The organism is Pseudomonas sp. B392_1p (genome assembly GCF_052245235.1).
Classification (GTDB): Bacteria; Pseudomonadota; Gammaproteobacteria; order Pseudomonadales; family Pseudomonadaceae; genus Serpens; species Serpens gallinarum.
Genome location: NZ_JBQPXM010000009.1, coordinates 113145 through 167864 on the forward strand (window position 1 = coordinate 113145; position 54720 = coordinate 167864).

Consider the following 54720-nt stretch of genomic DNA (forward strand, 5'->3'; position numbering starts at 1 on the left):
CGCGGATATCATCAAAACTACCCTCCTTGACCACCGCCTTGTCGAAGTCGAACTTAACATCCAGTTCGACCCGGACCGTTTCTGCGACCGGCTCAGGAGCAGGCTCCGGAATCGGTTCAGGCTCGGTATAGGCCACGACCTCTTCGCCCTGACCGTGCACCCAGCAGTAGCCCCCCGCAGTAACCGCAGCGACGAGCGCACCCCAGCCCGCATAGCTGCTGCTTTCAAAAGCACCCAGCGCCGCACCAGTGACACCACCGAGGGCTGCACAGGTAGGCCAGTCACTTTTTTGTACGCCCGCGCAACCGCTCAGCACGCCGGTTATTACCAACAACGGTACCGCTTTCCTTACGATGCTCATGGATGCCTCCTGATGAATCGGCTCGAACCGATACCCAGCAGTTAAGACAGCGCAACGGAAGTACGCTAGGCGAGATGTTTCACCGCCCCGAGCCATGGATACCCCCGGCACTTCAATACTCCGCCGGGCCGCATCTTGTTAGTCGAGAACAGGCTCCTCGAGGTTCCCTGCAAAGTGGCCGGCGCGCATATTCGGGGCCTTCGCGCAGCAGCGACTGGTTGCGCATTCCTTGCAATGGTTAATTGGGATACAGTCGCTGGCCAAACAATCAACCGCATCCGTACTGAATCACTGGTGGCAACCATGAGTCCCGCCTGCCCCTGCGCCAGTGGCCTGCCACTGGCAGATTGCTGTAGCCCTTATCACACTGATATTCCGGCGCCCAGTGCCGAACTGTTGATGCGCTCGCGCTACAGCGCTTATGTGCTGGGTTTGATTGACTACCTGGTGGACACCACGCTACCAGCCCAGCAAGCCGGACTGGATCGCGCCGGCATGGCGGCCTGGAGCGCGCAAAGCGTCTGGCTAGGGTTGGAAGTGGAAAACGCTGAAGTACTTGGCGGGCAGCCCGAACATGCCTTTGTCAGCTTTACCGCGCGCTGGCACGACGGCGAGGGCGAACACCATTCCCATGAACGCTCCGCCTTCGTTCAACACCAGGGCCGCTGGTATTTTATCGACCCCACGGTGCCACTTAAGGCGGGACGCAACGACCCCTGTCCCTGTGGCAGTGGGGAGAAATTCAAGAAGTGTTGCGGCCCGTTTGTTTAAGCGGTGACCCGCACTCGCAGCACTAATCCAGTACGCGCAAATGGCTACTGTCCGGCACGCTGGCCACTACCGGCTCGATCCGCTGTCCCAGATCGCTGCCCACGGGCAGCAATGCCAAGGCACTCACATGAATGGCCGGTGCCGTTGGCGACGGTGTGACGTCTTGCAAATCGGCTCCCACCGGCGCCAGCCCGAAATCCGGCGCTTGCACAGCACTGAAAGCCGCCATGTACTCGTCGCGTGGAACGACTTCGAGACGTCCCGGAGCTGGGACTGAGACCGACCTTGGCTGCGCCGTATACGCAGACTGCTCAATCTCCTGGGGTAGTTCAGCGTCTTGAGGACAGACCTCAGCCACCGCACCCGCCCGCGCCAGTGCCGCGCGGTATTTTTCCGCCGCCACCTCATCAAGGTTGTTCTTGATCACCACACGACGTCCGGAGAACAACGCCTCGATACGGGATTCATCAGCCTGGAACAGCTGTGCCAGATTCGCCCTGACTCGAGCGGGGTCGACTCCCGGTTGCAACCGACCAGCAAAAGCGACTTCATAGCGTTTCATCAGCCCACCTGGCCTATTCGTCTCGTTCGCAGTGCAGTATGGCGCAGCCTTTTCGCCCGCTACAATCGATTGCAGCCCAGCTTTTGCTTGTTACACTGCGGTCCTTCCTTCGGAGCCAAGACATGTCCTTGCAGGCACGAACAATAAGAATAGTCAGCGTCAGCCTGTACGCCGCCCTGCTGTCCCTGCTCGGCGGCTGTTCAACCTGGATGGGCAGCAACTATCAGGATCCTGATGTGCAGTTGCTCAATGTCGAGGTCATCGAGGCCAAGTTGCTGGAACAGCAATTTCGCCTGAACTTTCGCTTTACCAACCCCAACGACCGCAGCCTGCCGATTCGTGGCATCAATTACAGCTTGCAACTCAATGAACTCAAACTGGCGGATGCCGAGTATGAGCGCTTCTTCATCGTGCCGGCGCACGGCAGCAAGATCGTTCAGGTAGCCTTGCATACCAACCTCTGGCGACACATGCGCGACCTGATCAAACTGCTGGAAAAACCTGACCAGCCGATTCGCTATCAGCTTCAGGGCGTGATCAAAACAGGCTTGATGCAAGGCAGACGCGTGCACCTTTTGCGCAACGGCGAGATAATCCCCGGCGATATCATTCCGGAGTAGTTCCATGTCCCAAGAACCCCACGTCCACGGCCCCGATTGCAACCACGATCACGATCATGGTCATGAACACCATGTCCACGGCCCACACTGCAATCATGGCCCCAGCGAACCGCTGCGCAATCCGCTCAAGGATGTCGGTCGCAACGACCCCTGCCCCTGTGGCAGCGAGAAGAAATTCAAGAAGTGTCACGGTGCCTGATCAGTGAGCCCAGCGTTGGTTTGGAGCCTGCTTGCGCTTGCCTTGCTGATCATCGCAGGCCTCGCCGCGTATGCCCTCTGGCTATGGCGGCGCGTCTGGCATCAACAGCGCCGGCAGACGGCTGCCGAGCAGCGCCATCATGAGCAGCTGGGTGGGGACTTGCGCATTCTGGCCGGCAGCCTGCTTGATGAGCAGTTGCCGCTGATTGAAGGCGCCATCCGCATCAAGGTGCTGATGGACAACTATGATCCCCAACTCAGCCAGGATCCGCGTTGTGCAGTGTTTCATCAACTGTACGCAGCCACGGCCCATGTGCCGACCCATGGGGATTGGAAGGCTCTGGATCGCCGTGAGCGGCAACGCTATCGCAGCCAGTTCAGCGAGCTGGAACTGCAGCACAAGGCGGCCGTCCGTGCCGCTTCTCGCTGGCTGCTCAATGATGCACTGATCAAGAACATCAGTCCGTAATCGCTTCAACCAGGCTCAAGCCCCGCTTTTGGGTTGGGGTTTGCGTCTGGTGTATTGCTAAGCTGGCGATCCGACTTCGTTGCACAAGGAACGCCGTGCATGCTGCCCCGCCCCTCTTGCCTGCTATCTCCCCTTGCGCTCTGCGCCGCCCTGCTGACAGCACTGACCCTGAGTGGTTGTCAGAGCCTGCTGGATGCCCGCTACCGCAACAGCGTGCCGCCAACCCAGGGTACCCTGACCTTTCATGAACTGGCCGACAGCGCTTCAGTGCGGCGCAATGCATTGGGCATGCCGCTGATTGAAGCGCACACCTTGCCCGATGCGCTGTTCACGCTGGGCTACGTGCATGCCAGCGACCGCCTGAGCCAGATGGTCGGCATGCGCCTGATGGCATCGGGGCGCCTGGCAGAAATGGTCGGCCCCGGTGTACTGGACATCGACCGTTTCATGCGCACGGTGAACCTGCGCCAGAGCGCCGAGGTACTGTATCGCCATGCGTCGCCGGAACTGAAAGCGCTGTTCGCCACCTATGCCAAGGGCGTCAATGCGTATCTGTCTCAGCATCGCGACACGTTACCGATGGGCCTGGCCGAGTCCGGCCATCAGCCCGTCGAGTGGCAGGCCAAAGATTCGGTGCTGATCTTTTGCCTGTTGAATTTTGGCCTGGCGGTCAACCTGAGGGAAGAAATCGCCGCCCTGGTGCTGGCACAAAAAGTCGGCACTGAGAAGCTCGCCTGGCTGCTACCTGTTTACCCCGACGAACCGCTGCCCTTTGACGAGGCAGACAAGCTCAAAGGACTTGACCTGACCGGCCAGATTCCTGGCCTGGCGGCCCTAGAGCAGACCGCCCGCCAAGTTGCCGGCCTGAACATGCTCGGTGTGGCCGCCTCCAACAACTGGGCGGTCGCGCCTTCGCACAGTCGCAGCGGCAAGAGCCTGCTGGCCAATGACACCCATTTGCCCCTGGCCATGCCGTCCATGTGGAATTTCGTGCATCTGCGCACCCCGCACTTCCAGGCCGCCGGCGTCTCGGTCGCCGGTGTGCCTGCGGTGGTGGCCGGTTACAACGGCGCACTGGGCTGGGGCATGACCATGGTCATGGGTGACAACCAGGACCTGTTTCTTGAACGCCTGAAGGATGACAACGGACGCCTGCAGTATTTGGCCGATAGCCAGTGGCAGCCAACCCGTGAGCGCTACGAGACGTTCTTCATCAAGGGCCAGAAGCCGGTGCGCGAGTTGATACACGAGACCCGCAACGGCCCGCTGCTCAACGGCGCGCTGCGCAAGTCCAAGCACACGCTGCAGCCCCAGGCGCTGACCAGCCGCTACGGCCTGGCCTACCGCAGCGTGCAATTGGAAGCCGACCAGAGCCTGGATGCCTTTTTCAACCTGTCCATGGCAAAAACGGTGGACCAGGCTTTTGACGCCACCCGCGACGTTCGCGCCATGTCGCTGAATATCGTCTTTGCCGACGCGCAGAACATCGCCTGGCAAGTCACCGGGCGCTACCCCAGCCGCCGTGCCGGCCGCGGTCTGCTGCCTTCGCCCGGCTGGGATAACGCCTATGCCTGGGACGGCTTTGCCGACCCGGACCTGCACCCCTACGATCAAAACCCTCAGCAAGGCTGGCTCGGCACCGCCAATCACCGCAGCGTGCCCAGCGGTTACGGCGTGCAATTGTCCAATTCCTGGTACTACCCGGAGCGGGCGGAACGCATCGGTCAGTGGCTCGATGGCGCCCGCCGTCATGACATCCAAGGCACGATTGCCATGCAGTACGACCAGTCCAGCCCCTTCGTCGCCAAACTGCAGGCCATGCTCACCGAGCCCGGAATGGCCAAAGCACTTGAACACACCATCCAGGCCTTGCCTGCAGCACAGCGCAGCCAAGCCCGTGAAGCTTTGGCTCGCCTGCTTGCCTTTGACGGCCTATTGGCCAGCGACTCTGCCGATGCCGCGCTCTATGGCGCGTTCCTGCATGAAAGCTCCCGACAGACATTCCTGGACGAGCTTGGACCTGACGACAGCCCTGCCTGGCAGGCCTTGGTCAGCGTGGCTGATAGCTCCTATTCGGCCCAGGCCGACCACTTGCTGGGCCGCGACGACAGTCCGTTCTGGGACGACGTCAACACAGCCGAGCATGAAGACAAGGCGGCCATTCTCGCCCGCAGTCTGGCGGGCGCCGTGGCGCTGTTGGAAAAGCGCCTCGGCCGCGACCGCAACGGTTGGCAATGGGGCGCGTTGCACCGCTACACCTGGACCACCGACGCCAGCAAACTGGCCCCTTACATGAGCGCGAGTCAACGGATCGGCACACGAGCACTGGACAGTTATCTAAACCGGGGGCCTTACCCTGCCGGAGGCGATCACAGCACCCTGAACGTTTCGGCGTACCAGTGGGGTCAGAGTTTTGATACCTGGCTGATACCTGCCATGCGCATCATTGTGGATTTTGGTCACGACGAACCGTTGATCGGCCTGAACAGCAGCGGTCAATCCGACAATCCGGCCAGTCCCCATTACGCCGACGGCATCGATGCCTGGCGCCAGGGCGATTATCAGAGCTTTCCGTTCAAGGCCGAAAATCTTCAACAGACCTACGGCACTGAACGCTTGATATTGCTCCCTGCCCGCTAAAAATAACGACCCGCACCCCGAGTAAGGGATGCGGGTCGTCAGCTGGCTATGCCTGGGTGATACCGGTGATGGTGATGCCATACAGCTCCGAGAGCAGTACAGCCGGCCCGCGCAAATCTCCATCCACCTCGCTGGGTTCCTGAGCCTCAAACTGCTGGCGGGCCCACTTCAAGGTATGCCGAACGGCCTGTTCCAGGTTGGGTTGTTTGGCCGATTCGATTTCCAGAGTGGCGGTGTTGTTGTCTTTGTTGTAGGTAATGATCCATCGGGCCATGGTCTGCCTCCTTTTTATAAATACTCTGCAGTACTCAACTTCAGCGTAGGCTCTCACCATTAATTCGCCCGTTTGAATAGTTTTTGCTCAGGCGATGGGCTTGGGCGGCGGCTCATCCGGTATGGTCGGCTCACCGGGCTCGCCTGGATACGGTGGCGGCCCGGGAGGCGGCGGTTGCTCCGGGTCACCAAATACGTCCGCCCCGTTAATGAGAACCCTCCTCCCAACGACTGTCTGTTGCGTGTGTGAAGTCCGCATTACACCGCCCTCCTTTGTGGGTGATCTCAGACATAGAGCCCGACATCAGCAGGGAATTCCCTTTTGCCGGTGAGTGACTGTAGCAACGTTGGGCGCTCGATCGCCCACTGCTTTATCATCTGCCCCGCCCTGTCGCGGATGATTGGTATGCCCAGACACTTGTTAGCCTGTGTTCTCTTCACAACCCTGTTCACTGCCGCCGCTCATGCCGCACCGGCTCCCTGGTTCAGCTGGGAAAGCCTGCTCAATGGCCAGCGGATCTGCGCACAAACCAGTCCCGGTCCGGGCTGGCGCAAGGCCGCCGGCCCGTTTCGCAATGCCGCTTGCCGCCCCACCCAACACGTGTCAGCGCAGTGAGTCACTCCGCCATGCATTGCATCACACCGATCGGCCACGTCCGCTCCTGCTTCAAGGAGAAATTCGCCATTCCGCGCCAGCCACAATTGGCGCCCGCTGCCCGTGGCGTCCTGGAACTGGTCGCGCCGTTCGATCAACCCGAGGCTGTGGAGGGCCTTGAGCAGGTCAGTCACGTCTGGCTGCTGTTCCTCTTTCATCAAGCGCTGGAAGACACCCCGCGCCTCAAAGTGCGCCCGCCGCGTCTGGGTGGCAACCGCAGCCTCGGTGTGTTCGCCACGCGGGCGACCCATCGTCCCAATGGCATTGGCCAATCCGTGGTGCGCCTGGACAAGGTCGAACCCGGACGCCTGTGGCTGTCGGGTATCGATTTGCTCGATGGCACACCGATTGTGGACATCAAACCCTACGTGCCCTATGCCGATTGCCTCCCGTCTGCACACAACAGCATCGCAGCCGATGCGCCGCAGCCAATTGCCGTGGACTGGACGCCCACCGCACTGCTCCAGGCAAGCGAACATGCCCAGCGCCTGACGGAGCCCTTGGTGGAACTGATCGAACAATGCCTGGCGCAAGACCCGCGCCCCGCCTACCAGAAACCCACGCCCGAGCGCCGTTACGGCGTGGGCTTCTGGGATGTGCAGGTGCGCTGGCACTATCCGCAGCCAGGCTTGATTCGCGTGTTAGAAGTGGTCAGCAACCCGGATTGATCACACAGATCTCGGCCTTGAACTGGCATCCCACCGGCACTACGCTCAGCGAGCTGTCTTCCTCCTGAGGGCGCCCGCCATGGGCCGAACACCTCTGCCCGGACCACTGAATTACCTGGCCCGCCATCCTTCGGCCCTGCTGCTGCTCATTCAGCTCCTCGGCGTATTGCTCTATCCGTGGATGGAAAACACCTCATTCGGTCGGGCGCTGTTCGGTGCCTTCGGCCTGGTTGTTCTCGGGGCCACATTGCGCCTGGTTCGCCGCAGCGCGGCACAAGCCTGGATCGGTTTTCTGCTGGCGGCGGTGGTGCTTAGCCTGTGGGCCCTGAACCTGTTTGCCACCCGCTGGCAGCTGACGCTGGCCATCGCCATTCTGGAGGGTGCTTTCTACCTCTACGCGGCGGGCAGCCTGATCAGCTACATGATGGAAGATCAGCGCGCCACCACCGATGAGCTGTTCGCCTCCGGTGCTACCTTTACTCTGCTCGCCTGGTCATTCGCCTTTTTCTACAACGCCTGCCAGATTCTGATTCCCGGCAGTTTCGCCGCGCTGGTCGAACCTGAAGCGGCCCGCACCTGGATGGAGTTGCTGTACCTCAGTTTCGTCACCCTATCCGGCGTCGGTATCGGCGATATCCTGCCGCTCAATCCCATGGCGCGCGCGTTGGTCATGCTGGAGGCGTTTGCCGGGGTAATGTACATCGCCCTGGTGGTCTCCCGGCTGATTGGCCTCACCATACTCCGCCGTTAACGCCCATAAAAAAACCCGGCAAGCCGGGTTTCGGAAGTATTCGTTACGGTCACTTCTCGACGAAGGCACGCTCGATCAAGTAATCGCCTGGGTCGCCCATACGGGCCGAAGCCGTCAGGCCAAAGCTGTCGAGGGTTGCGCTGGTGTCGGTCAGCATGCTCGGGCTGCCACATATCATGGCACGGTCGTCCTGCGGATTGATCGGCGGCAGGCCGATATCACTGAACAGCTTGCCGCTGCGCATCAGCTCGGTGAGACGGCCCTGATTACGGAACGGTTCGCGAGTCACCGTGGGGTAATAGATCAGCTTGTCGCGCACCGCGTCGCCAAAAAACTCATTTTGCGGCAACTGTTGGGTGATAAATTCCTCGTAGGCGACTTCGCTGACGTAACGCACGCCATGGACCAGGATCACCTTCTCGAAACGCTCATAAGTTTCCGGATCCTGGATCACGCTGATGAAAGGCGCCAGCCCCGTACCGGTGCTCAGCAGATAAAGATGCTTGCCCGGCTTCAGATCACTCAGGACCAGGGTGCCGGTCGGCTTCTTGCTGACCATGATATTGTCGCCTTCCTTGAGATGCTGCAGGCGCGAGGTGAGCGGGCCGTTCTCTACCTTGATGCTGAAGAATTCCAGGTGTTCTTCATAGTTGGGGCTGGCAATCGAGTAGGCACGCATCAGCGGACGCCCATTCGCTTCCAGGCCGATCATCACGAACTGGCCATTTTCAAAACGCAGCCCCGGATCACGGGTGGTCTTGAAGCTGAAAAGGGTATCGTTCCAGTGGTGAACACTGAGCACACGCTCGACGTTCAGATTGCTCATGGTGGTCCTCGTAGGATGCCTTAAGGCAAGAAATTACAGCGATTTTACCGGCTCTTTGGTTATCTGTTAAATTAATTATTAAAATATAACTTATCGGTTAATTGAATATGCGATTCACCCTGCGCCAACTCGAGGTGTTCGTCGCCATTGCCAAGCAGGAAAGCGTGTCGCGCGCGGCGGAAACCCTCTCTCTTTCGCAATCAGCCGCCAGCAGCTCGCTGAACGAACTGGAGCGTCAATCCGACTGCCAACTGTTCGAGCGCCATGGCAAGCGCCTGCGACTCAACAGCCTCGGCGAACAACTGCTACCCCAGGCCATGGCCTTGCTTGCCCAGGGTCGTGAAATCGAAAATATTCTCAGCGGCCATAGTGATTTTGGCTCACTGGAAGTGGGCGCGACCTTGACCGTGGGCAATTATCTGGCAACTCTGCTGCTTGGTGTTTTCATGCAACGCCATCCGGAATGCAGAGTGGCGCTGCATGTGCACAACACGGCGCAAATCGTTCACCAGATCGCCCACTATGAGCTTGATCTCGGTCTGATCGAAGGCGAATGCCATCACCCGGACATAGAAGTCCAGCCTTGGGTGGAGGATGAACTGGTGGTGTTTTGCGCACCTCAACATCAGCTCGCCACGCGGGGCAAGGTCGGTCTGGACGAGCTGCGCAATGAAGGCTGGATTCTGCGCGAGAAAGGCTCGGGAACCCGCATGAGATTCGACCAGGCAGTGCGCGGTCATCACGCGCCGCTCAATGTTCGCCTGGAGCTGGAGCATACCGAGGCGATCAAACGAGCCGTGGAGTCGGGCCTGGGGATTGGCTGCATTTCGCGCCTGGCCCTGCGCGATGCTTTCCGGCGCGGCAGCCTGGTTGGCTTGGAGACCCCGGAGCTGGATTTGCGCCGGCAGTTCTGTTTCATCTGGAACAAGCGCAAATACCACAGCGCCGCGATGCGCGAGTTCATCGATCAGTGTCGAGAGCTGACCGCCAATGTGCGACGCAGTGATGAGATTGTGCTGCCTACCATTGCGTGAAACACAGGCAATCAGACATTTCCTAGCCCGGCACCGTTTCCAATTGTTGAAGCAGCAGTGCTGCCTGGGTGCGCGTTCGTACGCCCAGCTTGCGGAAAATGGCGGTCACGTGCGCCTTGACCGTCGCTTCGGAGACGCTCAGCTCATAGGCAATCTGCTTGTTCAACAGGCCTTCGCAGACCATGGTCAACACTCGGAATTGCTGCGGTGTCAGGCTCGCCAGACCCGCACTGGCTTCGCGCTCCTCGGCAGAGACGGCCGGCCCGGCATCTGCCATCTCCGGCCACCAGACATCGCCATCGAGCACGGCCCTGACCGCCTGTTGAATGGTTTGCAATGAGCTAGATTTGGGAATGAAACCACTGGCGCCAAACTCCCGAGAGCGGCTGACCACGGCGGCTTCCTCTTGCGCAGAGACCATCACGACGGGTATTTGCGGGTATTGGCCGCGCAACAGCACCAAGCCGGAAAAGCCATAGGCACCGGGCATGTTCAGGTCGAGCAACACCAGATCCCAATCGGACTTAATAGCCAGACGCTCCTCCAGCTCCGCGATGCTTGCCGCTTCCACCAGGTTGGCTTCACTGCCCAACCCCTGGCTTAACGCCTGAAGCAACGCACTACGAAACAAAGGATGATCGTCAGCAATGAGGATTTCGTAGGCAGCCATGAAATGTCCCTGTTTTTTATATGGATCTTGGCAGACAACCAAGGATGACGAGCTAGATCGGAGTGGTCAAGCGAGATGCTTTACGGCAGAGTTTGCACCTTTTTCCCTGCGAGATGTTCTGCAATGCAAAGCAAAGCCCTACGCGCCGATCTGCTGATGTTGATTACCGCAATAATTTGGGGATCGGCCTTTGTTGCCCAGCGGGTCGGCATGGATGCCATCGGCCCGTTCCTGTTTACCGGGTTGCGTTTTTGCATGGGTGCCCTGGTGCTGTTGCCGCTGATCTGGCGACAGAAAAAAGCCCGCGAGGCACCCACGCCGGGCTTTGCCCATCGCGGCCTGTTGCTGGGCGGCATGCTGATGGGCATGGCCCTGACCTTGGGCATCAACCTGCAACAAGTTGGCCTGCTGTTTACGACGGTAACCAACTCCGGCTTTATTACTGGCTTGTACGTGATTGTCGTTCCTCTGCTGGGCTTGTTCATAGGCCAACGTGCCGGGCTAGGAACCTGGCTCGGCGCCTCTCTTGCGGTGGCCGGCATGTTCCTGCTCAGTGTCGGAGACAACTTCCACGTTGCCTCAGGCGATTGGCTGCAACTGGCCGGTGCGTTTGTCTGGGGCGTGCACGTCTTGGTGGTAGGGTTCTTTGCCAGTCGCTATGACCCACTACGCCTGGCCTTTCTCCAATTCGTCACGTGCGGGATCATCAGTTTGCTGCTCGCCGTGGCATTCGAACCCATTGCCTGGAGCGCGATTGTCCAAGCCGCCCCGGCCCTGCTGTACGGTGGTTTTTTTGCCGTGGGCGTCGGTTACACCCTGCAAGTGGTGGCACAGCAACACGCCATTGCCTCCCATGCGGCGATCATCCTGTCACTGGAAGCAGTCTTCGCGGCCTTTGCCGGCTGGCTGTTCCTGGGTGAAAGCCTGGCGATGAAAGGCTATATCGGCGCCGCCCTGATGTTCGCCGGGATGTTGCTTGCACAACTGTGGCCTCAAAAAGTAACGCCCCTCGACAAGCCGCAGACGACACAGGCCTAGGATCGAAGTCGTTGATCGGGTGGCCCCCGTTGGGATGGCCACCTGCCCCCACGCGGAAAACCTGCCAGTGCACCGCGGCTATATAAAAGCCTGCATCTCGCGATGCGACGCGTTGTTCACGTCCAGCACACGCTTGTGCTTGGCGGCCAGATAATGTTCGGTGAACAGGTCGAAATAGCCACCCAGTGCAGTGGCCGCGGGGGCGTCACCGGCCAACTCCAGGCACAGCGCCGCCACTTCGGCGGTACACAGATGCTCGGCGCGGGTCGAACGGCGCAATTGATAGCGTGACAGCTGCTCCGGCTGCAAACTGAGCACCGGCAAGCCGTCCAGATACGGACTTTTGCGAAACATCTTGCGCGCCTCGGTCCAGGTGGCGTCCAGCAGGATGAACAATGGCCGCTTGCCAGGCTGCACCGCTACCTGCTGCACCACGCGTTCAGGCGCGGCGTATTCGCCCGGAAAAACCACATAAGGCTGCCACTGCGAATCGTCCAGCAATGCCAGCAAACGTTCATCAACGTCGGTACGCGACCAACCGAAGGCGTGAGTATCGGGCACCACATCGGCAATCAGCCAACCGGTATTGCTGGGCTTGAGCGCCTCGATGTCATGCATCAGCAGGCACATGCCGGACTCGGCTGTCACGGTCGGTCGCCAGGCGCACAGGCAATAGCGAGGAATGACCCGGCACGCGGGGCAACGTTCGGCACGCGAACCACGGGCAATGAAAGGCTTGAGGCTACGCGCCAGGCGCTCGGCGCGCAGTCGGGCTACAGCATGCATGGGTAAGTCAGTGATAACTCAAGGGCGGCCAGTTTAACAGATGCGGGCTACACGCCTCGAACACCCTCGTCGACGACAGGTCAAAGCAGTTTTAGAGGGAACGTTGGATGTCACGCTTACTTGCCATGTTGTTGTGCTTCGCCATGCCTTGGGCGCAGGCAGAATCCTTGAGAAGCGAACAATTGAGTCGCGACCTGCAGCGCATCGCCCGAGAAAGCAGTGTCGGCACACCGCGGGCCATCAATGCCGATCTGCTTGACCGCGGATTCAGCGTAGAAGGCCACGAACTCATCAATCACCTGGGCGTGCAGCCTCGCCACGCAGAAGAAATGCGCCGCAATCCCGAAGCGGTACGCGAGCAGCTATCCCAAAGCGTGTGCAACAACGCAGGCTTCAAGCGGCTACTAGACCAGGGCGCTACCCTGCGTTACCAATTCACGGAATACCCCAACGGCGAGCCGATCAGCAGTCAGCGTTTTCAGGCAACAGACTGCCCCTAGGCGCCGTCACGTCAACAAAAAGCATCGCTGCCCTGGCAAGGCCGCGATGCTTGCTTGCGCCAGAACACTCAGCGCAGTACCTGCGGATCCCCTTTACCGGCCACGGCAGCGGCTTCATCAAGCGTCAGCAACGCGGTGCGCGGCACGTCCATGATGCGCGCACAGGCTGCTAGCACGTTGGCCCAAGTGGAACGGTTTGCAAACAGCATGCCCTTGTCATCGAAGGTGCCGCCCCGGTTACGATAGCCGAGCACTCCGCTAAGACGCGCATCTGGCAGAATCGGCCAGAGCACGCCGCGCGCGACTTCGGGGCGCATGTGGGTGAGTAACACACGCCTTTCATAATGGTCGGGAAACAGCCGCCCCACCGTGGCTTCGTCAGCTACGGTTTCCATCTCCCACTGGTCACGGGGGGCGCGGAAGCGGCCCGGCTCCTGAAGATACACCAGCCGATAACCACAACCGGCGTCCTTGAGGCGCTGGCAGGCGCGGCGCATTTCTTCGAGCTGATAACTGCCGTTGGCAATCAGCAGCAGCGGATCGACCCCGCCAACCTCCTCGACCACAATGGCACCATCACGTGCCAGCTGTTCGGCCTGGGCCTGATCGAAGTACACCGGGCGCTCGCGCTTGGGAATGACCATGCAGGCCAATTGGCCACGGGATTGATAGATTATGGGTAGCAGCGCCAGCGCGCTGTTGTGATCGGCAGGAAACACTACCCGTACCATATCGCTCATTTCACCCAGCAAAGCCTCGCAGAACGTCGTGTCCTGGTGCGACTGCTGATTCTTGCCGTTCTCCCAGGTGTGCGACGTGGCCACCACGGGAAAGCCCAGCCAGCCGGCGGGGCGTCCAACCTCTTTTTGCTGGCGTGCATAGATGATCGTCTGGCGCACCGCGCCCAGCATCTTCACGCAAAAGGCTTCATAACTGGCCACCAGATTCAATCCACCCTGGTTGGCCAGGCAGGCCGAGACCACGGCTTCCTCGTTGAGGGCGGTGATGATCTTGCCATCCACCGCTTCACGTTCGTTTTCCGGCTCACTGACTCGGTGTTTTAGTGCTTTCAGTACCCCGCCCAGGCGATTGCTGGCCAACTCATCGGGATTACCGACCCGGGGGCGCAACTCGGGATTGGCAGCGCTGAGTTCGACGAAGAAACGGTCCAGCGCGGCCATGGGTGAGCACGAGTCCGCCCGGTAGTGCAACGCCGGCAAACGCGGCGCCGGCGGATGGCGCAAGGCCAGGGCATGATCGCGCTCCAGCGGGCGCTCGCCACGTGAACTGAACAGCGTGCGCACGGCGGACAATTCTTCCGGGGCCACCCACAGCGGCGTGACATGCGTGTTGAACAATGCGCGGGCCTCGTCATCAAGGGAGGGGTTTCCGGGTAACGGCAGGTTGTGCGCGGCATTGCTGTCGTCGCCATAAAAGCCGAAGCCCTTGGTGGTCTCGGCAATGGCGTAGGGGATCGGCAGCGGATAGTGCAGGATGCCGTGATTCTTCTCATCCACCCGGCGGGCCAGTCGCTGCTCCATTTCCCACAGCGTGGTCACGAACGCGGCGGGATCGCGACCATCGAAGAGGATCGGGTCGAAGCCACAGTGACGCAGATGCTCGGCGAATCCCTTCAGGCCTTCGAGGGTGCCCAGTTCGGTGCGCTGCTCGATGCGCCGTCCGTTGGCGATCATCACCGGTAACGCCGTGCCGCAATCCTCGGCACGCCACCAGCGGGGAATCCAGTCGCTGCCCCGCTGCTCTTCAGCTGCACCGTCGGAAAGGAAGGCCACCAAGGTTTCACCCGGTAACGGCATGTGGGCATATTGCAGCTCGGCAAACCCAAGATAGCCGCCCTCGGCAATGCCCCCTGCGGTGTGCGGATTGACATGGCTACCCAACGGCACGCCGGCTGTACCATCAGGCGCCTGGGCGTAACTGTAGAAATCGCTCACCAGATGACTCAGCCCCTGCTCGTCGAAGCGATAACGCGCCGCCTGCTCAGGATGCTGGTTGGCGGTCAGCACGTTAAGCGCCTCGATCGCCGCCACGCAATGCCCCTGCCCCATCAACCAGCCGCGGGTCGTACCGGTCAACGCGTTCAGCGCCAGGTAACCGGCATAGCCCGGCACCATATTCAACGCCCCCCCGGTATGACCTTCCGGCTGGGCCTTGAAATCTTCGGCCTGCAACGGTGCCCCATCCAGACGTACACGACGCGCGTACGTCATGTGCACAACCAACCACAGACCCGCGGCGGTCAGCCGGTCGAGCCCCTGCAGCAGGCGATAGACACTGGCCAGGTCCTGGTGGAGTCCCGCTTGCACCAACTGATGCGCCATGCGAAATACTGCCGCGCGTGTTTCATCAGCATGTTGAAGGGGGCCGTATCCTTCGCTCCATCGGGCAAAGTCCGGCTCACGGCGAGCATGCTCAGCCAGTTCGGAGGGACTCGGCAGGATTTGATGCATGGTGTGGGCTCCGTCGCGACAAGTGTTTCGACAAGTCTAGGCAGACAGCCAGCCAAGGGATCTGATATGTATCAAGACAGCGTGACGCCGATCGGCTCAGACTGTTTTTAACGACAGGACGTGGGATTGCAAACTATGGCTTTACTCAGCTTCCTTGGCGCCATCCAGCAGGTCACGGGTTCTTGCTACCTGATCGAAACCCATGACGGCATAAAGGTTCTTCTGGATTGCGGCCTGCACCAAGGCCGTCGTGAAGAAGAAAACCGCAACCGTCTGCCTTTCGCCTTCGATCCAGCACGCATCGACGCCGTCGTGGTGTCCCACGCGCATATTGACCACAGCGGCCTGCTGCCGCGCCTGGTCAGCTCCGGTTACCGCGGCCCGATCTACGCTACCGAAGCCAGCTGTGAACTGATGGATCTGATGCTGCAGGATGCCGCGCACCTTCAGGAAAAGGACGCCGAGTGGGAAAACCGCTGGCGGGCACGGCGCGGCAAGCCGCTGATCAAACCCTTGTATACGCGTGCCGATGCCGAACAGGCGGTGAGCCAGTTCCAGCCCGTTGCTTACAGCCAGGCAGTCAAGGTCGCGCAAGGCGTGCTCGCTACCCTGCATGACGCCGGGCACATCCTCGGTTCGGCCATCGTTCAGCTGGATGTGCATGACCATGGCCGCACTCGTCGCCTGGTATTTTCCGGAGACCTCGGTAACGACTGCTCGCCTCTGATGCGCAACCCCAGCGTGCTTGAAGAAGCCGACGTGTTGCTGCTCGAATCCACTTATGGGGACCGTGATCACCGCTGCGCCGCAGACACCCTGGAGGAGTTCGCGCAGATCCTGGCAGCCGCTCAACGTGACGGCGGCAACGTGCTGATCCCTTCTTTCGCCGTGGGTCGGGCCCAGGACCTGATCTACTACCTCGGGCGCTTTTACCACGAGGGGAGCCTGCCCCAGCAGGCGGTCTTCCTCGACAGCCCAATGGCAATCCGCGCCACGGATATCTACAACCGCTACCTGGATCACCTTGACCCACTCGAGCGCCAGCAGTTAAGCGGACGAGACCTCCACAAGCTGAACGATCTGCTGCCAATCCTGCGCACCACGCCGAGCGCCGAAGAGTCCATGGCGATCAACCGCACCACCCACAGCGCAATCATTATCGCCGGCAGCGGCATGTGTACGGGCGGGCGTATTCTCCATCACTTCAAGCACAACCTCTGGCGCCCGGAATGCCACGTGGTCATTCCCGGCTTCCAGAGTAAGGGCACGCTGGGTCGCGCTATCATCGACGGTGCCTCGAGCGTACGACTGTTCCATCAACAGATTGCCGTAAAGGCCCAAATCCATACACTGGGTGGATTTTCCGCCCATGCAGGCCAATCACAATTGCTCGACTGGGCGTCCAATTTCAAATCCCGACCCGAGCTTTACCTGGTACACGGCGAGCGGGAAAAGATGCTGGCTCTGCAGACAGGTCTGCGTGCTCGACTGAACTGGGAAGCCATTATTCCCGAAGCAGGCGAGCGCATCGCGTTATAACCAAACATGGAAAAACCATCGTAAAACGATTACCCGGAGACGCTGCATGCCTTTTGAATCGGACGATTATCTGTCCCGTCATTTCCAGACCAGCGGTATCGACCTGACATCCAAGGTCGATGAGATCGCTCGCCTCGTAGTGCCTGAGTCCAGCCCCAACCAGCCGTTGTACCGCGAAATGCTCACCACCGTGATCCGCATGGCCCAAGCCGACCGCAACCGCTGGGACGCCAAAATCATGCTACAGACCTTGCGTGAGATGGAACGCGCCTTCAGCACACTCGAAAAATTCAAGCGCCGGCGCAAGGTGACCGTCTTTGGCTCGGCACGTACGCCCATCGATCATCCGCTGTATAAATTGTCCGTCGAGCTCGGCGCGACCCTGGCCCGTTACGACCTGATGGTCATCACCGGCGCGGGCGGCGGTATCATGGCCGCAGCCCACGAAGGTGCCGGACAGGAAAACAGCCTGGGCTTCAACATCACCCTGCCCTTCGAACAGCACGCCAACCCTACGGTGGAAGGCACTGAGCACCTGCTGCCGTTCCACTTCTTCTTCATTCGCAAGCTGTTCTTCGTCAAGGAAGCGGATGCGCTGGTGCTGTGCCCGGGCGGTTTCGGCACGCTGGATGAAGCACTGGAAGTCCTGACCCTGATCCAGACGGGCAAAAGCCCGCTGGTGCCGGTGGTTCTACTCGACGAGCCCGGTGGCAGCTATTGGCACGACGCGTTGCACTTCATGAGCAAACAGCTGGTGGAAAACCGCTACATCCTGCCCAGCGACATGCACCTGATGCGTCTGGCCCACAGCGCCGAGGAAGCGGCCGCCGAAATTGCCCAGTTCTACCGCAACTTCCACTCCAGTCGCTGGCTGAAGGAGTATTTCATCGTTCGCCTCAACCATGCCCTCAGCGAACCGGCCCTTGCAACCTTGCACAGCGACTATGCCGACCTGTGCCTGAGTGGCGGTTTTGAGCAGCAACTTGGTTGCGGTACGGAGCAGGATGACCCCGAGCTCAGCCATCTGCCGCGCCTGACCTTCATCTTCAACGGCCGCGATCACGGTCGTCTGCGCGAAATGTTCGATTTCATCAACTTGCCGGAAAACTGGGCTAAGTAACGCAACTGAGGCCACAACCCCTCGCCAAGAGGGGTTGTGGCGAACGCGGTGGAACGCTTCGCATGAATGCGCCCTGGTGACAGCCTTTACGCCATCCGCCCCTGCAGAAAGCTCAACGCATCGGCAGCGCTGCGCTCAGGTATTTCCTCCATGGGAATATGCCCGACACCCGCGTACGTGCGCACCTGCAAACCCGGTACGTCGCGCCGCCATAACGGCACATGTTCCGGAGAAATCCAGCGGTCACGATCGCCCCACATCAACAGGGTCGGCACACGAAGCTGTGCGACACGCTGTGGCGTCTGGTGCAACTCGCGCTTGTTGACCCGCATCATCATGCGAAAAATCTCCATCATCGCGCGGCGGTTGCCGGGGCGGCGAGTCAGGTCGTAATAGCGGTCGATTACTCCGGGTTTAATCCGTCCGCGCTCGCCATACACCTCCTTGACGCCTTGGGCGATCAACGCACGCGGCATCCACAACGGCATTGCCCAGGTCGATCCCGGTAACGCGGCAGCCGCGATCATCCAGGGAATCGTGCGCATCTTGTAGCCCGCCGGGTCGATCAGAATCAGCTTCTCGACCCGTTGCGGGGAAGCGAGGGCGAAATTCCAGGCGATATAACCGCCCAATGAATTGCCCACCAAAATGGCCTGATCGATCGCCAGATGCGCCAGCAACAGTTCCAAAACCTTCAGCATGCGCTCCGCGCTGTAATCGCCCGGCGCTGGACCGGTAAGGCCGAAGCCCGGCACGTCGAAGCGCACGATGCGGTAATGCGCCGCAAAGGCCGGCACCCAGGCGTCCCAGGTATGCAGCGAGGCGACTACGCCGTGGATCATCACAATCACCGGTTTGTCACGACTGCCTTCATCGCGGTAATGCACAGTGAAGCCGTCAAGCTCGACATACCGCGAACCACGGGCGGCGCTGCCGTAACGAGCCTTGAGGCTTTCCAGCGGCAGTTCGCCAAACCCCAGCCGGGCCAGACCGGAGGCCAGTGGCGGGTGTATCGAATAACTGGAAACGGTCATGACGCTCTCTCCTCTAGCGGGGGATGCTCGCATGACAGCACAGCCGCCCGGCGCTGAGTGCCCAACCTAGGTAGAGCCTGCGTCACATCGCGAAGATCTCAGCCCGGCGCGGGATGACGCTGCGCTTGGGGCTGACTAAGCTGACGCGACGCCCACTTGTCGGACCCGCCGATGCGCCTAATTCCTCGCCTGCTTTCCCTGCTCCTGCTCACGCTGTTCGCATTGCGCTCCGCGGGGGCCGCCGAGCTGTTTTACCTGGGGCAGAAAATCCCCGACATTCAGCGTCCCTGGAGTAGCAGCGATTACCACCAACTGCTAATCGCGCTGCAAACGGTCGACGCCAACCAGAGCAACGCGCTACCCAGACGCAGCGGCGAGTTCACCGGGCCGATTTACCAGCGCATGGTCAGCCAGGAAAACTTTCGTCCGCAGCTGAACATTTATGCCCCATTGGAGCTACGCCAGAACGAAGCGCGCGAAACGCTGTTGCAGCTCAAGGAACTGATGCGCTTGTATTTCGACTTTACCGCCACGCGTCAGCCCTATGCTGCCGAAGCACTGGGTCTGATGAGCCATGCGCTGAATCAGCAGGCGATCCTGTTTACCCTTACGGTGGAGTTTTGGATGACCTTGTCAGCCGACGAACAACGCAACCCTGTACGCTTGCAGGGTCTGCGCGAGGCCAAGAATGCTGCCGGCATGCTCTCCACCAGCGCCCTGGATTACCTGGAACTAGGCAAGCAGTTCGCTCAGGACGACCTGGCGCTCTATGCGGCAGAACTCGGCAAGCTGCTACCGGAACTGTTCGTGCACCTGCCAGCGACAACCCGCGATGAAGTAGTAGCGCGTATCGCACAGCTGACCCACGAGCACCCACACGCTGAGGTCCGCACCAGCCTGGCTGAGCTGCACCCCGTTCTGCTGGCTCTTCAAATGGACATGAACAGACGCAACGCGTCACGCGGTTGACCACGAGGCAGCGCTCAGTGCATCACACACCTGAGCGCTCAGTGCACACATCGGTAAGCCTATTCCAGCAACCCCAGCTCCTTGGCGCGCGCGACTGCCTGGGTACGCCGCTGGACGTTAAGCTTGCTGTTGATGTGCCGGGCATGGGTCTTGACCGTGTGCAGGGAAATGAACAACTTTTCGCTGATCTGCTGGTTGGAGCAGCCCTTGGCTATCAGGCGCAATACCGACAATTCTCTGGCGGTAAGCGTCTCGGTCGGTTCAGACCCGTCATGCAACTCTTGCTCGGCTGGCAACAGGCCACGCAAGGCTGAGGCCACCGGGCAGTCCGGCTGGACGCGAAGTTGCGCACGCAACCACTCTGCCTGTCGCTCGATCAACGGTTGAAATTGCCAGAACCCACCGCCTTGCGCCAAATCCAGGCTCGTACGTAGCTGCTGCTGAGCCTCGCGCTCGCTTCCCCCCATACGCAACAACAGGCACAGGTGAGCACCTGCCATCGTCGCGATCATCAAGCAATCGCTGGCGCGCGCCTGTTGTTCGAGTTGGCGCAACAGCTTTTCAGCCTCTTTCGATTGCCCACGCCCGATGGCCAGCGCTGCGCGTTGCAAGGTGATATGCATGGGCAGTTGGGGCAAGAGTTCCGGAGCTGCCGCAGCCTGCTCGCCGGCATAGGTTTGCTCCAGACGAGCCAGCCAGATTCCCGCCAGCGGCAGCTGCCCCTGACTCATCCACAGCTCGCATTTGACCAGGGTTACCAGGGCCAAGTAGTAGATCGGCGGGACATCCCATGCATGCATGATGCGCTCAGCTTCAGCCAACTGAGTGAACGCCTCATCGTGCTTCCCCGCGTGTCCGGACAAACGTGCCAGAACGCAATACCCGATTACCACGCTGACATCCCGACATCGATGCGCTTCGGCAATACCTGCCTGCAGGGATTCGCGTGCTTCCCCAGGTTGCAGGCGCAGCGCTAAAAGGTAGCCCTCATACAGGTGCAGGCGCGCGCGCACGGCATAAGGCTGGCTCTGCGGATACTCACGCAACACCTCCAATCCCTGGCGAACTTCACCCAGTGCGCGCGCGATCTCCCCCCGTGCTTGTAGAACCCGCGCGCGATCGTAATGAGCCAGCGCTTCGAACAGCGGGTTGCCGATCCGCTGCGCCAGCTCGAGCGCCTCGCGGTTGCGCATCCGGGCCGGCCATAACGCATTGCGCGCCACCGCAATATTGGCTAGCACAGAGATGCACATGAAGCGCTGTCCATAACGATCAGCCGGCAATGCTTCCAGCGCCTCGCGGCAATAGTGCTCGGCCTTATCCAGCTCACCACGCCCACGCGCAATCACACCACTCAACGCCAGCCATTGGGCCAGCAGCAAGGCCTGTTCTTCCGCTGACGCAGCAGGGAGGAAATTCCCCAGTTGATAACCCAGCGATTCTGCGGCGTCCAGTTGACAGGCCATGGCCAGCGCCCACCCATACAGCATGATCAAGCGCGGCGAGGTGCTGAGCAGGGTGTCCGGCAATTCGACTTTCCAACGAAGCAACATGGCCACGTTCTGCTCGCCCAGCAGCTTCTCTTCAGAGAGGTTTTGCACCAACGATGCCGCCACATCGCTGCGCCCTGCTCGCAGCGCATGTTCCACTGCCTCGATCAGCTCACCATGGGCACCGAACCAGCGGCAGGCCCGCAAATGCAAGGTCGAAGGGGTGACCCCCGTGTCGATGTCGGGATGGCGCAGCAAATCGGAAAATAAGTGGTGATAGCGAAACCACTTACCCCGCTCATCCAGCGGTACCAGGAACACCTGGTGGGCCTGCAGGTAAGCGAGTATCTCGCTGCTGTCATGAGCCTCGCGCACCGCATCACACAAATCGATGCAAAAGCGATCCAGGTGCGCGGTCTGGTAAAGAAAGTGCTGCACCTCTGGGGTCTGTCGCTCGATCACTTCCTCAAGCAAATAATCGTGGATCAGCCCATCGGCGTTGCGAGGCTGGCCAACCGGTTCGGTTTCGCCTTCTTCCTGACGTGCCAGCAGCCATAGGCGCAAGCCGGCGACCCAGCCTTCACAGCGCGTCTGTACATCATTGAAAGTATCCTGAGATAACGGTATGCCATGCCCGCTTAGTAATGCCTGGGACTCTTCCGCGCTCAGACGCAGATCCTGCACTTGCAGCTCCAACAACTGCTGCGAAAGCCGCAAGCGGGCCAGATGCCAATCCGGACGCTGCCGACTGGTAACCAGCAACACCAGACCGGCCGGCAAATGATTGAGAATGAACTGTAGGCAACCATCCAGAACGGAGCCTTGGGCCAGATGATAATCATCGAGCACCAGCAATAACGGCTGCTCTGCTGACAAGCAGACGGCTAGCTCATCCAGCACGACGGTGAGCCATTCCTCGAACGCGAAGGGCTGATGCGGCTGACGCATCTTCAACAGCGCCAGCTCCTCTTCACCCAGTCCTGGGAAAAACTGACGCAACCCCTCAAGCAGGTACTCGAAGAAGCGCCCTGGATCACTGACGCGCGGGCTGAGTCCGAGCCAAAGACTGCGCCAGCCCGGCGGCAGACTCTCGCAAAACTCACCGGCCACGGAGCTTTTACCAAACCCGGCAGGTGCACTGATCAGCAAGAGCCGACCACGCAACCCTTGCGCCAGCCGTTCGCACAAATGCGGACGAGGTACATGCCCAGCCGGCAATGGCGGACGAAAAAAACGGCCTGCCTGGGCGCCAGGCAAAGACTCTAGCAACGAAGTCTGCGAGCGGGATAACACCGTCATGGGCAGGTCGGCCTCAAGGGACAAACGTCGACCAGCCTAGCGCCTTCACCCCTGCTTTGAAAGGTGGCGCCCGATTCAAGATGCACTCAACGACATCCTGATCACATTACGCACATGAGCAACTGCCAATGGCGCGGTCCGACACCCAGGCGGGTGAAACGAAAAAACCCATGCAAGCATGGGTTCTTTCGTAGCCGATGACCCGAGTGACCCCGGGTCGGATAGTGCTCGATTAACGCACGCCGGACTGGCGCAGCGCCGCCGGAGTGAACTCGCTTTCCGTGGCCTGATAGCCGAACTCGTACGCCTTGCGCTCCTCGTTCTTCATGCCCAGGGCCAGGTAGCGGCCGGATTGCAGGTCATACAGCGCTTCCAGGGTGTACCAGGGTACCTGGCTGTCGTAGTAGTACTGCGAATGGGCTTCGCCAACACGCCACAGATTGCCGCGACCGTCGTAATGATCGATCGCAACGGCCTGCCAGGTGTCTTCATCGATGTAGAAGTCACGCTTGGCATAGATGTGGCGCTCGCCCGGCTTCAGGGTCGCTTCCACGTGCCAGACGCGGTGCAGCTCATAGCGGCTCAGATCCTGATTGATATGGCCAGCTTTGATGATGTCCGCATACTTCAGGTTCGGCGAGTCCAGGCGGTAGCTGTTGTAGGGAATGTACAGCTCCTTCTTGCCCATCAGCTTCCAGTTGTAACGGTCCGGCGCGCCGTTATACATGTCCAACTGGTCGGAGGTGCGCATGCCGTCAGCAGCAGTACCCGGACCGTCATAGGACACCTGTGGTGCGCGACGTACGCGGCGCTGACCGGCGTTGTACAGCCAGGCCAGACGCGGCTCCTTCACCTGGTCGAGGGTTTCGTGCACCAACAGCACGTTACCTGCCAGACGCGACGGTGCGGTTACCCGCTGCTTGAAGTAGAACAGCACGTTGCTCGGCTTGCTTGCGTCGTAGTCCTTGAGGGCATCGCGGAAGGCGAACTCCTCCTGGAAATACACCAGATTGAAGGAACCATTAACCTGCGGCGTAGCCTGGGTGACCTGACGACGCACACTGCCGCCACGGTAGCGGGTGATGTGGTTCCAGATCACTTCCAGACCGTTCTGCGGGATCGGGAAGGCGTTGGCGGTGCGGAAGTCATCCAGGCCGTTACCCCCCGACAGCAACCGGGTATGGGTGGCGTTGTACTTGGTGGCTTCCAGCACGCTGGCCGGCAGCGTGGCGGTGCGGTGCGTGGTGAACACCGGAATGCGGTAGCTCTCCGGATAGCGCTTGAACATCGCCAGCTGACCGGGAGTCAGCTTGTCCTTGTACTGCTCGGCGTTCTGCGCAGTGATGGTGAACAGCGGCTTCTCGTTGGCGAAAGGGTCGGCCAGGAAGCCCTTTGCGTCCACAGCTCCGGCATTCTTGGGCAGGCCGCCGGTCCAGGCCGGAATGGTGCCCGCCGCGTTACCCGCTTTTTCAGCGCCGATCGGGGTCAGGGTGGTACCCAGTTTGGCCGCCTCGGATTCAGAGACCGCGGCCATTACACTGCCGGCCAACAGGGAAAGTGCCAGTGCGCCGGTCTGCATCAATGTTTTTGTTTTCATATGCGTTTCCTTAATCGGGCAGCTTAGAAGTTCACGCCAAAGCTCAGGGCCACGAAGTCCCGGTCACTCTGGGTAGAATAATCGCCACCAAAGAAATCGGTGTAAGACAGGTTGGCGGTGTAGGTGTTCTGGTAATCAGCATTCAGACCGACGCTGACCGCCTTGCGACCTTCCTCGAAGTTGCCACCCGGGCCCGGGGAGTAACCCTTGACGTCATGGGACCAGGCCAGGGTCGGCTGCAGGTTTACCCCCAGCAGGGCGTTGGGGTATTCCCACATGACGCGAGCACGGTAGCCCCAGGAGTCAGCAGTGGTGAAGCCGTCGTTTTCGCAGAACTTGCTGACGTTGGCCTGAGAACCGTCGCCCACGGTACCTACGTTCAACGCGGTACACATCGCACCCGCACCCGGCCCAAAAATCGGATCACGGCCGTAGCGGGCTTCACTTGAACTTTCCAGCCCACCAACGTGCGTCCAGCCGATTTCACCCACCAAGGTCATACGCGAGGCGCCCATGACTTGATCGACGAAATGGGTGAAGGTGGTTTGCAACTGGGTAACTTCCTTGCGGTTGTAACCGTTCAGCTCCTGACCCGGCGCTGCAGCCAACAAAGAAGCGCCGTCATACACTGCAACACCATTGAGCTGCAGGTTGCGCAAACCGGCATAGAGCACATCGGTGGTTGATAACTGCACCGGCGCATTCGGACGATAGCTGATCTCGCCTTGCCAGGCTGTGCCAGTAGGCAAGGTGGTTGAGAAGCTCAGGCCGTACAGGCGAATATCTTCCGGATACTCGATGAAATATTGGCCGTTCGCAGCTGTCAGCGCGGCACCTGCGGCTGTCCCCAGCGCCGGGCTAAGATCATAAATACCGGAGGCAAAGGTATTGATTGTTGCTTGAGTCGCAGCATCCGGACCAGCACCGCTGAAAATCGGCATGCGGCTGTGATAATTCATGAAATAGGCGCCGAATTCGGTATCCAGTGGCTCAAACATGTAACGGAACGCCAAGCCCCATTGGCCATCGTCCTGAGCATTGCGGTCCGCACCACGCTCAACCAACAGTCCCTCACCGTACGCTGACGATCTAACACCCAACCCTACTCCTGCTGCGAGGGTATTAAGCGTTCCAATAAGCGCTTCGTCGTTGATCAACACCGCCAGATTGTCGTCACACCCGGGTGCCACGACGTCCGGCTGCGAGAAGAACGTACCGCAATTCTCAAGTACAGTCGGGTTCCACTCGATCTGGTAGAAGGCTTCCATCGACAGGTTATCGGTCAGGCTCTGGCCGACATAGAACATGTTGACTGGAATCAGGCCTTCCTTGATTTCCGCGCCGGGGCGACGGAATGCGGAAACGTCCGCCGGGTTGGCCGCGTTGATGCCGTTCATGATGAAAGTACTTTCACCCCAACTGATCACCTGCTTGCCCAAGCGCACGGTGCCCGGCAGGTCGGCAATGCTGTAGTTGTGATAGACGAAGGCATCCAGCAGCTCGGCGCCTGAGGATTTGGCCAGACGCTCACGGCCCCGTTCCTCGATCGGCTTGAATGGGCGGTCTTCATCCTTAAGCTCGAAGTCATACCAGTACTTGCCGCGCAGGAAGATCCCGGTGTCGGCGTACTTCAACTCCAGGTCATGGATGCCCTTGAAGATCTTGGAGAAGGTCTCGCCGCGCTTGAAGTTCAGGTGGGAGTCGTCGGAGGTTTGCGACAGACCGCGCCCGCCGTTGTTGGCACCGATCAGGTCCTGGTCCGGTTTGGCGGTGGCCCAGCTGGCGCCGACCGACAGCGACGAGTCGAACTGACCTTCGATTTCCCCGATATTGAAGTTCAGCGCAAAGGCCGGCGCGGAAAGTGTGGATGCCAGGCTGATGGCCAATGGCAGTCGTGCCCGACGCCAGAACGGTTTTGTTGTTGTCATCGACGCTACTCCATGTACTTTTTATGTTTGTTATGGCTACTACTGACTATATCCAGCGGGCTGCCCCGCATGATCCCCCGAAAGAGTGATTTGCACCCTCCAAAGTCCTCTGGCTCAGCACTTTCGCGTACTGCTCGAGCTTTCGGCGAGGCGAAGCGGAGCAATTAGCACGCCAGCACTCGCCTGACCGATTAGTCACATTTCAAAGGTCCGTGCAGCGCTCTTTAGAGCGTGGATAAAAATGCGCTACCCGCGGCTTGCCAGCCCGCCACCTCCTGACGGATGCGCTTTTTGTCCAGCTTCCCCACACTGGTCTTGGGAATTTCGGTAACAACGGCAATCTGGCTGGGAATAGCCCATTTATTGATGTGGCCTTGCTCAACGAAGGGCTTTAAATGCTCACGAAGATCCCGTGCTTCCAGGGTTTGCTCAGGGCGCAGCACAAGAAGCGCAAAGGGTCGCTCCCCCCACTGCGGATCGGGCAAACCCACCACCGCAACTTCGCGCACTGCCGGATGACTGCTGATCAAATCCTCCAGGGCCAGCGATGAAAGCCACTCGCCACCCGTCTTGATCACATCTTTAAGGCGATCGCGAATGTCGATGAAACCCATGTCATCCAGAGTGGCGACGTCACCGGTGTGCATCCAACCGCCCTGCCACAGCTCTTCGCTTTTTTCCGGCTCACGGAAATACCCTTGGGTCAGCCAGGGCGCACGCAGGACCAGCTCACCCTGGGTTTCGCCGTCCTGCGGCAACAGGCTGCCATCCTCCGCCATGAGCGCCGCTTCAACCATCGGTACCGGTACGCCGGCCTTGATGAGGTACGTGGTACGTTCGCTCTCGCTGCTGGCGAGCAGCTCTTCATTGAGATAAGCGGCGCAGATCAGCGGGCAGGTTTCTGACATGCCATACGCGGCGCTAAGCTGGATGCCGGTTTCCCTCGCCGCCAGGTACAGGCTGCGATTCAGGGCGCTGCCGCCAATGATGATTTTCCAGCCGCCGAAATCCACTCCTTGCGCCGATTTGGCATTGAGGACCATCTGCAGGATGGTCGGCACGCAGTGAGAAAACGTGACGTTCTCGCGCTGCCACAACTGAACCAGCAGGTCGGGGTCATAGCGTCCCGGATAGACCTGCTTCACCCCCAGCATCGTAGCCACGTAAGGCATGCCCCAGGCGTGCACATGGAACATTGGCGTGATCGGCATATAGACATCGCTGTTACCCATCAATCGCACACTATCCAGGCTGCCCACCACGCCGGCCATTGCCAGCGTGTGCAGCACCAGTTGGCGATGGGTGAAGTAGACACCCTTGGGATTGCCGGTGGTGCCCGTGGTGTAGAAGGTCGTGGCCACCGAGTTTTCATCGAACTCGGGGAAGTCGTAATGCGCACTTGCCTGAGCCAGCATACTTTCGTATTCACCGACCATGCCCGGCAGCTCGGCGGTCGCCTGCGGGTCATCGCTGAGCAACAGGGTGTTCTCCACTGTGGTCAGTTGCCCGGAAATCGCCTGGTAGAGCGGTGCGAATTCGCTGTTGACCAGCACGAAGCGGTCTTCGGCGTGGTTCATGGTGTAGAGAATCTGCTCCGGCGACAAGCGGATGTTGATGGTATGCAGCACCGCGCCGATCATCGGGATCGCAAACATGCATTCCAGGTAACGGTGGCTGTCCCAATCCATCACCGCCACGGTGTCGCCGGCCTTGACCCCCGCCGCAGTGAGCACGTTGGCCAGACGGGCGACCCGTTCCGTGAAGGTCGCATAACTGTGGCGCACCAGGTCGCGGTAGACGATTTCACGGGTGCGCTCGTAACGACTGCCAGACAGTAGCAGGCGCTTGATCAGCAGTGGGCTGGCATGGGCGTTGTGCGCAGGGGGAATGATTCGTGTCTGGAGCATGGCGTTTTCCGTGCGTGTTGTTATTGGTATGGATGCACTCTAGATGGCTCGACAGGAACCCCCATCAACCCAAAGGATGATTTATCACGTGACTCTTTTGACCGCTTTAGTCACGATATAGAATCGTCGACCTCGGCCAGTTCCGGTACCGATCAACAAGAGGTGTTTTCGATGTCCGATATCGTCATCGTCAGTGGCGCCCGTACCCCCATGGGTGGTTTCCAAGGCAGCCTGTCCAGCATTCCCGCTGTTGACCTGGGCGCCGCCGCAATTCGCGAGGCTGTGGCGCGTGCCGGTATTGCGCCCGACGCGGTGCAGGAAGTGATCATGGGCTGCGTGCTGCCCGCCGGCCTCAAGCAAGGCCCGGCCCGGCAGGCCGCGCTGAACGCCGGCCTGCCCGCCGCCACCGGCTGTACCACCATCAACAAGCTGTGCGGCTCGGGCATGAAAGCGGTGATGCTGGCACACGACCTGATCAAGGCCGGCACCAATAGCGTGATGGTCGCCGGCGGCATGGAAAGCATGTCCAATGCGCCCTATGTTATGGAAAAAGCCCGTGGCGGCCTGCGCATGGGCCACGGCGAAATCAAGGACCATATGTTTCTCGACGGCCTGGAAGATGCCCGCACCGGCCGGTTGATGGGTTCCTTCGCGCAGGAAACTGCCGACCAGTACGGCATCACCCGTGAACAGATGGATGAGTACGCCATCGAATCGCTGAAACGGGCCCAGGCGGCCATTGCCAATGGCAAGCTGAACGACGAAATAGTGCCGATCACTGTCAGCAGCCGAAAGGGGGAAACCCTGGTCAAGGATGACGAGCAGCCGCTGAATGCCAAGCTCGACAAGATCCCCGGTTTGAAACCGGCCTTTCGCAAGGACGGCACCATTACCGCTGCCAACGCCAGTTCGATCTCCGATGGCGCCAGCGCGCTGGTGCTGATGAGCGCCGATGAAGCCGCCCGCCGTGGCCTGACCCCGCTGGCGCGCATCGTCGGCCATGCGACCCAGAGCCAGGACCCGAGCGAATTCACCCTCGCCCCGGTCGGCGCCATCAGCAATCTGTTCAAGAAGACTGGCTGGAACAAGGACGTGGTCGACCTGTTTGAAATCAACGAGGCCTTTGCCATGGTGACCATGCTGGCCATTCGCGAGCATGGACTCGATCCCGCCAAGGTCAATGTCTACGGCGGTGCCTGCGCCCAGGGCCACCCGATCGGCTCGACCGGCTCGCGCCTGATCGTCACCTTAATCAATGCCCTGAAGCAAACCGGCGGTAAACGCGGCGTGGCATCTCTGTGCATCGGCGGCGGCGAAGCCACCGCCATTGCAGTGGAGCTGCTGTAAACCGAACGGCTGGGGGTCGTGCGAGCGACCCCACTGCCAATCTCTGCACCGTACCTCTTGCCCTACGATCACGCCCCACGCGGCCACCCCTCTGGTAGGCTCTGCTTCTTTCTTCCGCCGTAGCAGAGGGTCTTCCCATGAGCATCCGCGCCGTTTTTCTCGATCACGCGTCCCTTGATCTAGGCGATCTGGATTTCACCGCCTTGCGTAACTGTTTCGACGAGCTGACCTTGCACGACGCCAGCGAGACCGCACAGGTCAGCGAACGATTGCAGGGCGCTACAGTGGCGATCACCAACAAGGTTCGCCTGGATGCCGAGGTTTTTACCAACTGCCCGGAGCTGAAGCTGGTACTGATCTCGGCCACCGGCACCAACAATGTCGACTTGGACGCGGCCCGTGCCCACGGCGTAACCGTGTGCAACTGTCAAGGCTATGGCACGCCCTCGGTGGCACAGCACTGTTTGATGCTCTTGCTTGCCCTGGCCACGCGACTGCCGGACTACCACGCGGCGGTACGTGCTGGGCGCTGGCAGCAAGCCAAGCAATTCTGCCTGCTGGATTTCCCGATCATCGAACTGGAAGGCAAGACCCTCGGCTTGCTCGGCCATGGTGAGCTGGGCAGCGCCGTGGGCCGCCTGGCCGAAGCGTTCGGCATGCGCGTACTGCTCGGCCAACTGCCGGGACGCCCTGCTCGCGCGGACCATTTGCCCTTGACGGACCTCCTGCCGCACATCGATGCCTTGAGCTTGCATTGCCCGCTTACCGAACAAACCCGCGATCTGATCGGTGCCCGCGAATTAGGCCTGATGAAGCCCGGCGCACTGCTGGTCAATACCGCCCGCGGTGGATTGGTGAACGAGCAGGCCTTGGCTGACGCCCTGCGCAGTGGCCACCTGGGCGGCGCGGCCACCGACGTGCTCAGCGAAGAACCACCGATTAATGGAAACCCCCTTCTGGCCGACGATATTCCGCGCCTGATCATTACCCCCCACAGCGCCTGGGGTAGTCGCGAGGCGCGCCAGCGCATCGTCGGTCAGCTGACGGAAAACGCCCAGGCCTTTTTCAACGCAGCGGCGATCCGCGTGGTCGGGTAAAATCCGCGCCTTTTTCGGGCCTGGCTTCAGGCCCAAACCAGGTTTTAACGGAGACCCCATGGACCCGCGAAGCGAAGTACTGCTGCGTCAGGCCGAGCTATTCACCGGCCGAGTGTTGCTGGCCGGGCTGCCGGCTGATGACCTGCTCGGCGAGCTGCCCGACAGCCTCGGCTGGAGCTGGCATGCTGGCGAACAGGCCACCTTGGCGGCGCGCTTCCCCGGGCGCAGTCACTTCGGGACCTGCCCGCCTCTCGAGGTTTTCACCGCTGCCGTGCTGTTTCTGCCCAAGTCCCGCGAGCTGACTGAGTATCTGCTGCAAGCCCTGGCCGCTCGCCTGCCCGGTGCGCCGTTGTACCTGGTTGGGGAAAAGCGCGCGGGCGTCGAACGCGCCGCCAAGCAATTGGCCGCCTATGGCCAACCGCGCAAACTGGACAGCGCCCGCCACTGCCAGCTGTGGCAGATCAGCGTCGAGCAGGCACCCGCCGCGCCTGACCTGGATAGCCTGGCGCAGCGCTACGAACTGCAACTGAGCGACGGCCCGCTGAAGGTGGTCACGTTGCCGGGCGTGTTCAGCCACGGTCGACTGGATCTGGGCACGGCCTTGTTGCTGGATCATCTGGACGACCTACCCGCCGGCTCTTTGCTGGACTTCGGCTGCGGCGCCGGGGTGATTGGCGCGGTGCTCAAACGTCGCTATCCGCACAGCACAGTGAATATGCTGGACGTCGACGCCTTCGCCCTGGCCAGCAGCCGTTTGACGCTGGCCGCCAACGGTCTGGACGCGCAGCTGATCGCTGGCGATGGTATTCACGCGGCGCCCAAGGATCTGGCCGCCATCATCAGCAATCCGCCGTTCCATCAGGGCGTGCACACCGATTACCAAGCCAGCGAAACCCTGCTGCGCGAGGCTACCCGGCACCTCATCAACGCTGGGGAATTGCGTCTGGTGGCGAACAGTTTCCTCAAATATCCGCCGCTGATCGAACAGCACCTGGGGCCCTGCCAGACGCTGGCCGAAGGCCAGGGTTTCCGTATTTACCGGGCCAAGCGCCGTTAAGGTCACGCTGCTGGCCCTTTGTGAGCTTGCCCTTGCACGCCACATTGGGCAGAATGCCCGCCGTCCTAGGGGAGTAGTCTCCCGCGAGCGCTCGCTCGCCCGGCTCGCGTCAACATACTTGCTCAACAGAGCATGGCGCCAGCGACCTCAAGCCTGTCCAGACAGGCCCGTGGTTTGACAAGACCTATGACACGAACGACCTGACCCGGGGTGGGCAGGACGTCGTGTCATATGTGTTCAGTCGACCCACCCCTCTTAGGAAATCCCTGTGCTGGAATCTCTCCTGGTCTCGACCGGAATCGTTGCGCTGGCGGAAATCGGCGACAAGACACAACTCCTGGCCCTGGTGCTTGCCGCACGCTTTCGCAAACCCTGGCCAATCGTGGCCGGGATCGTCGTCGCCACGCTGCTCAATCATTTCATCGCCGGGGTTGTGGGCAACTGGGTTGCCGGCTTCTTCACCCCAGCCATGCTGCACGCCATCCTGGCAATCGCGTTCCTGGCGGTCGCGGGCTGGACGCTGATCCCCGACAAGCTGGATGAAGAGGAAGCCTCACGGGTCAGATACCGCGGAGCCTTCATCACCACGTTAATTACCTTTTTCATCGCCGAGATGGGCGACAAGACGCAGATCGCCACGGTGATGCTCGCCGCGCAATACGATTACCTGCTGATGGTGGTCGCCGGCACCACCCTGGGCATGCTGATCGCCAACGTGCCGGTGGTCCTGGCCGGCAACTTTGCCGCCGACCGTCTGCCCCTCACGCTGATTCATCGCCTGGCCGCGGCGGCCTTTGCACTGCTGGGACTGTATGCCGGATATCAAGCCCTGAGACTGGCAGGGATTTGGTAAACACCTCGCAGGATGGGGGCGGTGCTGGTATCCCGCCACGCCGCCCTCCTGCATTTGCCGCTACTTGCGACGCGCTTGCTCGTACAGCGGCATGACTTTGGGGATGTTGGCCTGCAACGAACTCATGCGCGTACTCGATGACGGGTGAGTGGACAGGAATTCTGGCGGCGCGCCGTTGCTGGCCTGGCTCATCTTTTGCCACAAGGTAATGGCCGCGTTGGGGTTGTAGCCGGCGCGCGCGGCCAACTCTAGGCCAATCAGATCGGCCTCGTTCTCGTTGCCGCGACTGTTGGGCAGGGTCATCAGGTATTCCACGCCCATGTTAGCCATTTGCAGGCTGCCCGGCCCCACACCCAGGGCCGCACCGAGCTGGCTGGCCAGTTCTACCCCATACGCCTTGGACAGTGCTTCACGGCTGTGCTCGCGCAGGGCATGGGCAATTTCATGACCGATCACCGCGGCCAGTTCATCGTCGGTCAGCTTCAACTGCTCGATCAAACCGGTGTAGACCATGATCTTGCCGCCTGGCCCGCAGTTGGCGTTTAACTCCTTGCTGTCGATCAAATTGACCTCCCAGTCCCATTGCGCGGCATCCGGGCGAAATACCGATGCCTGGGCAATCAAGCGCTGGGAAATTGCCTGGACCCGCTTGGCATCGGCACTGGTTTTCTCCAACACCCCATGGCTGGATGCTTCGCCAATCGCCTCTTGGTAGGACTGGGCATACATCTGGTTGACCTGGTCGGTCGACAGCATGCTGAACATGTACTGCTTGCGATCAACGCCCACGGCGCCGCCGCTGGTGGTGTTCACGGCCTGGCAGCCAACCAGCAGCAAGGCAGCGACCAGGGTCGCCAGTGAAAAAGACTGTTTCATATCCAGCTCCGCGCACGTGTGACAGCGTCCATAGCCGCGCATGCTAATTCGTGGCGGGCAGGCACGACAACCGCACCCTCGTTCCGCACGCTAATAACGCGAGCTATCCGGCTTCCGTTGCGGCATTCGACCATACTCATAACGGTTTCAGTTCCCGTACGGCAAAGTACCGAGGAGAAACAGCATGCGCTGGCGACGAGCACGGCAAAGCGACAACGTTGTGGATGCACGCGGTATCGGTCGTGGCTTGCGAGTCGGCGGAGGATTGGGTCTGGGCGGGATCGCCGTGGTGGTGATCGTCGGCCTGCTGATGGGTCAGGACCCGTTGCAGATCCTCGGTGAGCTGGCCAACCAGTCGGGCGGCCCCGTCGCGACTCAGCCAGGGCAACCTGCAGGTGACGACGCGCAAAGCCAGTTCGTGCGCGCCGTGCTCGGCGATACTGAAGACACCTGGGACGCACTGTTTGCCAGCGCCGGCAGTCAGTATCAGCATCCACGGCTGGTGTTGTTCAGCGGCGCCGTGAAGTCGGCCTGCGGCCTGGCCTCGGCGGCTGTCGGGCCGTTCTACTGCCCCGCTGATCGGCAGGTCTATCTTGACCTTCAATTTTTCGCAGAACTTGAACAGCGCTTCGGTGCCGCCGGGGATTTCGCCCAGGCCTATGTCATCGCCCATGAAGTGGGCCATCACGTACAGACGCTGCTCGGGGTATCAGCCCAAGTGAATGCCGCCCGTCAGCGCGGCGAGCCCCTGAAAGGTGAAACCGGGTTGCTGGTGCGCCAGGAGCTGCAAGCCGACTGCCTAGCCGGCGTCTGGGCCTATCACGCCCAGCAGCGGCTGGACTGGATGGAGGACGGCGACCTCGAGGAAGCCCTCAACGCCGCCACGGCCATTGGCGATGACCGTTTGCAAAAGCATACCCAGGGTCAGGTGGTGCCTGACTCCTTCACCCATGGCACATCAGCCCAGCGGACCCGCTGGTTTCGCACCGGATTCGACACGGGCGAGCCCGGACGTTGCGATACGTTCAAGGCGCGGACGTTATAAACGCGGCATCTCGCACTCTTGTTGCGAGGCACGCTACAACTACCCGCGCAACAGCCCCCCGTTAAGTGAACCTATGACAACCACTGGAGAAGCTCACCACAATCGCGCGCATGCCAGTCGGTCAATTCCGGCCACAGATTTTCCGGCTGATTGACCAGCACCGTCTGTGCGCCAGCGGCACGGGCGCATTCCAGGTCGAAACGGAAATCACCCACCATCACCAGTCGCTGAGGCGCCACATCCCAACGTTGCGCCAGATGCAGCAAGCCACCGGGATGCGGTTTGGGTGTTGCTTCGTCACGGCCAAGAACGTCGCCGTCGGAAAAACACTCGCCCAAGCCAATGCAGTCCAAGGTCACCTGAGCCAATTCGCGGGCATTGCGGGTCAGCAGACCCAGCTGTACACCGCGGGCATACAGCTCGCGAACCAGCTCCACCGCACCGGGAGCTGGGCGCGACGCACAGGCCAGTTCGCGCTCATGCTCCAGCAACCAGGCATGCTTGGCGGCGGCCTCGTGCAGGGGCAATCCGGCCAGATGGTCGAGGATGTCCTCCTCCAGAGGAATCTCCAGTGCCCGGCGAATGGCCTCGAAATCGTGGACGGCGATAGTCAGGGTGCCGTCCATGTCAAACACCCAGTGGCGGGCCTCGTGCAATTTCATGTGCGGTCTTCGCGGCGACGGATCAGGCCTTCCTGGGCGACAGAGGCCACCAATTCGCCGGCCCGGTTGAAAATATGGCCACGACTAAAGCCCCTGGCATTGCCGCTCCATGGGCTGTCCATGGCATACAGATGCCACTCATCCACCTTCAGGTTGCGGTGGAACCACAGGGAATGATCGAGGCTGGCCACCTGCATATGCCGTTGCCAGAACGAAGCGCCGTGAGGCAACAGCGACGCAGTCAACAGGCCAAAGTCCGAGGCATAGGCCAGGATGTACTTGTGCAACGCATGAATCGCCGGCAACGGGCCGTCGGCGCGGAACCAGACATACCGGCACGGCTCACTTGGCGAGGGATTAAAGGGATCTCCAGGGTTCACGGGACGGATCTCGATAGGCTTTGCGCACAGTATTTTTTCGCGCATGGGCACCGGGATCAATTCAGCGTGGCGGCCAAACAGTTGCAATTCGCTGAGCAGGTTTTCGGGGCCCTCCACTTCGGGCATCGCCACCTGATGCTCGAAACCAGGCTCTTCGGCCTGAAACGAAGCGCTGCAAAAGAAGATCGGTTGGCCTTTCTGGATCGCGGTAACTCGCCGGGTAGTGAAGGAGCCGCCATCGCGCACTCGGTCCACTTGGTAGACCACCGGCAGCGAGGCGTTGCCCGGGCGCAAAAAGTAGCCGTGCTGGGAATGCACATGACGACCCGACTCAACCGTTTGACTGGCTGCCGAAATCGCCTGCCCCAGCACTTGTCCACCAAACAGCTGGGGAAAGCCAAGGTCCTGACTGGCACCACGAAACAGGTTTTCTTCGATGGTTTCCAGGCTCAGCAAGGCCACCAGTTCGTCCAACACGTCACTCATTTACAACCTCGGCAAGGTATGGCCAGCGGGTTTCTTCGTCCGCTTGGCAGATGGTGTTCGTTTAGCTCAACCGCGCAATACGGTAACCAATTCGGCGATCCACGGCTCGGCATCCAGCTCTGGCGTTACGCTTTCGCTGGCGTCCAGGCGCAGCATGGGCAGCACTTCACGAATGCCCAGCTCAGCAAACAGCTCGCGAACCTGCTCGCCGCCGCCGCAATAGGTATCGCCGTAACTCGAGTCACCCAAAGCAATTACCGCTCCCGGAAGGCCGTACCAGGTCGGCGGCTGGTCGCGCAATGCGTAATACAACGGTTGCAAATTTTCTGGCAACTCACCCATGCCGGTCGTTGAGGTCACTGCCAAGACCATCTCGGGTGCCCATTCCTGCAAATCGGCCAATGTGCCGCGAGGCTGATACCAGGTTTCGAAGCCAGCGGCCTGCAGCAACTGCTGGGCATGATGGGCGACCTCTTCAGCCGTGCCGTAAACCGAGCCGCTGATGATGGCAATTTTCATGAAAAATTCCTTAATGGGGTCAAGTATTGTCACATTATGCCGAAATATTGCGTGAAACCCGACCTACCGCAGTGACTCGAAACCGTGCAGATGCTCAAATAACGGGAACTCCTGCAACAAATCGTCGCAGCGCTAGTCTTAGTATCGCCACAGCACTTCCGTTCGAGAACATCATGCGTAACGAGCCCTTGCTCACTCGGGATGAACTGACATTTCTCCAGCAGCTCCTGGATGACCCGGCGTATTCAGCCAAAAGTGCACATGAGCTGACCCTCAACAGCAGCCCCGACACCCAGACCCTTCTCGCCAATCTGGGCGAACATGCGCAGCTGACACTGGAAGCACGGGTCGGTAATCAGCGCATGACCTTCCCCTTGCGCCTCACACTGGATGAATTCCGGGCCTTGAGCCTGCAACTGGATGTTCCGCAGATTTTCGAAAAGGGCGTGGTCGAGCGCCCCTGGCGCGCCACTCTGGAAACGCCGCTGAGCCTGATCGCCAAGAACGGCCAGGCCAGCGCCTTGTGGGTGCAGCAGATATCCCAGAACGGTGCACTCGTCAGCAGCGATGACGGCAGCGAGCCGCCCGAACATTTTGTCCTCGGACTGGCCCTGCCGGGTAAAGCGTTTCTTTCGCTGCGCGGTTCGCGCGTGCGCCAACTTTCACCGACCCTGGCCGCCTATCGCATCACCCCTTCGCACCACTCTGGCATCCTGCGCCTGCAGGAACTGCTCGTGCAGCTGCGCAACCAGGAGCAGGCTCTTTAGGCCGGCAGCCCTCGAGCATGAGCGCTGAGGCGCTGTGCGTGCACGCCTCGCGCGTGCCGCCAGAAAGCCGTCAATCCCACGATGATTGTCGTCTTAGGCCGACTGTTATAAGTTAGCCGGGGTTCGGTCGGCGCGGCGTCATACTGGTCAGGTACCTGGTGGCGCGCCGCCGGACCCTTCTTTCTTGTCCGTGAGCACCATGCGCAAAAACCCGGCCCCCATCCTGATCACCGGCGCCAGCCAGCGTGTCGGCCTGCACTGCGCCTTGCGCCTGCTTGAAGACGGACATCCCGTGATCGTTACTTATCGTCGCGAACGCGAAAGCCTTGTACGTCTGCGCCAGCAGGGCGCACTCACGCTGCCGGCAGACTTCAGCGATGAAGCCGGCATTCTCGCGTTCATCGAGCAACTCAAGCAGCACACTGACAGTTTGCGGGCAATTGTGCACAACGCTTCGGAGTGGCTTGCCGAAGAGCCCGGCCACGAAGCGCTGGCGTTTCAGCGCATGGTCAATGTGCACATGCTCGCGCCCTACTTGATCAACCTGCACTGCGCCGAGCTGCTGGAGCACAGTAGCCCGGCGGATATCGTGCACCTGAGCGACGATGTGGTGCGCAAGGGCAGCGCCAAACACACGGCGTACTGCGCCAGCAAGGCGGGCCTGGACAGCCTGACCCTGTCTTTCGCCGTACGCCTCGCGCCGCGCATCAAGGTCAACGGCATCGCGCCGGCCCTGTTGATGTTTAACGAGCACGACGACCCCGAGTACCGCGAAAAAGCCCTGGCCAAATCGGTGATGGGTTTTACGCCAGGCCCGGAGGTGGTTTATCAGGGGCTGCGTTACCTGCTCGACAACCCCTATGTCACGGGTACGACGCTGACCGTCAATGGCGGTCGCCACCTCAAGTAACAGTCCGTGCGATACTCCTCCATGCTACTGACTTTGAAAGGAGAACTTCGGCATGCCGCGACTGGAACCGGGAATGGCGCGTATTCGGGTCAAGGACCTGCGCCTGCGCACCTATATCGGCATTAAGGAGGAGGAAATCCTCAACAAACAGGATGTGCTGATCAACCTGACCATTCTGTACCCCGCCCATGATGCGGTGCGTGATAACGCTATCGAGTACGCCCTCAATTACCGCACCATCACCAAGGCGATCATCGCCCACGTTGAAGAACACCGTTTCGCCCTGCTTGAGCGCCTGACTCAGGAAGTCCTCGACCTGGTGATGAGTCACGCCCAGGTACGTTACGCCGAAGTGGAAGTGGACAAGCCTCATGCGCTGCGTTTTGCCGAGTCGGTGTCGATCACCCTGGCCGCCCATCGCGACTGAACCATTGCGCGAACACGCCTCGGCGCAGGCACCCATGCCGCGCCTCTACCCTCTCGGAGCACGCTCATGACCGAACAACAACGCCTGGAACTTGAAGCCGCTGCATTCCGCCGCCTGGTGCAGCATCTGCAGGAGCGCACTGACGCGCAGAACATCGACCTGATGAACCTCGCCGGCTTCTGCCGCAACTGCCTGTCCAAGTGGTACAAGGCCGCTGCCGACGAGCGTGGTATCGAACTCGATCAGGACAGCGCCCGTGAGCTGATCTATGGCATGCCCTATGACGAGTGGAAACAGCGCTACCAGCGCGAAGCCAGTGCTGAACAACTGGCCGGCTTCGAGAAGAACAAGCCGCAATGAGGCCGTTGGATGATTTTCGCGCTGCACTGCCAGACAGCGCCCATGCCTTCGCCGAGACCCTGGCCTTTATCGCAGCACACTACGACTATCGGCCGAGCGCCTTTCGCAATGGCATGCAGCAAAACGCCGTTGGCCAGAATGAAGGCTCATGCAAGATTCTCGGCCTGGCGTTACTGGAAGGCTTCACCGACGAGGAAGTCCTGTTGGCGTTCGGCGAGCATTACCGCGCTGTGCAAGCCAGCCCGGCAGGCACCGATCACGGGAACATCCGCGCGCTGATGGAAACAGGCCTGGCGGGCGTGCACTTCGAGCAACCACCCCTGACGCGCAAGCCAGCGTGAATGCAAAGGGTGGACAGCGTTTCCACCCTCATCCACAGCCTGTAAGGCGGCGACGTTATGCCTGGCGTACCGCCTGGACCGCCTCGATATAAAGCTCTGCCTGACGCTGGTTCCTGACCAGGGCGACAAAGTCCTCACCCTGGTCATTTTTCGCCTCGAGGTCATAGCCAGCCTCGACGAAAAAGCCCAGAAAGCGCTCGAAATCGCCGACGCGCAGGCCACGGTAGGCCTTGATCAGTTTGTGCAGCGAAGGCGGCGTCTCGTCGGCTGGTTCCATGGTCAGGAACGTCTTGATCACCTCGTCGCCAATTTCGTCGCCAACCACTTTCTTCTTGTCTTTACGCATCGCTCACTCCAAACCGGGCGGACTTTATTTAAAAGGGGCAGTTTACCCCTCGCATCCTTCGCGACTCAACGAACGACGCAGACCCGTCAAGATGCCCTTTGGCCAGCGTATACTCGGCCGGCAAGCGTTCATGGGAGCCATCATGTCATTCGAACTACCTCTCTTCGCAGCTTGGCGCCAAACACTTCGAGCCGGCTATTCCCTTAATGCCCTGCGCGGCGACATCGCCGCCGGCCTGACCGTCGGCATCATCGCCATCCCCTTGGCCATGGCCCTAGCCATCGCCGTGGGCGCCGCGCCGCAGCATGGCCTGTATACGGTGCTGATTGGCGCGCCGTTGATTGCCCTGTTCGGCGGCTCACGCTTCAACGTGTCAGGACCGACTGCGGCGTTCGTGGTCATTCTATTACCCATCACCCAACAATACGGCCTGGGCGGTTTGCTGCTCTGTACGCTGCTGGCCGGGCTGATCCTGATCAGCATGGGACTGCTGCGCCTCGGCAAACTGATCAGCTTCGTGCCCTACCCGGTGGTCCTCGGCTTTACCGCCGGCATTGGCGTGGTCATCGCCACCCTGCAGCTGCAGGATTTTCTGGGTCTGCAATTGGCAGGCGATCCCCAGAATTACCTGGAGCGTGTCGCTTCCCTGGGTCAGGCCCTGCCCAGTCTGCAACTGGGCGATGCACTGGTCGGCATCATTTGCCTGGCGGTGCTGATTGTCTGGCCTCGTTATATACCCCGGATTCCGGCCCATCTGGTGGCGCTATTGATAGGCGCGCTGCTCGGCCTGTTTCTGGAGAGCATCGGCCTGCCGCTGGCCACCCTCGGCGAACGCTTCAGCTATACCCTCGACGGTATCGAACACCCTGGCATCCCGCCGTTTCTGCCCACCTTTGCCTTGCCTTGGAACCTGCCTGGTCCGGATGGTCAGCCGCTGACGCTGTCCTTTGAATTGATTCGCCAACTGATGGCCCCCGCCTTCGCTATTGCCATGCTGGGCGCCATCGAATCGCTGCTCTGTGCGGTGGTAGCCGACGGCATGGCTGGCACCAAGCATGACCCCAACGCCGAATTGCTCGGCCAGGGCATCGGCAATTTGGTCGCTCCCCTGTTCGGCGGTATCACCGCCACAGCGGCGATTGCGCGTACCGCCACCAACGTACGCGCCGGCGCCTTCTCGCCGCTGGCGGCCATTATTCACTGCGGCGTAGTCCTGCTGGCTGTCCTGCTGCTCGCGCCGCTGTTCAGCTACTTGCCCATGTCCGCGCTGGCCGCCCTGCTGCTGATGGTCGCGTGGAACATGAGTGAGGCACGCCATGTGGTGCATACGGTCAAAATAGCCCCGCGCAGCGATGTGCTGGTGCTGTTTACCTGCCTGGTGCTCACTGTGCTGTTCGACATGGTGCTGGCAGTCGGCGTTGGCCTGTTGCTGGCTGCTGGACTGTTCATCAAGCGCATGAGCGACCTGACCGACACCGCCAGCCTGCCGCGCGGTTTCCATGCGGCCCTGCAAGACCTGCCCGAGGGGGTCAGTGCCTACGCCATTCGCGGACCACTGTTCTTTGGCGCGGCGGAAAAAGCGCTCAGCGTGCTGCGTCGCTTCCCGGCCGAGGTAAAGGTAGTGATTGTTGAAATGAGCGCTGTGCCCATGCTGGACATGACCGCGCTGGCTGCACTGGAAAGCATTCGCGACGACTATCGCCGCCAGGGTATCGGGCTGATCCTGGTCGGCACCCATCCCCGCGTGCGCCTGAAACTGCGCCGCGCCGGCATTCGCCGCAGCGAGGGGCGACTGGCCTTCGTCCGTGACCTCAACCAGGCTCGGCTGCGGGCGTTGCACTGGCTCAAGCCTGAGCAGCAACACACCGAACAACCAGGGCTGGCCGCTGAGACAGGCGTGCCATAACCCCTGACCACTTCTATTGCAGCGGCGCCGGCTACCACGGGCGCCGCAATCGCAGCGCAGTTAAAGCCCTTTCACCGCGTAAATGCCCGGCGCATTGCGCCAGTAGCCCTTGTAGTCCATGCCATAGCCAAAGATGTAACGGTCCACGCAAGGCAGTCCGACGTAATCTGCCTTGAGGTCTGGGCGCGCCTTGCGGTCGTGAGTTTTATCGATAAGCACCACCGTGTGGACCTGACGGGCGCCGGCGTGCTTGCAGAAGTCGCTGATCGCCGCCAGGGTGTGCCCTTCATCCAAGATATCGTCGATGATCAGCACATCGCGATCCATGAAGGAAATTTCCGGCTTGGCCTTCCAGAACAGCTCGCCACCGGTGGTTTCGTTGCGGTACCGCGTGGCGTGCAGGTAAGACAGCTCCAGCGGGAAATCCAGTTGTGGTAACAGCTTGCCGGCGAAAATCAGCCCGCCGTTCATGACACAGAACACGACAGGATTGCGTTCTGCCAGCTCGGCATTGATTGACTGTGCGACTTGGTGGATGGCGGCTTCAAGCTGTTCGTTGGTATAAAGACAGTCAGCTTCGGCCATCACCTGGCGAATATGAGCGAGATCGGCGGGCATGGAACTTCCTCTTCAAGGCGGGGCGGAACGACAAAACCGGGCGCACGCGAAGCGAGACGTCAGGAAAAAGACTGGCAAAGGTAGCCATCGCAGCGGGTCTGGGCAAGAAGCAATGGACGCACACGCCTCATGGGAAGCCAAAATGTCGCGGATTGCTCGAAGCTTCGCCATTACAACCGGCTCACAATGTTTTACCCTAACCCGATTTTTTTGCCCGCCCCACCCGGAGACAATCCCATGCCCGTCCGTGAGATCCGCCACCCGCTGATCCGCCATAAGCTCGGCCTCATGCGCCGCGCTGATATCAGCACCAAGAACTTCCGCGAACTGGCCCAGGAATTGGGCGCGTTGTTGACTTATGAAGCCACCAATGACCTGCCGCTTGAGCTCTACGAGATCGACGGCTGGTGCGGCAAGGTCCAAGTGGAAAAAATTGCTGGCAAGAAGATCACTGTAGTGCCAATCCTGCGCGCCGGCATTGGCATGCTGGACGGTGTCCTCAGCCTGGTTCCCGGTGCCAAGGTCAGTGCCGTGGGCATTGCCCGCAACGAGGAAACCCTCGAGGCGCACACTTACCTGGAAAAACTGGCGCCGGAAATCAACTCACGTCTGGCACTGATTATCGACCCGATGCTGGCCACCGGCAGTTCCATGGTTGCCACCATTGACCTCCTGAAGAAAGCGGGCTGCAAGGAAATTCGCGCCATGGTGCTGGTCGCCGCACCACCCGGCATCGAGGCGGTGCAAAAAGCCCACCCCGACGTACAGATTTACACGGCCTCCATTGATGAACGCCTGGACGAGCACGGCTATATCATTCCCGGGCTTGGCGATGCCGGCGACAAGATTTTCGGCACCAAGCAGAAGGAAAGCTGAGCATGACCGATGAATTCAAGGAGCCTTTGTGGCGCCAGTCAATCGCTGGCGCGCAGATGCTCTTCGTGGCGTTCGGCGCCTTGGTGCTGATGCCGCTGATCACCGGCATGGACCCCAACGTGGCGTTGTTCACCGCCGGTGTCGGCACCTTGCTGTTTCAGTTGGTCACAGGTCGCCAGGTGCCAGTATTCCTGGCGTCGAGCTTCGCCTTCATCGCACCGATCATCGTCTTGAAAGCCGAAGTAGGCCTGCCGGCGGTGCTCGGCGGCATCATCGCCGCCGGTATGGTGTATATCGCGCTGAGCCTGGCGGTAAAGCTGCGCGGCCCGGCGTTTATCGACCGCTTGCTGCCACCGGTGGTGATCGCCCCGGTGATCATGACCATTGGTCTGGCCCTGTCACCCGTGGCGGTCAACATGGCCATGGGCAAAACCGGTGACGGCGCCGTAGAGCTGATTCCCTATGGCACCGCTATCTTCATTTCCATGGCCTCGCTGCTCACCACGCTAATGGTCGCGATGCTGGGTCGCGGGCTGTTTCGCCTGGTGCCGATCCTTGCCGGGGTGATCGTTGGCTGCGTCTTATCGTATCTGCTCGGCCAGATCGACACGCGCGCGATCGCCGCTGCGCCCTGGCTGGCCTTGCCGAACTTCATTGCGCCGGAATTTCATTGGGGCGCGATCCTGTACATGCTGCCGGTAGCTCTGGCGCCCGCCATCGAGCACATCGGCGGGGTGGTAGCGATCGGCGGCGTGACCGGCAAGAACTTCATCAAGAAACCCGGCCTGCACCGCACCCTGCTCGGCGACGGCCTGGCCACCTCGGCCGCCGGCCTGTTCGGCGGCCCGCCGAATACCACCTACGCGGAAGTCACCGGGGCGGTGATGCTGACCAAGAACTACAACCCGAAAATCATGACCTGGGCGGCGGCCTTCGCCATTGTCCTGGCGTTCATCGGCAAGTTCGGCGTTGCCCTGCAAAGCATTCCGGTACCGGTCATGGGCGGCATTCTTTGCCTGCTGTTCGGCTCCATCGCCGTGGTCGGCCTGAACACCCTGATCCGCAACCAGGTGGATCTGTCCGAAGCGCGCAACCTGATCATCGTCTCGGTCACGCTGGTCTTCGGTATCGGCGGAATGAAGTTCGGCGGCCAAGGCTTCGCCCTCTCCGGCATTTCCCTAGCTGCGCTTGCCGCCTTGCTGCTCAATCTGCTGCTGCCCGGCGGGCAGGGCTGGAGAAACAAGGCGCTGGAAGACAGTAACCCCTGACCACAAGCACGCCTGCCATGAAAAACGCCACGCCCCTCACGGAGCGTGGCGTTTTTTATTCTCGACGACGGGCCGAAGCCGCCTTAATTACTCCGCGATGCTGCCTGCTCGCACAGCCCATTGAGCGCACGTGCCCACTGCGGCTGATCGTTCAGGCACGGCACCAGCGTCAGCTCTTCCCCGCCGGCCTCGATGAATTGCTCTCGGCCCCGAATACCCAACTCTTCCAGGGTCTCGATGCAATCGGCCACGAACGCCGGGCTCATCACCAGCAGCTTCTTGACGCCGCGTGCAGCCAATTCATCGAAGCGCGCCTCAGTGTAGGGCTCGATCCACTTGTTCTTGCCCAGTCGCGACTGAAAGGACACCGACCACTGTTCCGGACGCAGCCCGGCCCGCTCGGCGAACAGCTCGGCGGTACGCAGGCACTGACTGCGGTAGCACAGCGCCAGATTCTCAGGACTGACGCCACGGCTGTCAGCCGCGCGCAAATCATGCTGCGGGTCTTTGACCAACTTGCGAATGTGCCCCTCGGGAATGCCGTGGAAGCTCAACAGTAGGTGATCGAACTCCTTTTCCAAGTAGGGTTTGGCGCTGGCTACCAGCGCGTCCTGATACGCGTCCTCGGCATAGAACGGCGCCAGGGTATTCACCTTCAAGTTCAGCCCGCGTGCGGCGGTCACCCGCTGCACTTCCTGCAAGGCCGTGGTGATGGTGCTGTCGGCAAACTGCGGGTACAGCGGCGCCACGGTCACCGTGCGCACCCCCTGCTCGGCCAGGCGCTGCAGTACGCTGTCAATGGACGGCGAACCATAGCGCATCGCCAGTTCCACGGGGCCATGCGTCCAGTGATCACGCATGGCTTCTTGCAGACGGCGGCTGAGCACGATCAGTGGCGAGCCCTCATCCCACCAGATTGACTGATAGGCATGGGCGGACTCCTCCGGACGACGATAGAGAATCAGCGACACCAGCAACCGGCGCACCGGCCATGGCAGGTCGATGACGTAAGGATCCATAAGGAACTGGTTGAGGTAGCGGCGCACATCGTCCACTTGGGGGGAATCCGGAGAACCCAGATTGACCAGCAACAGCGCGTGATCGGTCATGCTCATTCCTATCAGTGACGGCCCAGCAGATCCGCCAGCGCCGCGTCCAAATCATTAAAACGAAACGTGAAACCTGCCGCCTGCAAGCGCTCCGGCACAGCCTGTTGGCCGCCGAGCAGCAAACCGGACATCTCGCCCAGCAGTCGCAAGGCCATGGCCGGCACCGGCAGCACTGCCGGGCGATGCAACACGCGGCTCAGCGCCTGGGCAAACTCGCGATTACGTACCGGTTGCGGCGAGCAGGCATTGTACGGGCCTTGGGCGTCGGGGTGGCAGAGAAGAAAATCAATCAAGGCGATCTGATCCTGCAGATGTATCCACGGCATCCATTGCCGGCCGCTGCCCATCGGCCCGCCAAGTCCCAGACGGAATATCGGCAGCAGCCGGGGCAACATACCGCCCTCGGTCGCCAACACAGGCGCCGTGCGCACCCGTACCACGCGAATACCCAGGGTTTCGGCATGGCAAGCGGCGTCTTCCCAGGCGCCACACAAGCGTGCGGCAAAGCCCTGGTCGGCCGGCTGTGTTTGCTCGGTCACCCGCTGCTCACCGGTATCGCCATACCAGCCCACCGCCGACCCGGAGATAAGCACCTGGGGCCGTTGCTTGTGCAATGCCAGCCAGGCCAGCAAGTGTTCAGTGAGGGCGATACGACTGTCACGCAGTTCCGTGCGGCGCGCTTGGGTCCACGGACGATCGGCAATGGGCGCGCCGGCAAGGTTGATCACCGCGTCCAGCGGCTGGTTACCCAGCTCATTAAGATCGCCCAGCCCCTGCACTCCGCTGCCGCACAACGCGGGCACCTGTTGGGGTCTCCGACTGTAGACCCAGAGGTCATGGCCTCGGGCCCGCCAGTAGTGGCACAAGGCGCGGCCGATCAGGCCGGTACCGCCAGTCAACAAGATACGCATGGTGAGCTCCGCTCGGGGTGCAAGATTCTTTCAGTCTGGCCTGTAAATAACCGATTGCTGGCCGAGCGCCGCACTTCACCAAGGCGTAAACTGCGGGCATGCCCGAGCAACCACCGCTTATCCATCGCCAGACACCCAGCCCACCCGTGCTGTGCAGTAACTGCGCCGCTTGCTGTTGTCGCCTGGAAGTAATGCTGGTGACCGACACGGGCGTACCCGCGCGCTTTATCGAACAGGATCGCTGGGGCGGCGAAACCATGCGCCGCCTGGCCGACGGCTGGTGCGCAGCCCTGGATCGCGACAGCATGCGCTGCACCATCTACGCCAATCGTCCCTTGATCTGCCGCGAGTTTGAAATGGGCTCACCGGAATGCGTCGAGGAACGCGGTGATCTGGCCCAGGCCTATCGATAACGCTGCCCGCGCCTCAAAACCCCATCCGGTAATACAGGCTGTACACCTCTACGCCATCATTGGGGTTTTTCAGGCCCGCATTCGAATAGTGGATCACCCGTAACCCGAGGTCCTGGTCGGCGCCGAAGCGCACGCCCAGGCCCAGCCGATCCTCGAATTGGAAAGACGAGCCCAGGTCGCGGTCCTCGATTTCGGTATCGGCAAAAGCCGCCACGCCGATTCCGGCCTCGATGTAGGGCCTGAAACGCTCACCGGCAAACTCGTAGACGAACACAGGGGACAGCGAAAGGCTGTGGTTGCTGGAGGTTTGGTCGCCCTGCCAGTAGCTGTAGGCGGCATCCCAGTAGCCGGTCAGACGCCCCGTGGAGGTTTCCCACCAACTGCGCTGGAAATCCCACTGCAATCCCAGGCGGTAGACCATTTCCGACTCCGAGCTCTGGCCGACGCCTAGGGTTACATCCATCGCGTGTGCGTGTTGCAGCCCGACCAGCGCAAGGGTTAATGCCGCCAGGGGGAATCCTTTTACAGGCCGTTTTAAAACTACCTGCGTTGGCAATACGTCGTTAAAAACAGCCTCAGCAAGCCGCTTGCGGCTAACGCGCTTTAGCGCCGCCCGAAGGGCGAAACGCAGTGAGTCATGCTCATTTAGAACTCCTAAACTGCGCTTCCTCGGCTGTTTTTGCCTCGTCTTGCCGGCCTCGCCTACGTTTTTAAATGGCCTGTTAATCATGGGAAACATCCTTATCCAGAAGGAAAAGAAGACAGACTTCCCGTTATATGAAGGCTCAGCCGGAGGTGAGTTCCAAACCCAGCGGTTCCAGGTGCGCTTCGTCCTGCCACAGGGTGGGCAATACCTGCTGCAATCCGCCCACCGCGCCGGTGGTGTAAAAACGTGTGGCTAAGGGCGGTCCGCCAGCCAGCAGGTCACGGGCTTGCAGCAGGCGCTGCAACTGACGCGCGACGGCTTCGCCCGTGTCGATCAGGCTCACCGAGTCTGGTACCAGCCCACGCAGCAGCGGCTTGATAAATGGGTAATGGGTGCAGCCGAGGATCAGCGTGTCGCAGCCCTGGGCCAGCAGCGGTTCGACGAAACCGTTCAACAGCTCGCGGGTTGCGCCGCTGTCCAGTGCTCCCGACTCGATGCACTCCACCAGGCCCGGACAGGGTTGGGTGATCACCCGCACGTCATGGGCGAAGCGATCCAGGAGAGCGGCGAACTTGGCGCTTTTCAGCGTGCCGGTGGTGGCCAGCACGCCCACTACGCCGCTGCGCGTCGCTGCAGCTGCCGGTTTGACCGCCGGTTCCATGCCGACAATGGGCAATGCGGGATAGAGATCGCGCAGCTCGGCCACGGCCGCCGCCGTCGCGGTATTGCAGGCCAGCACCAGCGCTTTGGCGCCTTGTGCCAAAAGGAAGTCGGCAATCAGCCGGCTGCGCTCACGAATGAAGTCGGGGCTTTTCTCGCCGTACGGCACATAGCGGCTGTCGGCGACGTAGATCAGCGATTCTTGAGCCAGTCGCGCACGAATCTCGCGCAACACGGAAATCCCGCCGACACCGGAATCGAACACGCCAATCGGTGCGCTACTGGGCATGGCGGCCTGCACAGACGGCGCAGTGGGGATCACGCTTGACCTTGAGTTCGCGGAAGCGGCTGCCGAAGGCGTCGATCAACAGCAAACGGCCCACCAGGGGCTCGCCGAAACCGGCCAGCAGCTTGAGGGTTTCCAGCGCCTGCAGGCTGCCGACCAGACCGACCAGCGGGCCGATCACGCCGGCTTCGCTGCAGGTCAATTCGGCCTCGCTGCCATGGCCGTACAGGCAGTGATAACAAGGGCTGGCCGCGTCGCGCGGGTCGAAGACCGCCAACTGGCCTTCGAGGCGAATCGCCGCACCGGACACCAGCGGCTTGCCGGCCGCCACACAGGCAGCATTAACCGCCTCGCGGGTGGCGAAGTTGTCGCAGCAATCGACTACCACATCCACTGCGCTCACCGCCTCGGCCAGCGTGTCGCCCTCCAGCACCTGGCGATGGGCAACCAGCCGCACGCCGGGGTTGAGCCTGGCGAGGCGAGCCATGGCGGAATCCACCTTGCCCACGCCCACGCTCTGGCTGTCGTGAATCACCTGCCGTTGCAGGTTGGTCAGGTCCACGGTGTCGAAATCCGCCAGATGCAGTTCGCCCACCCCGGCGGCCGCCAGGTACAGCGCCACCGGCGAGCCCAGCCCACCGAGGCCGACAATCAGTACGCGCCCCTGCTTGAGGCGCAATTGGCCCTCGACATCGACTTGTGACAGAAGGATCTGCCGGCTGTAGCGCAGCAGTTCATCATCATTGAGTTCATTGAACATGAGCAGCTCCCGAGTCGGGCTGCCAACAACCCAGACTGATGCGTTCGTGGCCGGCCAGGTCGCGGCGGCTATGGACCTCGGCAAAACCGGCTACCCCGAGCAACTCGCGCACGGCCAGCGCCTGATCGAACCCGTGCTCGAGCAGCAACCAGCCGCCCGGCTCCAAAAAATGCGGCGCCTGGGCGATGATCAGGCGGATATCGTCCAGCCCATCCTGGCCGGCCACCAACGCGCTGGTCGGCTCAAAGCGCACATCGCCTTCGTTCAAGTGAGCATCATCGGCGGCGATATACGGCGGATTGCTGAGGATCAGCCGATAACGCCGGCCCTCTAGCGCGGAAAACCAGTGGCTGAGCGCAAATTGCACGTTGTTAAGCTGGAGGCGCTGGCGATTACGTTCAGCCAGGATCACGGCCTCGTCGATGCGATCCACCCCGGTCAACTGCCAGGCAGCCCGTTCGCTGGCCAGCGCCAGGGCGATGGCGCCGGTGCCGGTGCCCAGGTCCAGCGCGACCAGCGGCGTGGCCGGCAGTAGCGCCAGCGCGGTTTCCACCAGCAACTCGGTATCGGGGCGGGGAATCAAGGTATGCGGCGCAACGTCCAGGTCCAAGCTCCAGAAGCCTTGACGGCCCAGCAGGTAGGCCACCGGTTCGCCGGCACAACGACGCTGCAGCAGCTCGGCGAAGGCCAGTTGCTGCTCCTCGCTGGGCGTTTTTTCCGGCCAGGTACGCAGGTAGCTGCGCGGCTTGCCGAGCACATGGGCCAGCAGCAGCTCAGCGTCCAGCCGTGCACTGGGCGAGTCGGGCAAGTCGGCGGCGTTGAGCAGTGTTTCGATAGTGGGCATACGTATTAAGTCTCAAGCGGCGAGCGGCACGCTACAAGACGCCACTCATTCAGCTTGCGGCTGATAGCGTGCGGCTTGCCGCTGCCGTTAATCGCCCAGCGCCGCCAGTTGGTCGGCCTGGTATTCCTGCAGCAACGGCTCGATCACCTGCTCCACCGCGCCGGCCAAGACTTCGCTCAGCGAATACAGGGTCAGGTTGATGCGGTGGTCGGTTACCCGGCCCTGGGGGAAATTGTAGGTACGGATGCGCTCAGAGCGATCTCCGGAGCCCACCAACATTTTGCGCGAGTCGGAAATTTCCTTGTGCGCAGCGGCGTCCTGCTGATCCTGCAACTTGGCCGCCAGCCAGGACATGGCGCGCGCACGGTTCTTGTGCTGCGAGCGTTCTTCCTGGCACTCGACCACCATGCCGGTGGGCAAGTGGGTGATGCGCACCGCCGAATCGGTCTTGTTGATGTGCTGACCGCCGGCGCCGGAGGCGCGGTAGGTGTCCACGCGCAGGTCGGCCGGGTTGATTTCGATTGCCGCCTGTTCGTCCGGTTCGGGCAACACCGCCACGGTGCAGGCCGAGGTATGGATGCGGCCCTGGGATTCGGTTTCCGGCACACGTTGCACACGGTGGGCACCGGATTCGAACTTCAGCTTGGCAAACACGTTGTCGCCTTCGACGCGGGAGATCACCTCTTTGTAGCCGCCGTGCTCGCCGACGCTTTCCGACAGGATCTCGACCCGCCAGCCCTGACGCTCAGCGTAACGCGAGTACATGCGGAACAGGTCGCCCGAAAAGATGGCTGCTTCATCGCCACCGGTACCGGCACGAATTTCCAGGAAGACGTTGCGCCCGTCCTTGGGATCCTTGGGCAGCAGCATGCGCTGCAGCTGATCTTCGATACCGAGCAGTCGCTCCTTGGCATCGCTGACTTCTTCCTCGGCCATTTCCCGCATGTCCGGGTCGCTGTCCTTGAGCATTTCCTGCGCGCCGGCCAAGTCGCCCTGCACCTTGCGAAACTCGCGGTAGGCGAGAATCACCGGCTCGACGTCGGCGTACTCTTTGGAATAGGCGCGGAACTGCTTCTGGTTGGCGATGACTTCTCCGTCACCCAGCAGCGCCGTGAGTTCTTCGTAACGGTCCTGGAGAACGTCCAGCTTATTGAGCAGCGAGGCTTTCATTTTTTCGCATCGCCCTCGTCAAGGCCAAACAGTTCCTGGGCCACAGCCAGGGCATCGCCCCGGCCATCAGCCGAGAATTTTTTCAGTTGAACACTGGGTGCATGCAGCAACTTGTTGGTCAGGCTGCGCGCCAGCTGCGCCAACACGTCTTCGGGCGCGCCGCCATTGGCCAGCAGTCGCTGCGCCTTGGCCAGTTCCTCGTTGCGCAGTTGCTCGGCCTGCTGACGATAGGCTCTGAGCACGTCCACAGCGGCCAGTTCGCGCAAGCGCACCATGAACTCGCCGGCGCCCAGGTTGACCAACTCCTCGGCAGCCTGGGCGGCGCCCTGGCGGCTCTTGAGGTTTTCCTCGACGACATCATGCAAGTCGTCAACGGTATACAGGTAGACGTCATCCAGCTCGCCGACCTGCGATTCGATATCCCGCGGCACAGCGATATCGACCATGAACATCGGCTTGTGCTTGCGCAATTTCAATGCGCGCTCGACGGCGCCCTTGCCCAGAATCGGCAATTGACTGGCGGTGGAGCTGATAACGATATCGCTGCCGACCAACTCATCGGGAATTTCCGACAGCAACACCGCCCGCGCGCCGAACTCGGCGGCCAGCTGACTGGCGCGCTCCAGCGTCCGGTTGGCCACCACGATGCGCTTGACGCCCTGCTCGTGCAGATGTCGGGCGACGAGAGTAATGGTCTCGCCCGCGCCGATCAGCAATGCCTGGCTGTTTTGCAGGTTGCTGAAGATCTGCTTGGCCAGGCTGACTGCGGCAAAGGCGACGGACACTGGGTTTTCACCGATGGCGGTGTCGGTGCGCACGGTTTTCGCCGTACTGAACGTGGCCTGGAACAACCGGCCCAGCAACGGCCCGACCGTGCCCGCCTCGCGGGCCACGGCATAGGCGGACTTCATCTGGCCGAGAATCTGCGGTTCGCCAAGCACCAGCGAGTCGAGTCCGCAGGCGACACGCATCATGTGTCGCACTGCCTCGTCCTCGGTGTGGACATAGGCGCAAGCGCGCAGATCGTCTAGGCTCAGCCCGTGAAAATCGGCCAGCCAGCGCAGCACGGCGTCGGCTTCCGGTGACTCCTGCCGAACATAGAGTTCACTACGGTTACAGGTGGAAAGAATCGCTGCTTCGCCGCTCGACGTTAACCGGCAGAGCTGCTGCAGGGCCTCTACCATCTGCTCAGGGGTGAATGCCACGCGCTCGCGGACATCCACCGAAGCGGTTTTGTGGTTGATACCAAGGGCGAGGAAAGCCATGCGGGTCGTAAATCAAGCTAGAGAAGCCGGTAATTCTCCTACGTCGCCGGGCGTAGAACAACCTCCATCACTTATTGCCACTATTAGTCGCACCCTTTCTAGCGCCGGCAAACGGCAGCCCATGGGCTTGCCTGGAGGCATGTGTCATGATGGCGCAACAGCAGGTAAGTCTTCTTTCCCATGAAAAAATCCTTCGCAATTTTGACCATCCTGACGTTACTGGGTGGTTGTCAGAGCATCACCAGCGCCCCCGAAACCACCCCGCCGGCGCCGGTCAGCACACCCGAACCGCAACAGTACGCCTCGTTCAGCCAAGAGACGCTGTACGCCCTGCTGACAGCTGAACTGGCTGGTCAGCGCGGTCGTTTTGATATCGCCCTGGGCAACTACCTGCAACAGGCCAACGCCACCGAGGACCCAGCCGTTGCCGAGCGCGCCTATCGGATCGCCGAATACCTCGGCTCCGAGCAGGCAGCCCTGCTCAGTAGCCAGATCTGGGCGGATGCGGCGCCGGACAACCTAGATGCACAGCGCGCCGCCGCCATACAGCTGGCGCGTGCCGGCCGCTTTGACGAATCACTGGTCTACATGGAGAACGTGCTCAAGCGCCATGGCAGCACGCACTTTGACTTCCTGGCCCTCTCTGCCGCGGAGACCGACCCGGATACCCGCAGCGGGCTGATGAAGAACTTCGACCGCCTGCTGCAACAGTATCCGAACAACGCGCAATTGCTGTTCGGCCAGGCCCTGCTGCTGCAACAGGACGGTCGCCCCGAAGAAGCCCTGGCTTTGCTGCAACGCCAGCCCGTACAAGACAGTGAAATCGCCACCCTGCTGCTGCGCACACGGCTGCTGCAAAGTGTTGGCCGTGGCGATGAAGCGCTGCCGCTGCTGGAAAGAGGGATTCGCCAACACCCCGACGATAAACGCCTGCGCCTTGCTCAGGCGCGCCTGCTGGTCGACCAGGGGCGCATCAAGGAGGCCAAGCAAGCATTCTCACGATTGCTTGAACAGTACCCGGACGATGACGACCTGCGCTTTTCCCTCGCCCTGGTGTGCATGGAGGCCAAAGACTGGCAGGAAGCCCGCGACCACCTGCAGCAACTTGTTCGCAACGAGACTCATGTGAACGCCGCGCACCTGCATCTGGGCCGAGTGCATGAGGAACTGGGCGAACCCGAGCAAGCCCTGGATGAGTACTCACAGGTCGGGCCGAGCAATGAATTTCTGCCCGCCCAGGTGCGCCAGAGCAACATCCTCTTTTCCAGTCAGCGCAGCGCCGAAGCGTCACGACGTTTACGCGGCGCCCGCCTCGACCAGCCTGACTACGCCCTGCAGTTGTACTTGATCGAGTCCGAAGCCTGGGCCAAGTATCAACAACCCGAGCGCGCCAGCAGGCTGATCGAACAGGCCCTGAAGGAATTCCCAGACGACCTCAGCCTGCTGTACACACGTGCCATGCTGGCGGAGAAGCGCGGCGACCTGGCGCAGCTGGAAAAGGACCTGCGCTTCATTCTCGAGCGCGAGCCTGATAACGCCATGGCCCTCAATGCGTTGGGCTACACCCTGGCCGACCGCACCACGCGCTACGCCGAAGCCAAGGTGTTGATCGAACAGGCTCACCAACTCAATCCGCAAGATCCGGCGATCCTGGACAGCCTGGGCTGGGTGAATTTCCGCCTGGGTAACCTGAGCGAAGCCGAACGTTTGCTGCGCCAGGCCCATGAGCGTTTTCCCGACGCCGAGGTAGCCGCCCACCTCGGTGAAGTGCTGTGGACCCGTGGCAAGCACGCCGAGGCCCGTAGGGTTTGGGCCGAAGCGCTCAAGGTGCAGCCCGAAAGCAGCATCCTGCGCAGCACCCTGCAACGCTTGACTGGCTCGGAGAACCCCTGACCATGCGCCTTGGCTACCTGCTCGTTATCAGTCTGTTCGCCCTGCTTGCCGGCTGCGCCGGCCAACAACCCCAGGAAGCCCTGCACGGCCAGGGCGATCCCGCCCAGTGGCAAGCCCACAAATCGCAGATCACCCAGCTCGATGGCTGGCAGATCAGCGGCAAGGTGGGCATTCGCTCTCCTCAGGAATCCGGCAGCGCTACTCTGTTCTGGCTGCAACGCCAGTCCTATTTCGACATCCGCCTTTCCGGCCCGCTCGGCCAGGGCGCCAGCCGCCTGACCGGCCGCCCCGGCGCCATTGTGCTGGACATCGCCAATCAGGGCCGTTTCGAGGCGGCTTCACCCGAGGCGTTACTGGAAGAACAACTTGGCTGGCGCTTGCCAGTGTCCAACCTGCTGTGGTGGATTCGTGGCCTTCCGGAGCCGGAGCGGCGCAGCCAGGTAACG

The 54720-nt window shown here is 61.1% G+C and carries 55 protein-coding genes, 1 pseudogene and 1 riboswitch (2 of these 57 running past the window's edge); of the genes and pseudogenes, 30 read left to right on the plus strand and 26 right to left on the minus strand.

Translation table 11 applies throughout. The annotated features are described in order from the left end of the window. A pseudogene (locus ACTV8E_RS13975) lies at positions 1-88 on the minus strand (OmpA family protein) (its annotated part extends 272 nt beyond the left edge of the window); the annotation flags it as partial. A gap of 576 nt (positions 89-664) precedes the next feature. Here ACTV8E_RS13975 and ACTV8E_RS13980 point away from each other — a divergent pair. Beyond that, entirely contained in the window at positions 665-1132 is a 468-nt protein-coding gene (locus ACTV8E_RS13980; RefSeq protein WP_251836952.1) for a YchJ family protein, read from the plus strand. A gap of 22 nt (positions 1133-1154) precedes the next feature. Here the strand turns inward: ACTV8E_RS13980 and ACTV8E_RS13985 are convergent, their stop codons facing one another. Beyond that, on the minus strand, positions 1155-1694 hold the full coding sequence (locus ACTV8E_RS13985) for a hypothetical protein (protein ID WP_251836953.1): 540 nt from the start codon (positions 1692-1694) through the stop codon (positions 1155-1157). A 122-nt stretch (positions 1695-1816) separates the two neighbouring features. Between ACTV8E_RS13985 and ACTV8E_RS13990 the strand changes: the two genes are divergently transcribed. The 4 genes from ACTV8E_RS13990 (at position 1817) to ACTV8E_RS14005 (ending at position 5621) form a co-directional block, all read left to right on the plus strand. Then, the gene (locus ACTV8E_RS13990) at positions 1817-2314 is read left to right on the plus strand and encodes an LEA type 2 family protein (RefSeq protein ID WP_251836954.1); all 498 of its coding nucleotides are present in this window, start codon (positions 1817-1819) and stop codon (positions 2312-2314) included. 4 nt (positions 2315-2318) lie between these two features. After that, the gene (locus tag ACTV8E_RS13995) at positions 2319-2513 is read left to right on the plus strand and encodes an SEC-C metal-binding domain-containing protein (protein ID WP_251836955.1); all 195 of its coding nucleotides are present in this window, start codon (positions 2319-2321) and stop codon (positions 2511-2513) included. 3 nt (positions 2514-2516) lie between these two features. Further along, positions 2517-2981 carry a DUF2489 domain-containing protein gene (locus ACTV8E_RS14000; RefSeq protein WP_251836956.1) on the plus strand — a complete coding sequence of 155 codons (465 nt, stop codon included), beginning with the start codon at positions 2517-2519 and terminating at the stop codon, positions 2979-2981. 99 nt (positions 2982-3080) lie between these two features. After that, on the plus strand, positions 3081-5621 hold the full coding sequence (locus tag ACTV8E_RS14005; RefSeq protein ID WP_443199877.1) for a penicillin acylase family protein: 2541 nt from the start codon (positions 3081-3083) through the stop codon (positions 5619-5621). A gap of 46 nt (positions 5622-5667) precedes the next feature. Here ACTV8E_RS14005 and ACTV8E_RS14010 read toward each other — a convergent pair whose 3' ends face one another. Further along, positions 5668-5895, minus strand: a complete 228-nt coding sequence (locus ACTV8E_RS14010; RefSeq protein WP_251836958.1) for a hypothetical protein — start codon at positions 5893-5895, stop codon at positions 5668-5670. A gap of 405 nt (positions 5896-6300) precedes the next feature. Here ACTV8E_RS14010 and ACTV8E_RS14015 point away from each other — a divergent pair, with 405 nt between their 5' ends. The 3 genes from ACTV8E_RS14015 (at position 6301) to ACTV8E_RS14025 (ending at position 7968) form a co-directional block, all read left to right on the plus strand. After that, a complete protein-coding gene (locus tag ACTV8E_RS14015; RefSeq protein ID WP_443199878.1) occupies positions 6301-6510 on the plus strand; it encodes a hypothetical protein in 210 nt (69 codons plus the stop codon). Between the two features lie 11 nt (positions 6511-6521). Further along, on the plus strand, positions 6522-7217 hold the full coding sequence (tsaA, locus tag ACTV8E_RS14020; RefSeq protein ID WP_251836960.1) for a tRNA (N6-threonylcarbamoyladenosine(37)-N6)-methyltransferase TrmO: 696 nt from the start codon (positions 6522-6524) through the stop codon (positions 7215-7217). 79 nt (positions 7218-7296) lie between these two features. Next, a complete protein-coding gene (locus ACTV8E_RS14025) occupies positions 7297-7968 on the plus strand; it encodes a potassium channel family protein (RefSeq protein ID WP_251836961.1) in 672 nt (223 codons plus the stop codon). Positions 7969-8017: 49 nt separating this feature from the next. On the opposite strand, the gene fpr is transcribed toward ACTV8E_RS14025, so the two are convergent. Further along, positions 8018-8794: a ferredoxin-NADP reductase gene (gene fpr / locus ACTV8E_RS14030; protein ID WP_251836962.1), complete on the minus strand. Its 777-nt coding sequence runs from the start codon at positions 8792-8794 to the stop codon at positions 8018-8020. Between the two features lie 107 nt (positions 8795-8901). On the opposite strand from fpr, the gene ACTV8E_RS14035 reads away from it, so the two are divergent. After that, complete coding sequence (locus tag ACTV8E_RS14035; protein WP_251836963.1) at positions 8902-9828, plus strand: LysR family transcriptional regulator; 927 nt, start codon at positions 8902-8904, stop codon at positions 9826-9828. A gap of 22 nt (positions 9829-9850) precedes the next feature. Here the strand turns inward: ACTV8E_RS14035 and erdR are convergent, their stop codons facing one another. Beyond that, the gene (erdR, locus tag ACTV8E_RS14040) at positions 9851-10498 is read right to left on the minus strand and encodes a response regulator transcription factor ErdR (RefSeq protein ID WP_251836964.1); all 648 of its coding nucleotides are present in this window, start codon (positions 10496-10498) and stop codon (positions 9851-9853) included. A gap of 123 nt (positions 10499-10621) precedes the next feature. On the opposite strand from erdR, the gene ACTV8E_RS14045 reads away from it, so the two are divergent. Then, positions 10622-11536, plus strand: a complete 915-nt coding sequence (locus ACTV8E_RS14045; protein WP_251836965.1) for a DMT family transporter — start codon at positions 10622-10624, stop codon at positions 11534-11536. Between the two features lie 78 nt (positions 11537-11614). Here ACTV8E_RS14045 and ACTV8E_RS14050 read toward each other — a convergent pair whose 3' ends face one another. After that, positions 11615-12322, minus strand: a complete 708-nt coding sequence (locus tag ACTV8E_RS14050) for a tRNA-uridine aminocarboxypropyltransferase (protein WP_251836966.1) — start codon at positions 12320-12322, stop codon at positions 11615-11617. Positions 12323-12429: 107 nt separating this feature from the next. Here ACTV8E_RS14050 and ACTV8E_RS14055 point away from each other — a divergent pair, with 107 nt between their 5' ends. Further along, positions 12430-12822: a PA3611 family quorum-sensing-regulated virulence factor gene (locus ACTV8E_RS14055; RefSeq protein WP_251836967.1), complete on the plus strand. Its 393-nt coding sequence runs from the start codon at positions 12430-12432 to the stop codon at positions 12820-12822. A 68-nt stretch (positions 12823-12890) separates the two neighbouring features. On the opposite strand, the gene ACTV8E_RS14060 is transcribed toward ACTV8E_RS14055, so the two are convergent. Further along, complete coding sequence (locus ACTV8E_RS14060; RefSeq protein WP_251836968.1) at positions 12891-15293, minus strand: xylulose 5-phosphate 3-epimerase; 2403 nt, start codon at positions 15291-15293, stop codon at positions 12891-12893. Between the two features lie 135 nt (positions 15294-15428). On the opposite strand from ACTV8E_RS14060, the gene ACTV8E_RS14065 reads away from it, so the two are divergent. Together ACTV8E_RS14065 and ACTV8E_RS14070 are read left to right on the plus strand one after the other, a co-directional pair. Further along, entirely contained in the window at positions 15429-16832 is a 1404-nt protein-coding gene (locus ACTV8E_RS14065; RefSeq protein WP_251836969.1) for an MBL fold metallo-hydrolase RNA specificity domain-containing protein, read from the plus strand. 46 nt (positions 16833-16878) lie between these two features. Beyond that, entirely contained in the window at positions 16879-17952 is a 1074-nt protein-coding gene (locus ACTV8E_RS14070) for an LOG family protein (protein WP_251836970.1), read from the plus strand. Between the two features lie 86 nt (positions 17953-18038). Here the strand turns inward: ACTV8E_RS14070 and ACTV8E_RS14075 are convergent, their stop codons facing one another. Further along, on the minus strand, positions 18039-18986 hold the full coding sequence (locus ACTV8E_RS14075; RefSeq protein ID WP_443199879.1) for an alpha/beta fold hydrolase: 948 nt from the start codon (positions 18984-18986) through the stop codon (positions 18039-18041). 171 nt (positions 18987-19157) lie between these two features. Here ACTV8E_RS14075 and ACTV8E_RS14080 point away from each other — a divergent pair, with 171 nt between their 5' ends. Continuing rightward, positions 19158-19955, plus strand: coding sequence for a hypothetical protein (locus ACTV8E_RS14080; protein ID WP_443199880.1), 798 nt, complete (start codon positions 19158-19160; stop codon positions 19953-19955). A 59-nt stretch (positions 19956-20014) separates the two neighbouring features. Here the strand turns inward: ACTV8E_RS14080 and ACTV8E_RS14085 are convergent, their stop codons facing one another. From ACTV8E_RS14085 to ACTV8E_RS14100, 4 genes are all read right to left on the minus strand, one after another. Beyond that, positions 20015-22744: a LuxR C-terminal-related transcriptional regulator gene (locus ACTV8E_RS14085; protein WP_443199881.1), complete on the minus strand. Its 2730-nt coding sequence runs from the start codon at positions 22742-22744 to the stop codon at positions 20015-20017. A 232-nt stretch (positions 22745-22976) separates the two neighbouring features. Beyond that, positions 22977-24341, minus strand: coding sequence for a DUF1329 domain-containing protein (locus ACTV8E_RS14090; protein ID WP_443199882.1), 1365 nt, complete (start codon positions 24339-24341; stop codon positions 22977-22979). 23 nt (positions 24342-24364) lie between these two features. Further along, positions 24365-26269: a DUF1302 domain-containing protein gene (locus ACTV8E_RS14095; protein ID WP_443199883.1), complete on the minus strand. Its 1905-nt coding sequence runs from the start codon at positions 26267-26269 to the stop codon at positions 24365-24367. Positions 26270-26493: 224 nt separating this feature from the next. Continuing rightward, complete coding sequence (locus ACTV8E_RS14100) at positions 26494-28176, minus strand: fatty acid--CoA ligase (protein ID WP_443199884.1); 1683 nt, start codon at positions 28174-28176, stop codon at positions 26494-26496. A 171-nt stretch (positions 28177-28347) separates the two neighbouring features. Between ACTV8E_RS14100 and ACTV8E_RS14105 the strand changes: the two genes are divergently transcribed. From ACTV8E_RS14105 to ACTV8E_RS14120, 4 genes are all read left to right on the plus strand, one after another. Further along, the gene (locus ACTV8E_RS14105) at positions 28348-29523 is read left to right on the plus strand and encodes a thiolase family protein (protein WP_443199885.1); all 1176 of its coding nucleotides are present in this window, start codon (positions 28348-28350) and stop codon (positions 29521-29523) included. A 137-nt stretch (positions 29524-29660) separates the two neighbouring features. Continuing rightward, the gene (locus ACTV8E_RS14110; protein ID WP_443199886.1) at positions 29661-30620 is read left to right on the plus strand and encodes a 2-hydroxyacid dehydrogenase; all 960 of its coding nucleotides are present in this window, start codon (positions 29661-29663) and stop codon (positions 30618-30620) included. 58 nt (positions 30621-30678) lie between these two features. Further along, positions 30679-31677 (plus strand): methyltransferase, encoded by a 999-nt coding sequence (locus ACTV8E_RS14115; protein ID WP_443199887.1) that lies wholly within the window; start codon positions 30679-30681, stop codon positions 31675-31677. 56 nt (positions 31678-31733) lie between these two features. Next, positions 31734-31868: riboswitch (yybP-ykoY riboswitch) on the plus strand. 77 nt (positions 31869-31945) lie between these two features. Continuing rightward, positions 31946-32530: a TMEM165/GDT1 family protein gene (locus ACTV8E_RS14120; RefSeq protein WP_443199888.1), complete on the plus strand. Its 585-nt coding sequence runs from the start codon at positions 31946-31948 to the stop codon at positions 32528-32530. 60 nt (positions 32531-32590) lie between these two features. Here the strand turns inward: ACTV8E_RS14120 and ACTV8E_RS14125 are convergent, their stop codons facing one another. Next, positions 32591-33406, minus strand: coding sequence for a M48 family metallopeptidase (locus ACTV8E_RS14125; protein ID WP_251836981.1), 816 nt, complete (start codon positions 33404-33406; stop codon positions 32591-32593). A 184-nt stretch (positions 33407-33590) separates the two neighbouring features. Here ACTV8E_RS14125 and ypfJ point away from each other — a divergent pair, with 184 nt between their 5' ends. After that, complete coding sequence (gene ypfJ, locus ACTV8E_RS14130; RefSeq protein WP_443199889.1) at positions 33591-34451, plus strand: KPN_02809 family neutral zinc metallopeptidase; 861 nt, start codon at positions 33591-33593, stop codon at positions 34449-34451. Positions 34452-34522: 71 nt separating this feature from the next. Here the strand turns inward: ypfJ and ACTV8E_RS14135 are convergent, their stop codons facing one another. The 3 genes from ACTV8E_RS14135 to ACTV8E_RS14145 all read right to left on the minus strand — a co-directional run bounded on the left by ACTV8E_RS14135 (position 34523) and on the right by ACTV8E_RS14145 (position 36498). Then, positions 34523-35113 (minus strand): HAD family hydrolase, encoded by a 591-nt coding sequence (locus ACTV8E_RS14135; RefSeq protein WP_443199890.1) that lies wholly within the window; start codon positions 35111-35113, stop codon positions 34523-34525. After that, entirely contained in the window at positions 35110-35979 is an 870-nt protein-coding gene (gene tesB / locus ACTV8E_RS14140; RefSeq protein ID WP_443199891.1) for an acyl-CoA thioesterase II, read from the minus strand. Before tesB ends, ACTV8E_RS14135 begins: the two co-directional genes overlap by 4 nt. Before the next feature lie 66 nt (positions 35980-36045). Next, the gene (locus ACTV8E_RS14145) at positions 36046-36498 is read right to left on the minus strand and encodes a flavodoxin (protein ID WP_251836985.1); all 453 of its coding nucleotides are present in this window, start codon (positions 36496-36498) and stop codon (positions 36046-36048) included. A 173-nt stretch (positions 36499-36671) separates the two neighbouring features. Here ACTV8E_RS14145 and ACTV8E_RS14150 point away from each other — a divergent pair, with 173 nt between their 5' ends. From ACTV8E_RS14150 to ACTV8E_RS14170, 5 genes are all read left to right on the plus strand, one after another. Then, positions 36672-37265 (plus strand): hypothetical protein, encoded by a 594-nt coding sequence (locus ACTV8E_RS14150; protein WP_251836986.1) that lies wholly within the window; start codon positions 36672-36674, stop codon positions 37263-37265. Between the two features lie 199 nt (positions 37266-37464). After that, positions 37465-38175 carry a dihydromonapterin reductase gene (gene folM, locus ACTV8E_RS14155; protein ID WP_251836987.1) on the plus strand — a complete coding sequence of 237 codons (711 nt, stop codon included), beginning with the start codon at positions 37465-37467 and terminating at the stop codon, positions 38173-38175. Between the two features lie 52 nt (positions 38176-38227). Further along, a complete protein-coding gene (folX, locus tag ACTV8E_RS14160) occupies positions 38228-38602 on the plus strand; it encodes a dihydroneopterin triphosphate 2'-epimerase (protein WP_251836988.1) in 375 nt (124 codons plus the stop codon). A 66-nt stretch (positions 38603-38668) separates the two neighbouring features. Next, complete coding sequence (locus ACTV8E_RS14165; protein WP_251836989.1) at positions 38669-38962, plus strand: DUF1244 domain-containing protein; 294 nt, start codon at positions 38669-38671, stop codon at positions 38960-38962. Next, positions 38959-39303 (plus strand): HopJ type III effector protein, encoded by a 345-nt coding sequence (locus ACTV8E_RS14170; protein ID WP_443199892.1) that lies wholly within the window; start codon positions 38959-38961, stop codon positions 39301-39303. The genes ACTV8E_RS14165 and ACTV8E_RS14170 overlap by 4 nt, the downstream gene beginning before the upstream one ends. Before the next feature lie 55 nt (positions 39304-39358). Here ACTV8E_RS14170 and ACTV8E_RS14175 read toward each other — a convergent pair whose 3' ends face one another. Next, a complete protein-coding gene (locus tag ACTV8E_RS14175) occupies positions 39359-39649 on the minus strand; it encodes a PA4642 family protein (RefSeq protein WP_273537833.1) in 291 nt (96 codons plus the stop codon). Between the two features lie 142 nt (positions 39650-39791). On the opposite strand from ACTV8E_RS14175, the gene dauA reads away from it, so the two are divergent. Beyond that, positions 39792-41555 carry a C4-dicarboxylic acid transporter DauA gene (gene dauA / locus ACTV8E_RS14180; RefSeq protein WP_251836992.1) on the plus strand — a complete coding sequence of 588 codons (1764 nt, stop codon included), beginning with the start codon at positions 39792-39794 and terminating at the stop codon, positions 41553-41555. Positions 41556-41615: 60 nt separating this feature from the next. On the opposite strand, the gene ACTV8E_RS14185 is transcribed toward dauA, so the two are convergent. Further along, on the minus strand, positions 41616-42173 hold the full coding sequence (locus ACTV8E_RS14185; RefSeq protein WP_251836993.1) for a hypoxanthine-guanine phosphoribosyltransferase: 558 nt from the start codon (positions 42171-42173) through the stop codon (positions 41616-41618). A 237-nt stretch (positions 42174-42410) separates the two neighbouring features. On the opposite strand from ACTV8E_RS14185, the gene upp reads away from it, so the two are divergent. Together upp and ACTV8E_RS14195 are read left to right on the plus strand one after the other, a co-directional pair. Next, the gene (gene upp, locus ACTV8E_RS14190; protein WP_251836994.1) at positions 42411-43049 is read left to right on the plus strand and encodes a uracil phosphoribosyltransferase; all 639 of its coding nucleotides are present in this window, start codon (positions 42411-42413) and stop codon (positions 43047-43049) included. A gap of 2 nt (positions 43050-43051) precedes the next feature. Continuing rightward, positions 43052-44317 carry a uracil-xanthine permease family protein gene (locus ACTV8E_RS14195; protein WP_443199893.1) on the plus strand — a complete coding sequence of 422 codons (1266 nt, stop codon included), beginning with the start codon at positions 43052-43054 and terminating at the stop codon, positions 44315-44317. 83 nt (positions 44318-44400) lie between these two features. Here ACTV8E_RS14195 and hemH read toward each other — a convergent pair whose 3' ends face one another. After that, positions 44401-45426 carry a ferrochelatase gene (gene hemH / locus ACTV8E_RS14200; protein WP_443199894.1) on the minus strand — a complete coding sequence of 342 codons (1026 nt, stop codon included), beginning with the start codon at positions 45424-45426 and terminating at the stop codon, positions 44401-44403. 11 nt (positions 45427-45437) lie between these two features. Further along, positions 45438-46337, minus strand: a complete 900-nt coding sequence (locus ACTV8E_RS14205) for a TIGR01777 family oxidoreductase (protein WP_443199895.1) — start codon at positions 46335-46337, stop codon at positions 45438-45440. A 98-nt stretch (positions 46338-46435) separates the two neighbouring features. Here ACTV8E_RS14205 and ACTV8E_RS14210 point away from each other — a divergent pair, with 98 nt between their 5' ends. Continuing rightward, positions 46436-46750, plus strand: a complete 315-nt coding sequence (locus ACTV8E_RS14210) for a YkgJ family cysteine cluster protein (RefSeq protein WP_443199896.1) — start codon at positions 46436-46438, stop codon at positions 46748-46750. Between the two features lie 13 nt (positions 46751-46763). On the opposite strand, the gene ACTV8E_RS14215 is transcribed toward ACTV8E_RS14210, so the two are convergent. The 6 genes from ACTV8E_RS14215 to hemA form a co-directional block, all read right to left on the minus strand. Continuing rightward, positions 46764-47213: an acyloxyacyl hydrolase gene (locus ACTV8E_RS14215; protein WP_443199897.1), complete on the minus strand. Its 450-nt coding sequence runs from the start codon at positions 47211-47213 to the stop codon at positions 46764-46766. Positions 47214-47535: 322 nt separating this feature from the next. Then, a complete protein-coding gene (gene murI / locus ACTV8E_RS14220) occupies positions 47536-48345 on the minus strand; it encodes a glutamate racemase (protein ID WP_443199898.1) in 810 nt (269 codons plus the stop codon). Continuing rightward, on the minus strand, positions 48335-49102 hold the full coding sequence (locus tag ACTV8E_RS14225) for a molybdopterin-synthase adenylyltransferase MoeB (protein ID WP_443199899.1): 768 nt from the start codon (positions 49100-49102) through the stop codon (positions 48335-48337). The genes murI and ACTV8E_RS14225 overlap by 11 nt, the downstream gene beginning before the upstream one ends. Next, entirely contained in the window at positions 49092-49946 is an 855-nt protein-coding gene (gene prmC / locus ACTV8E_RS14230) for a peptide chain release factor N(5)-glutamine methyltransferase (RefSeq protein ID WP_443199900.1), read from the minus strand. Before prmC ends, ACTV8E_RS14225 begins: the two co-directional genes overlap by 11 nt. A gap of 87 nt (positions 49947-50033) precedes the next feature. Further along, positions 50034-51116, minus strand: coding sequence for a peptide chain release factor 1 (gene prfA, locus ACTV8E_RS14235; RefSeq protein WP_443199901.1), 1083 nt, complete (start codon positions 51114-51116; stop codon positions 50034-50036). Further along, positions 51113-52381: a glutamyl-tRNA reductase gene (hemA, locus tag ACTV8E_RS14240; RefSeq protein WP_443199902.1), complete on the minus strand. Its 1269-nt coding sequence runs from the start codon at positions 52379-52381 to the stop codon at positions 51113-51115. Before hemA ends, prfA begins: the two co-directional genes overlap by 4 nt. Before the next feature lie 180 nt (positions 52382-52561). Here hemA and ACTV8E_RS14245 point away from each other — a divergent pair, with 180 nt between their 5' ends. Next, on the plus strand, positions 52562-54274 hold the full coding sequence (locus ACTV8E_RS14245; RefSeq protein ID WP_443199903.1) for a tetratricopeptide repeat protein: 1713 nt from the start codon (positions 52562-52564) through the stop codon (positions 54272-54274). 2 nt (positions 54275-54276) lie between these two features. Then, positions 54277-54720, plus strand: partial view of a lipoprotein insertase outer membrane protein LolB gene (gene lolB / locus ACTV8E_RS14250; RefSeq protein WP_273537816.1) — the 5' portion only. The gene runs 174 nt beyond the window's last position; the window shows 444 of its 618 coding nt (coding positions 1-444); it begins with the start codon at positions 54277-54279; its stop codon lies off the right edge, out of view.

Excerpts from the sequence above, each read along its gene's own strand:
- ACTV8E_RS13980 (WP_251836952.1), top strand. The coding sequence starts at position 665 with ATGAGTCCCGCCTGCCCCTGCGCCAGTGGCCTGCCACTGGCAGATTGC.
- ACTV8E_RS13985 (WP_251836953.1), bottom strand. The coding sequence starts at position 1,694 with ATGAAACGCTATGAAGTCGCTTTTGCTGGTCGGTTGCAACCGGGAGTC.
- ACTV8E_RS13990 (WP_251836954.1), top strand. The coding sequence starts at position 1,817 with ATGTCCTTGCAGGCACGAACAATAAGAATAGTCAGCGTCAGCCTGTAC.
- ACTV8E_RS13995 (WP_251836955.1), top strand. The coding sequence starts at position 2,319 with ATGTCCCAAGAACCCCACGTCCACGGCCCCGATTGCAACCACGATCAC.
- ACTV8E_RS14005 (WP_443199877.1), top strand. The coding sequence starts at position 3,081 with ATGCTGCCCCGCCCCTCTTGCCTGCTATCTCCCCTTGCGCTCTGCGCC.
- ACTV8E_RS14010 (WP_251836958.1), bottom strand. The coding sequence starts at position 5,895 with ATGGCCCGATGGATCATTACCTACAACAAAGACAACAACACCGCCACT.
- ACTV8E_RS14015 (WP_443199878.1), top strand. The coding sequence starts at position 6,301 with ATGCCCAGACACTTGTTAGCCTGTGTTCTCTTCACAACCCTGTTCACT.
- tsaA (WP_251836960.1), top strand. The coding sequence starts at position 6,522 with ATGCATTGCATCACACCGATCGGCCACGTCCGCTCCTGCTTCAAGGAG.
- ACTV8E_RS14025 (WP_251836961.1), top strand. The coding sequence starts at position 7,297 with ATGGGCCGAACACCTCTGCCCGGACCACTGAATTACCTGGCCCGCCAT.
- fpr (WP_251836962.1), bottom strand. The coding sequence starts at position 8,794 with ATGAGCAATCTGAACGTCGAGCGTGTGCTCAGTGTTCACCACTGGAAC.
- ACTV8E_RS14035 (WP_251836963.1), top strand. The coding sequence starts at position 8,902 with ATGCGATTCACCCTGCGCCAACTCGAGGTGTTCGTCGCCATTGCCAAG.
- erdR (WP_251836964.1), bottom strand. The coding sequence starts at position 10,498 with ATGGCTGCCTACGAAATCCTCATTGCTGACGATCATCCTTTGTTTCGT.
- ACTV8E_RS14045 (WP_251836965.1), top strand. The coding sequence starts at position 10,622 with ATGCAAAGCAAAGCCCTACGCGCCGATCTGCTGATGTTGATTACCGCA.
- ACTV8E_RS14050 (WP_251836966.1), bottom strand. The coding sequence starts at position 12,322 with ATGCATGCTGTAGCCCGACTGCGCGCCGAGCGCCTGGCGCGTAGCCTC.
- ACTV8E_RS14055 (WP_251836967.1), top strand. The coding sequence starts at position 12,430 with ATGTCACGCTTACTTGCCATGTTGTTGTGCTTCGCCATGCCTTGGGCG.
- ACTV8E_RS14060 (WP_251836968.1), bottom strand. The coding sequence starts at position 15,293 with ATGCATCAAATCCTGCCGAGTCCCTCCGAACTGGCTGAGCATGCTCGC.
- ACTV8E_RS14065 (WP_251836969.1), top strand. The coding sequence starts at position 15,429 with ATGGCTTTACTCAGCTTCCTTGGCGCCATCCAGCAGGTCACGGGTTCT.
- ACTV8E_RS14070 (WP_251836970.1), top strand. The coding sequence starts at position 16,879 with ATGCCTTTTGAATCGGACGATTATCTGTCCCGTCATTTCCAGACCAGC.
- ACTV8E_RS14075 (WP_443199879.1), bottom strand. The coding sequence starts at position 18,986 with ATGACCGTTTCCAGTTATTCGATACACCCGCCACTGGCCTCCGGTCTG.
- ACTV8E_RS14080 (WP_443199880.1), top strand. The coding sequence starts at position 19,158 with ATGCGCCTAATTCCTCGCCTGCTTTCCCTGCTCCTGCTCACGCTGTTC.
- ACTV8E_RS14085 (WP_443199881.1), bottom strand. The coding sequence starts at position 22,744 with ATGACGGTGTTATCCCGCTCGCAGACTTCGTTGCTAGAGTCTTTGCCT.
- ACTV8E_RS14090 (WP_443199882.1), bottom strand. The coding sequence starts at position 24,341 with ATGAAAACAAAAACATTGATGCAGACCGGCGCACTGGCACTTTCCCTG.
- ACTV8E_RS14095 (WP_443199883.1), bottom strand. The coding sequence starts at position 26,269 with ATGACAACAACAAAACCGTTCTGGCGTCGGGCACGACTGCCATTGGCC.
- ACTV8E_RS14100 (WP_443199884.1), bottom strand. The coding sequence starts at position 28,176 with ATGCTCCAGACACGAATCATTCCCCCTGCGCACAACGCCCATGCCAGC.
- ACTV8E_RS14105 (WP_443199885.1), top strand. The coding sequence starts at position 28,348 with ATGTCCGATATCGTCATCGTCAGTGGCGCCCGTACCCCCATGGGTGGT.
- ACTV8E_RS14110 (WP_443199886.1), top strand. The coding sequence starts at position 29,661 with ATGAGCATCCGCGCCGTTTTTCTCGATCACGCGTCCCTTGATCTAGGC.
- ACTV8E_RS14115 (WP_443199887.1), top strand. The coding sequence starts at position 30,679 with ATGGACCCGCGAAGCGAAGTACTGCTGCGTCAGGCCGAGCTATTCACC.
- ACTV8E_RS14125 (WP_251836981.1), bottom strand. The coding sequence starts at position 33,406 with ATGAAACAGTCTTTTTCACTGGCGACCCTGGTCGCTGCCTTGCTGCTG.
- ypfJ (WP_443199889.1), top strand. The coding sequence starts at position 33,591 with ATGCGCTGGCGACGAGCACGGCAAAGCGACAACGTTGTGGATGCACGC.
- ACTV8E_RS14135 (WP_443199890.1), bottom strand. The coding sequence starts at position 35,113 with ATGAAATTGCACGAGGCCCGCCACTGGGTGTTTGACATGGACGGCACC.
- tesB (WP_443199891.1), bottom strand. The coding sequence starts at position 35,979 with ATGAGTGACGTGTTGGACGAACTGGTGGCCTTGCTGAGCCTGGAAACC.
- ACTV8E_RS14145 (WP_251836985.1), bottom strand. The coding sequence starts at position 36,498 with ATGAAAATTGCCATCATCAGCGGCTCGGTTTACGGCACGGCTGAAGAG.
- ACTV8E_RS14150 (WP_251836986.1), top strand. The coding sequence starts at position 36,672 with ATGCGTAACGAGCCCTTGCTCACTCGGGATGAACTGACATTTCTCCAG.
- folM (WP_251836987.1), top strand. The coding sequence starts at position 37,465 with ATGCGCAAAAACCCGGCCCCCATCCTGATCACCGGCGCCAGCCAGCGT.
- folX (WP_251836988.1), top strand. The coding sequence starts at position 38,228 with ATGCCGCGACTGGAACCGGGAATGGCGCGTATTCGGGTCAAGGACCTG.
- ACTV8E_RS14165 (WP_251836989.1), top strand. The coding sequence starts at position 38,669 with ATGACCGAACAACAACGCCTGGAACTTGAAGCCGCTGCATTCCGCCGC.
- ACTV8E_RS14170 (WP_443199892.1), top strand. The coding sequence starts at position 38,959 with ATGAGGCCGTTGGATGATTTTCGCGCTGCACTGCCAGACAGCGCCCAT.
- ACTV8E_RS14175 (WP_273537833.1), bottom strand. The coding sequence starts at position 39,649 with ATGCGTAAAGACAAGAAGAAAGTGGTTGGCGACGAAATTGGCGACGAG.
- dauA (WP_251836992.1), top strand. The coding sequence starts at position 39,792 with ATGTCATTCGAACTACCTCTCTTCGCAGCTTGGCGCCAAACACTTCGA.
- ACTV8E_RS14185 (WP_251836993.1), bottom strand. The coding sequence starts at position 42,173 with ATGCCCGCCGATCTCGCTCATATTCGCCAGGTGATGGCCGAAGCTGAC.
- upp (WP_251836994.1), top strand. The coding sequence starts at position 42,411 with ATGCCCGTCCGTGAGATCCGCCACCCGCTGATCCGCCATAAGCTCGGC.
- ACTV8E_RS14195 (WP_443199893.1), top strand. The coding sequence starts at position 43,052 with ATGACCGATGAATTCAAGGAGCCTTTGTGGCGCCAGTCAATCGCTGGC.
- hemH (WP_443199894.1), bottom strand. The coding sequence starts at position 45,426 with ATGACCGATCACGCGCTGTTGCTGGTCAATCTGGGTTCTCCGGATTCC.
- ACTV8E_RS14205 (WP_443199895.1), bottom strand. The coding sequence starts at position 46,337 with ATGCGTATCTTGTTGACTGGCGGTACCGGCCTGATCGGCCGCGCCTTG.
- ACTV8E_RS14210 (WP_443199896.1), top strand. The coding sequence starts at position 46,436 with ATGCCCGAGCAACCACCGCTTATCCATCGCCAGACACCCAGCCCACCC.
- ACTV8E_RS14215 (WP_443199897.1), bottom strand. The coding sequence starts at position 47,213 with ATGGATGTAACCCTAGGCGTCGGCCAGAGCTCGGAGTCGGAAATGGTC.
- murI (WP_443199898.1), bottom strand. The coding sequence starts at position 48,345 with ATGCCCAGTAGCGCACCGATTGGCGTGTTCGATTCCGGTGTCGGCGGG.
- ACTV8E_RS14225 (WP_443199899.1), bottom strand. The coding sequence starts at position 49,102 with ATGTTCAATGAACTCAATGATGATGAACTGCTGCGCTACAGCCGGCAG.
- prmC (WP_443199900.1), bottom strand. The coding sequence starts at position 49,946 with ATGCCCACTATCGAAACACTGCTCAACGCCGCCGACTTGCCCGACTCG.
- prfA (WP_443199901.1), bottom strand. The coding sequence starts at position 51,116 with ATGAAAGCCTCGCTGCTCAATAAGCTGGACGTTCTCCAGGACCGTTAC.
- hemA (WP_443199902.1), bottom strand. The coding sequence starts at position 52,381 with ATGGCTTTCCTCGCCCTTGGTATCAACCACAAAACCGCTTCGGTGGAT.
- ACTV8E_RS14245 (WP_443199903.1), top strand. The coding sequence starts at position 52,562 with ATGAAAAAATCCTTCGCAATTTTGACCATCCTGACGTTACTGGGTGGT.